Origin of the sequence: Stenotrophomonas mori (assembly GCF_023556335.1) — a bacterium.
In the GTDB taxonomy this organism is placed as follows: Bacteria; Pseudomonadota; Gammaproteobacteria; order Xanthomonadales; family Xanthomonadaceae; genus Stenotrophomonas; species Stenotrophomonas mori.
The window spans coordinates 111,963-169,633 of the sequence record NZ_JAIKTS010000001.1 but is presented as its reverse complement, the minus strand read 5'-3'; the positions used below and the strand labels follow the sequence as shown (position 1 = coordinate 169,633).

The following is a 57,671-nucleotide window of genomic DNA, read 5'->3' as shown; positions in this document are numbered from 1 at the left end:
GTCAGCCGGTCGGCGAACCGCGGCAGCAGGGCGAACAGCCCGTTCATCTGCGCCTCGGCACGCGCGGCGTCGAACGCGCCACGGTGGCCGCCGGCCTCCATGCCCTGCGCGACCACCGCATCGGCACCGGCCGCCTGCGCCTGCAGCGCTTCGTCCAGGGTGGTGGCGCAGGCGAACCAGGCGATGCCGGCCTCACGCAGGCGCTGCACCTGCGGACCGGAGAACACCCCCATGATGGTCGAGGCCACCGCCGGGCGGGCGCGTAGCAGCGCCTCGAACTGCTCCTGGAAACCGGCCGGCGCGGCATCGCCGGCGGCCACCGCCACCGGCGGGCCCCAGTTGCCGAGGAAGGCACGGGTGGCCGCTTCGGCCTCGTGGTCGCGGACAGGCGACGGATCCGGTACCCACAGGTTGACCTGCGCCGGGCCCTGCGAGCGCGCCCGGAAATCCGCCATCCACTGCCCGATCTGCTCCGGAGAGGACAGCACCGCGCCCATCGCGCCCATGCTGCCGGCGTTCGCCAGCGCCGCCGACAGCGCCACTGGGCAGGCGCCGGCCATCGGTGCCAGCAGGATCGGCAGCGCGACGCCGAAGCGCTCGCAGAACGACGCGGTCCGGGTGGAAACGGTGGAAGTATGCATGTCAGCGATGGCCGCCACCGGTACCCTGCCACGGCCAGGCCGTGTCTGCGGGTGCCGGGGCGCCAGCATCTCCAGGAGGAAGCCAGAACGCCATACTGGGCGTCATCGGCGGTGAAATCCATCGCCGGATGCGGCCCCTCCGGCCGCTCCCGCGTGGCATGCCGCGCGCCGGCCGCCGGCCACCAAGGCCTGCACCACGGTGGCGGGACGCGTTGCCGCTCAGCGGAACGGCAGCCCGCCGCGGCCGCCCATGGCGCCGAGCATGCCCTTCATGTTGCGCATCATGCCCTTCATGCCGCCGCCGGACAGCTTGCCCATCATCTTTTCCATCTGCATGTACTGCTTCATCAGCTTGTTGACGTCGGCCGGCTGGGTGCCGGAGCCGCGGGCGATGCGGGCTCGGCGCGAGCCGTTGAGCAGGCCCGGATTGCGGCGCTCCTTCTTGGTCATGGAGTTGATGATGGCGATCATCCGCGGCACCTCCTTGTTCTGCTGCACCTGCTGCTTGAGGTGCTCGGGGATCTGCCCCAGGCCCGGCAGCTTGTCCATCAGCCCGCCGATGCCGCCCATGTTCTGCATCTGCTCGAGCTGGTCGCGCATGTCGTTGAGGTCGAACTTCTTGCCCTTGGCGACCTTCTCGGCCAGCTTCTGCGCCTTGTCCTTGTCGACCTGCTGCTCGACCTGCTCGACCAGCGACAGCACGTCGCCCATGTCCAGGATGCGACTGGCCACGCGCTCGGGGTGGAACACGTCCAGGCCGTCGACCTTCTCGCCGGTACCGGTGAACTTGATCGGCTTGCCGGTGATGTAGCGCACGCTCAGCGCGGCACCGCCGCGGGCGTCGCCGTCGGTCTTGGTCAGCACCACGCCGGTCAGCGGCAGCGCCTCGCCGAAGGCCTTGGCGGTGTTGGCCGCGTCCTGGCCGGTCATCGAGTCGACCACGAACAGGGTCTCGGCCGGGTTGACCGCCGCGTGCAGGGCCTGGATCTCGGCCATCATCGCCTCGTCGATGGCCAGCCGGCCGGCGGTATCGACCAGCAGCACGTCGACGAACGACCGGCGCGCATCGTCGATGGCCGCACGGACGATGTCCACCGGCTTCTGCTCCGCCGCCGACGGGAAGAACAGCACCCCGACCTGCTCGGCCAGGGTCTTCAGCTGTTCGATCGCCGCCGGACGGTAGACGTCGGCCGAGACCACCATCACCTTCTTCTTGCGCTTTTCCTTCAGGTGCTTGGCCAGCTTGCCGACCGTGGTGGTCTTGCCGGCGCCCTGCAGGCCGGCCATCAGGATGACCGCCGGCGCCGGCACGTTCAGGTTGAGGTCGCTGGCCTGCGAACCCATCACCGCGGTCAGCTCGTCGCGCACTACCTTGATCAGCGCCTGGCCCGGGGTCAGCGACTTGAGTACCTCCTGGCCGACCGCGCGCACCTTGATCTTCTCGATCAGCGCCTGCACCACCGGCAGCGCGACGTCGGCCTCCAGCAGCGCGATGCGCACCTCGCGGGTTGCCTCGCGGATGTTCTCCTCGGTCAGGCGGCCACGGCCACGCAGGCGCTCGATGGTGCCGGAAAGGCGCTGGGTCAGGGACTCGAACATGCGGTGGGACCTGCAGGAATAAGGGCGAAGAGGCCGAAATTATAGCGGCCGGCGGCGGCACACGCCGCCCCGCCCGTCCGTGCATCGCCAGCGACCGGCACGTATGCGAAACTGTGGCGATGACAATCGTTCTCATTGCCGCCGTGCTCTACCTGCTGTCCACGGGCCTGCTCGTCCAGGGGCTGGCGGCCGAACGTCCCGCGCCGTCCCGCGCCTGGCTGTGGCCGGCCGCCGCCGCCGGCCTGCTGCACGCCGGCTACCACCTGACGGTGGCGCTGCGCATGGGTGGCGGGCCGGACATGCACTTCTTCGCCGCCCTGTCCCTGGTGGGACTGGGCATGGCCGTGCTCACCGCGATCGTCGGCGCCCGCGGACGCATGGCGGCGCTGGGCGTGCTGGTGTTCCCGATGGCCGCCGCGCTGCTGCTGGCCTACCACGGCTATGGCCACGAGCCCAGCAGGCCGCTGGGCTGGCAGCTGGCCAGCCACGCCTGGCTGGCGCTGTTGGCCTACGCCACGCTGAGCATCGCGGCGCTGCTGGCGATCATGCTGTGGCTGCAGGAGCGCGCCCTGCGCCGGCGCGATTTCCGCCCCTGGCTGCGTGCGCTGCCCCCGCTGGCCGACCTGGAATCGCTGCTGTTCCGCACCATCGGCACCGGTTTCAGCCTGCTGACCCTGACCCTGGTCACCGGCGTCCTGTTCGTCGACGACCTGCTGGCGCAGAAGCTGGTGCACAAGACCGTGCTCAGCGTGCTGTCATGGGTGGTGTTCGGCATCCTGCTGATCGGCCGCCGCCGCTATGGCTGGCGGGGCGGCAAAGCAGTGCACTGGACCCTGACCGCGATGGCCCTGCTGCTGCTGGCGTTCTTCGGCAGCCAGTTCGTGATCGAGCTGGTGCTGGGTCACGGCTGAGCGGCCCCGCACCCTGTTCCCGGCGCCGGCCCGGTGCCCTCAGTCCTTGGTGACGCGGTTGATCTCGGTCAGGCTGGTGATGCCCTGCGCCGCCTTCAACAGCGCCGACTGGCGCAGGTCGTTGACCCCGACCTTCTGCGCGGCCTCGGCGATGTCCAGCGCGTTACCGCCCTGCAGCACGATGGTGGCGATCTCGTCGGTCATCGGCATGACCTGGTAGATGCCGGTACGGCCCTTGTAGCCCTCGGTGCACTCGTCGCAACCGACCGGCTCGTACAGCTCGATGCCCGCCTCGATCTGGGCCGCGGTGTAGCCCTCGGTCAACAGCGCGTTCTCCGGCAGCGTGATCGGCTTCTTGCAGTTCGAGCACAACCGCCGCGCCAGGCGCTGGGCGATCACCAGGGTGACCGAGGAGGTGATGTTGTAGGGCGCGATGCCCATGTTCATCAATCGCGCGATGGTCTGCGGCGCATCGTTGGTATGCAGCGTGGACAGCACCATGTGGCCGGTCTGGGCCGCCTTGATGGCGATCTCGGCGGTCTCGAGGTCACGGATTTCGCCGACCATGATCACGTCCGGATCCTGACGCAGGAACGAGCGCAGCGCCGCGGCGAAGGTCATGCCGCGCTTGTTGTTCTGCTGCACCTGGTTCACGCCCGGCAGGCGGATTTCCACCGGATCCTCGGCGGTGGAGATGTTGCGGGTCTCGTCGTTGAGGATGCCCAGCGCGGTGTACAGCGACACCGTCTTGCCCGAACCGGTCGGGCCGGTGACCAGCACCATGCCATAGGGCTTGTGGATGGCTTCCAGGAACAGCCGCTGCTGCTCGGGCTCGTAGCCGAGCTTGTCGATACCCAGCTTGGCCGCGCTGCCGTCGAGGATGCGCAGCACGATCTTCTCGCCGAACAGCGTCGGCAGGGTGCTGACGCGGAAGTCGACCTGCTTGGTCTTGGACAGGTTGAGCTTGATGCGGCCGTCCTGCGGCACCCGCTTCTCGGCGATGTCCAGCTGCGACATCACCTTCAGGCGCGCGGCGATGCGCTCGCGCAGCTTGACCGGCGCCTTGGCCACGGTCTTGAGCAGGCCGTCCACGCGCAACCGGACCCGGTAGTCCTCCTCATAGGGCTCGAAGTGGATGTCCGATGCCCCCTTGCGGATCGCGTCGACCAGCACCTTGTTGACGAACTTCACCACCGGGGTGTCGTCGCCCTTGGCGTCCACGCCGGCGTCGCCGGCGCCGCCCATGTCCTCATCGCCACCGGCGACATCGAGGTCGCCCATGTCGTCGTCGCCGGCCAGCGAGTCGCCGAACGAATCGTTGCTGGCCAGCCACAGCTCGAGCGTGCGCCGCACCTGGTCCTCGTCGACCAGGATCGGCTCGACCACCAGGTTGGTGTGGAACTTGATCTCGTCCAGCGACTGGGTCGGGTTGCTGGTGCCCACGAACAGCTTGCTGCCGCGCCGGAACAGCGGCAGCACCGCATGCTTACGCAGCAGCTCCTCGCTGACCAGTTTCATCGCATTCTGGTTCGGGTCGAATACCGACACGTCCATCAAGGGCATGCCGAACTCGACCGCGTTGGCCGCCGCCAGCTGCGCCGCGCTCACCGCCTTCTTCTCGGCGAGCCACTGCGCCACGGGCACCCGTGCCGCGGTCGCCTGCGCCATCGCGTTGCGCGCGGCCGCCTCGTCCAGCGCCCCGTCCTGCACCAGACGACGGGCAATGCCGGTGATGCCCACCAGGTTGGCAGTGACAGCTAGGTTCATGGAGTTCCCCGACGCGGACCGCAGTGCGGCGATTGTAAAGGCAAGCGCCGGAGCGCGGGGAACCGCCGGCCGGCGCGGGCCGGGGGCCCCTGCCGCCCCCTTTCCGCCACCGCCCCGGGTACGGCCCCGGCCGGCGCGGCGGATGCCGGGCCCAGGGCCTCCCCGGTCCCCTCGATGGCCAAGCCCGCTACCATGTACCCCGGGGAGAACAACGGAACCACCATCGTGCAGTCACTGAGCATCATCCTGCCGGCCAAGAACGAGGCCGAGGGCCTGCAGCGCACTCTGCCGGCACTGCGGCAGGCCTGGCCGCAGGCGGAGATCATCGTCGTCGACGACGGCTCCACCGACGCCACGGCCGCCATCGCCGCCCACCATGGTGCACAGGTGGTCGGCAATCCGTACTCGATGGGCAACGGCGCGGCGATCAAGCGCGGCGCCCGCGCCGCCGGCGGCGACATCCTGGTGTTCATGGACGCCGACGGCCAGCACAGTGCGCAGCACATCGCCGCGCTGCTGGCCAAGCTGGAGGAGGGCTACGACATGGTGGTCGGCGCCCGCGACCGCAGCGGCCAGGCCAACCTGCACCGCGGCCTGGCCAACGGCCTCTACAACCGCCTGGCCAGCCACATGACCGGCCACCGCATCGACGACCTCACCTCCGGCTTCCGCGCGGTGCGTGCCAAGCGCTTCCGCGAGTTCCTGCACCTGCTGCCCAACGGGTTCAGCTACCCCACCACCAGCACCATGGCGTTCTTCCGCAGTGCCTACCCCGTGGCCTATGTCCCGATCCCGGTCGCCAAGCGCATCGGCAACGGCAGCCACATCCGCCCGCTCAAGGATGGCATCCGCTTCCTGCTGATCATCTTCAAGATCGCCACCCTGTACTCGCCGCTGAAGCTGTTCGCGCCCATTGCCGCGGCCTTCTTCCTCACCGGCCTGGGCTACTACGGCTACACCTTCGCCACCATGCACCGGCTGACCAACATGAGCACCCTGCTGTTCAGCGCTGCGGTGATCATCTTCCTGATCGGGCTGATTTCCGAGCAGATCACCAATCTGACCTACCGGCGCGACAACTGACATGCCCGGGTTCCGCAGGAACGCCCAGCCGCCACGCGCCTCGGGCCCCAGGGCCATGACAGCGCGGGCACGGCGCCCGACACCGCATCGTTGGCGGCCGAGGCCCGGCTCCCCCGCCCGTCCGGCGAGCTGGTGGCCGGCAGGCCCTTGCTGCGGTTGCGTGCCCTGCGCCACGGCCCGGGTGGAAGCCTCCGTACGCGACCGGCATCCGGCACCCACGCCCTCCGTTCTCCCCACCGCGCCCCCGCTCCCGTGCAGGGCCGGCCAGCGGGCGGCCCTGCCCTGCCGCACCGAACGTCTTTCGATGCCCTCGCCATGAATGCCGTCCCCCTCCCGCCAGCAACGGCCCGCTCCCGCCGGTTCCCCACCCCCACCTCCGGCATGCTGCTGGCGCTGATCGTCCTGCTCGCCGCCTGGCTCCGGATCGATGCGGCCCTGGAGACCCGGGTCGAGCAACCGATCCGGGCCGATGCCGCCGTCTACGTGGCCTATGCCTACAACCTCCACCACTTCGCTACCTACTCGAAGGAAAACACCTTCGTCGATCCGGCGGGTGCCGGCCCCTCCCGGCCGGACGCGTTCGCGGCCCCGGGGTACCCGGCCCTTCTTTCACTGTTGATCGACGGGCACCCGGACTGGGATTTCATCCGCAGGGTCATGCTGCTCCAGGCGCTGCTCGGCACGGCGATGGTCCCCCTCACCTACCTGATCGGCCTCCGCCTGGTGCCCAGGCGCCTGGCGCTGCTGCCGGCGCTCCTGGTCGCGCTGTCGCCGAAGCTCATAGCCGCCGGCACCTACCTCCTCACGGAAACGCTGTTCACCGCCCTGCTGCTGGCCAGCCTTGCCTGGATCATCTTCAGCGCCAACCGGCACCGCGCCTGGATGGCGTTCAGCGGCGGCGTCCTGCTCGCCGCCACCGCCCTGGTCCGTCCGACCCTGCAGTACATCCTGCCCTTCCTCCTGATCGCCCTGCTGCCCACCCTGCCGAAGGCTTTCCGCCTCCGGTACGCCATCGCGATGACGCTGGGCTTCGTCCTCGTGACAGGGGCATGGGCGACCCGCAACCTTGTCGCGACCGGACAGGCCTCCGACCAGACCCTGGCCATAAGTGCGCTGGTCCATGGCCACTACCCCTTCATGATGTACGACTTCAAACCCGAGTCGCGCGGCTACCCCTACCGTTTCGACCCGCAGATCGCGACGCTGTCGGAAAGCATGCCTGCCGCGGTACAGGGCATCGCGAAGCGCATCCGCGACGCCCCGGCCACCTATCTGCACTGGTACCTGGCCGGCAAGCCGCTCGCGTTCCTCGCCTGGTCCGATCCGGCCGCGATCGACGGGATATTCACCTACCCCACCCCGGAAAGCCCGTACCACCAGCAACCGCTGTTCAAACTGACGCTGGCCGTGATGCGCGCCAGCCACTGGCTGTGGGTGGGCCTGTTCCTCGTGCCGCTGCTGCTCGTGCCCACCACGCGATGGCGGAAGCACATCCCCGATCACCAGGCCGCGGCGCTGCATGCAACCTGCGCGACCGGCGTCTACTTCATCCTGATCCACATGGCGGGTTTCCCGATCGCCCGCTACAACATCCCGCTCCTGCCCGTGATCTTCCTCCTGGCCACGTATACCCTGGCCGCGTTCGGCCAGGCCTTCCGCACACGGCGGGCGGCCGCCCGCGACACGGGCCCCGGATGAGGAGGTCGAGCTTCTCCGCGTCGGCCACCGGCCCGCACCCTCGCCGCGATGCAGGGACCGCGTCGCCACCGCGGACGGCACCGCCGCTTGCCGGGCGGAGGCGCCCTCGCCCGCCCCGGGCGAAAGCCGCTGACGTATCCTCACCCCGCGTCCCGGCCGGCTGCGACCACCTGCTCTCAGGCCCACGCAGCGGAACGCCCATGCGCCGCCCCCTTCCGTCTTCCAGAGCCCCCCGCTTCCCGCGCCGGACATGATGAACGACACCCCTTTCCTCGTACTGGTCGGCACCAAGGCGCAGTTCATCAAGACCGCCCCGCTCCTGCGCGAGATGGACCGCCGCAACGTCGCTTATCAGCTGGTCTATACCGGGCAGCATTCAGAGACCTTCGATCTCCTCGAGGCCGCATTCGGCACCCGCGCGCCCGACGACCAGCTGGTGCCGGGAACGGAAGCCTCGACACACGGCAGTTTCCTCGCATGGACACTGAGCTTCTGGTGGCAGGCCATCAAGCGCCTGCGCCGCTGGCGCGGAGCACGCGCCGGCCTTGTGCACGGGGACACCGCATCGACACTCTTCGGCGCCATTGCCCTGCGCCTGGCCGGCGTACCGGTGGTCCACGTCGAAGCGGGGCTGCGCTCCACCCGGCTGCTCGAACCCTTCCCGGAAGAGATCGTCCGCCGGCTCGTCTCCCGGCTGGCGCGGCTCCACCTCGCGCCCGACCGGGCATCGGCGGCGAACCTCGCGGGCGTGCGCGGCACCGTCGTGGACACCCGCGGCAACACCCTGCGCGATGCCCTCGCACTGGCGCTCGGCCGCTGGCCGGCACCGCCCCGGGCGGGCGGCCTGGGCGGCTACGCCGTCGTGTCGATGCACCGTGCCGAGAACCTGGGGCGCAAGGAGGACTTCGACCTGCTCATGGGCGAAGTCCTCCATGCCGCGAGCATGCTGCCCGTGCGCTTCGTGCTGCATCCCGCGACGCGCGAGCGCATCCGCGCAAGCCAGTGGTCCGCCCGCCTCGAGGCCGCCCCGCAGCTGCAGCTGCTGGAGCGGATGGACTACCCGGACTTCATCGAACTGCTGGTCGGCAGCTGCTGCCTCCTGACCGACGGCGGCAGCAACCAGGAAGAGGCCGCGATGCTCGGCCTGCCCACGCTCCTGCTCAGGCGTGCCACGGAGCGGCTGGACGGGCTCGACAATGGCATCGAGCTGTCGCACCTGAAGCCGGAAGCGATCCGTGCGTTCGTCGCCCGACACGCGGGCAGCAGCTGGACGCTGCGTGCGATCCCGGAGGATTCGCCCTCGGCACGGGTGATCGAGGCGCTGGAAGCCATGCCACGATGAGCGCCACGCTGCCCTGCACGCGGACGCGCCTCCCCGTCGGCCTGCCGCCGCCAGGCAGGCGGGCCGGCACCGGCCGCCCGTCCTCATGCGGCAGCCACTGTACCTCCACGCGGAGGCTCCCTCCGCCCTCCCCGGGACCGGCCCGGTTGCCGAGCCGGCGGCAAAGCCCCGCGCCCACGGCTCCCCGCCACCGCCACCCCCACGGATGCCACGGCCCGCTTCCCGAGGCCGCCCGGTCCCTGCGGCCCGCCCAGCAATGAGCCGCAACGTGGCCCCCGCCCACCCAGCGGTCTGGTTCCCGACGGTACGCACCCACACCGGAACCGATGTCTTCACCGAACGCCTGGTCCAAGGCCTGGCACTGCTGGGCATCCAGGCCGGCATCACCTGGCTTCCGTTGCGGGCGGAATATGCCCCTTGGACGGTACCGCTTCCCAGCGCACCGGACTGGGCCAACGTGGTCCATGTGAACAGCTGGATGCATGCCCGTTTCCTGCCGCGCCACCTGCCCGTGGTCGCAACCGTGCACCATTCGGTGCATGACCCGGCCCTCAGCCGCCACAAGGGAATGGCACGACGGCTCTATCATCGCCACTGGATCGCTCCCAACGAGCGCAGGACACTGCGCCGCGCCACCTGCATCACCGCGGTCAGCCACTATGTGGCGGACATGGCCCGGGCAACGCTGATCGACCTCCCCATGCAGGTCATCCCCAACGGCGTGGACACCCGGATCTTCCACCCGGCGACCCCGCCGCGGCGTCCGGGACGCCCGTTCCGGCTGCTCTATGTCGGCAGCTGGAGTGCGCGCAAGGGGGTGGATCTTCTCGGGCCGATCATGCGTGCGCTGGGAGACGGTTTCGAACTGCACTACACCGGGGGACCGGCCGCCGGAGCGGACAAGCCGCACCTGCCGGCGAACATGCATGACATCGGGCACCTTGACGGCGATGCCGCAGTCGCCGCCACCATGCAGTCCGCCGACGCCCTGCTGTTCCCGTCCCGCAGCGAAGGTTTCGGCCTGGTGGCGGCCGAGGCCATGGCGTGTGGACTACCGGTCGTCGCCACCCGTCATTCATCACTGCCCGAAGTCGTGCAGGAAGGCCAGAGCGGGCTGTTGTGCGCGCCGGATGACATCGGCGCTTTCGTCAGTGCGGTACGCAGGCTCGCAGCCGACAGCTCACTGTATGGAACCCTGGCCTTAGCGGCACGCCAGCGGGCCGTCGAACGCTTTTCGATGGCGGCAATGCTGGATGCCCACCTCGGTATCTATCGGCGTGCCATCTGCTGAATGGATGCCGGCGCTCATGCCCGCGGATGGGACAGCCAGCCTTTCTCCCGCATGCGCGCGAGCAGTTCCGGTACAGCCATGGACGGGTCCAGGCCAGCGAACGCCTGCTCCCTGAGGGCTGCACGGTCCGCGAGGTGTTCATCCGTCTCCCATTGCCGCAGCAACGCACCAAGCAGCGTGTTCCAGCACTCCGCTATGGGTCCCGGCATCATGCTGCGCGGATCGAACTGCAGTTTGCGATCATTCTCCGCATAGTCATCGTCGCCGGGCAACAGAAACAGCACCGGCTTGTCCACCAGGAGGAAGTCCATCCCGATGGAGGAATAGTCGGTGACCAGCGCAGCGGCATGCGGGAACAGCGGATAGATGTCCGAGTGGCGTGCACAGACATGGAAATGCCTGCCTGCGATGCGCTCACCGCTGCAGTCGGCGGGATGGAACTTGAACACGAATTCGACGCCATGCGCTTCCGCGAATGCATCCAGCTCCCGCAGACCCGGCTCGTCGAGTGCCATCGGCGTACGGCCGGAACCGCGGAAGGTCGGCGCAACCAGCACCATCCGCCGACTGCAGCGGCGCCAATTGGCCAGGCAGGCGCGGACGCCGGCGTCCACGTTCGACCAGGCCAGGTCCAGGAACGTCCCTTCCAGGGACAGGGCGAAGTCATTCCGTGGATACCCTACCACCGGAAAATCCGCCGCTTCGAACGCCGGCGCGAACACCCGATCCCGGTAGAACGGCGAAGTCGTCGCCACCATCGCATAGCGGATCCGCCTGCGCGTGACCCGGTACGCCATCAACCGCAGGCGACGCGCCCAACCCGCCGATGCCCAGCGGAAGCGTCCAGCCTCATTCGCCCACAATCCGCCCTCGATCCACTTGAATCCCACGCCATGCCAGAGCTGGACGATCCGGGCACGGATCAGGAGGAACGCCCTGAACCGCCCATACCACCCGGCTTCATCGACGACCACGCACCGGCAGCGCAGCAGGAAGCCGATCGCCCTCCAGCCCGGGTAGCACAAGGCCTCCAGCCCTCCCGCCCCGAGCGACCGCGCGACCTCCTCCCGTTCCGTCACGAACACGAGCCGCATGCCCGGGTTCTGCTGCGCGGCCTGCAGGAAGAAGTACTTGCTGTTGTCGAGGAACCGCCCCCCTTCACGACCGATGACCGCGACCCAGTCGCGGCGCTTCGGCACCAGGAACGCGACCGGCGCGATCAGCAGCCAGCCTGACAGGGCCACCATGACCGTCATGGCCAACCGTACCGCCGGCAGCACCCGCCTATCTGCGGACATCGAATACTTCGCCGCTGGCATCGGACACCAGGGCCGCCAGCGTGGCCTCCGCGACCGTGTCCACGTCCAGCAACTCAGCGAGCGGCTCATTGCCGAAATTCTCGGAGCGCATCGGCGTTGCCGTGCGCTCGGGATTGAGGGCATTCACCCGGACCCCGAACGGCAGGTACTCCTGCGCAAGGCCCTGCATGAGGTTGACCACGGCGGCCTTGGTCGCCGAGTACACCGCCGAGAACGCCCGCCCCCGCGTGTAGGAACTCGACGCGAACAGCACGATCCCGCCACCGCCCCCCTTCATGCGCTCGAATGCCTCGCGCGCGACGACCACACTGCCGAGCACGTTGGTACGGATCTGCTCCTCGACCACCTCCGCCTGCTGGCCGGCCAGCAGGCCGGTCCTGAGCACCCCGGCGGTATTGACCACGCCGTCGATCCGCCCGTGCGCGGCAACAGCCGCGTCCAACACCCGGCCCACTGCGGCGCCATCGGCGACATCCACGCCATCGGCGCGCGACACCGCGACCACAACCGCCCCCGCATCGCGTGCCAGCGTGGCCACACGCTGACCGATTCCCCGGCTACCGCCGAAAACCACCAGGACCTTCCCTCCGAGGCCCGCCACGGCATCCTGCTTCCGGAAGCGCCGCGCACGCAACTGGAACAACCGGTCGGCAAGGTAGATGTCGGATGGATAGGTGATCTTGATGTTGCTGACATCGCCTTCGACAACCTTTACCGCCGCCAGCCGGTAATGAAGGATCAGGCCACAGTCGTCGGTCACCTTCAGTGCCGGCTCGGCAGCCGCAAGCGCGTGCGCCCGCCGCAACAGGCCTGCACGGAAGCCCTGCGGCGTCTGCCCCAGGCGCAGCATCCCGCGCTCCGGGATCTCCGCGATGCACCCCTGCGCATCCACCCGGATGACGGTATCAGGCGACGGGATTCCGGTATCGACCGCATCGAACGCCTGCAGCGCGTCGAGGCAACGGTCGATCGTCGCGGCATCCAGCAGCGGACGAACCGCATCGTGGACCAGCACGCGGGTCGCATCGTCAACCACCGCGGCGACGCCCGAGGCCGAACTCTCCTGACGGCTCGAACCACCATTGACGACCTTAACAACCTTGCGGAACCCGGCTTGCCGGACGAGCTCCATCGCCAGGTCGCGGTACGCCGGCGTCACCACCAGCACGACTTCGCCGATCCGCGGGTGCTGCTCGAACGCCTGCAGGGTGTGTTCGAGCACGCGGCGGCCGGCCAGCTTGAGGAACTGCTTGGGCGTCTCCGAACGGAAGCGTTCCCCGGCCCCCGAAGCCAGGACGATGGCAACCGCCGGCGTTTCAGCTGCACGGATCATCGCCTATGCCTCCCGGCCCACGCCATCATCGCCACCGCCGGCAAACCTGCGGTTGCGGAAGATTCCATCCACCTGCAGGAGGATGCCACTCGCCGGCTCCTGGAATCCGGCCTCGAAACCCACCGGATCGAAACCCGCGGCATCCATGTAGGAACACAGCTCCAGAAATGTCCTCTGACCGGCATACGGGGGCGCCAACGACATTTCGAGCTGCACGATCCGACACCGTGGGAGTACGCCGCGTCCACCCTCGAGCACGTTGTATTCGTAACCCTGTACATCCAGCTTCAGCCAGACGCCCTCCATCCCCGAAGCAAGCTCCGGGAAAATATCGTCGAGCCGCGACATCCGCACCGTCTCATCGCGCAGGTAGGCCGAGCGCGGCGCATTGGCCAGATGCGTAGGCAGCATCTCCAGGAACGAACTGCTGACAGAGTTGCTGGCTACGTTCAACGACTCCTCCGAGCACCGTTCCCCCAGCGCCGCCTGCGTCCCGCTCCAGAGGGGATCGCCGGCCATCCTGGTGCACAGCCGGGCCCAGGCCGCCTGCATGGGCTCGAACGAGTGGATGCGTCCGCGATAGCCGAGCCCACGCATCTGCAGCGCAAACTGCCCGGTATTGGCACCGACATCGAGCACCAGATCGATGCCCTGCGATGCCAGCAGCCGGGCCCGCCTCGCAATCGCGACACCGTCCTCCGCGCGGGTGCGTACATAGCCTTTCCTTTTCAGGAAGCGCTGGACCGCCATGTCCAGCGACCGGGGTAGAAACATGCGGTGATTCCTTGCAATTCAATCGCCGGGGTGCGGCACGGATCGCTTCTCCTGCCTGCGTGAAGCACGCAGCAGTAGCCCCCCGGCAATCGCCATTCCCCATTCCGAACAGGCCAGCGCCAGCGGCATGCCTATCGTACCAAGGTGTCTTGTCATCCCCATAGCGGCCACCAACAGTACCAGCAGGCCGATGCACTCGAAGGCGACGCGTACCCAGGGCCTGCCGATGGCCATCAGCGCGTTTCCTGCCACCAGCCGCAGGCTCATTCCCGGCACGGCCAGGCACAGCCACTTCACCATCCGTTCGATGCCGAGGTACTGTTCGCCAAATGCCCAGCCAAGCACCGGCGCGGCGAACCATACGCCTGCGGCCAGCAGCAGGCTATATCCGATGGCGGCCAGGAACATCCAGCGCAACAGTCGCCCCTCATCGTTCCTGCCACCACCGTCACCACGGAACAGGCGCGGGAGCGCGGACGTGGTCATCGCGGTGACCGGCAGGGTGATGGCCGCGACCACCCGTGTCGCAGCGGCATAGACGCCGACGGCCCCCGGCAGCAGCAATCGGGCCGCCAGGATCTTGTCGAGCTCGCCAGGGGCCGCCTTGGTGATGCTGATGGCTGCGAATCCGGACGCATCACGCATCTCCGCCCGACCCGGCAACCGCCAGCTCCGGAGCGCCGGCCAAGGTGCAGGCAGCAAGCGCAGGACCATCCACAAGGCGATGGCGGTGACCAGCAGGTATCCACAGGCATAGGCCTCGAGCGCCCGTACCGGTGCCACCATCGCTATAAGCACGGCGACCAGCAGCCGCATCACCAGCGGCAGCAGCACCAGCATCTGCGACCGCGCGATGCGTCCCAGCGCATGATGCTCCGACGCCCCCAACAGGATGAGAGGCTGCAGTACGAGTTCGGCGATGCCCAGCAACAACGGTACCTGCAGCGCCGTTTCCGGTACGCCCAGCAGGTACCTGCACAGCACCAGGTAGACCCACAGCAGGACAAGCCCAAGGGCCAGCGTGGTCGGCAATGCATAGGCCAGGACGGCCCAACGCCGCTCAGGTGCCCTGGACACCTCGGCCAGCATGACCAGGTGAGTACCGGCCGTGGCCAATGCTCCCGTCACCACCGCCAGCGCCGCCAACGCCGCGAACACACCGAACCGCTCCGCTCCCAGCATGCGGGCCACGACCAGCAGGGTTCCTGCCTGCACCACCAGCCGCAGCCCCAACACCAGTGACGTCCGCACCGTCCCGCGTGCGATGGGCCCCTGTCGGGACCAGAGCCCTCGCAGCGCCATCACGCCTTCCCCCGGAGGCGTGGAGCAGTTCGCATTTCCCGTGAAAATGGCCGAGACACGGAGCTACCGTTCGACTGATGTGGAGGGAAATGGAAGCGACCAGCGTCGCTGGCCGGCGCCACCGCCGAATATCCGGCAAGCCGGTCCAAGCCCTGGATGGTAGCGGATGGGCAGCCCCCGCGCCGGCCACCTCATCGGGACACGAGCGCACCACACGCCACGCTGTCGGCATGGACCACCGCTCCTACGAGCAGTGCCCCACAAACAGTCCCACCCTGACCGCGTACGCCGCCCTCTCAGCTCGCGGCCCGGCACCACCCGCATCCCAGGCAGGTCGCCCGGGCACCTTGCAGCATCAGTGAAGCGCACATTGCGCGCTGCCGGTATTGCATTCGGGGTGCTGCCTTATGTCGGCATTGCCCTTCAAGGGCGTAGTGAAGGTCACTACCCTGGGCGAGGCGAAATCGCCAACCGCCAATGCCAGGCTCGTGTTCGCGTCACATGCTTTCGGCAGAAAAGTCGCCGGCAGACTGTATTCCGCCAGTTCAACCACGGCGGTGCTCATATAGGCTCGCGCCTCTGCCAGGCAGGCAGCGTTGGCCGAGCGCTGGGTGTAGTTCCGGTACTGTGGTAGCGCGATCGCAGCAAGAATGGCAATGATCGCCACCACGATCATCAACTCGATCAACGTAAAACCCCTGGCATGCCGCGGCATAGCGCTCTCCTGTTTGGCTCCCCATCGACCCAGTCCACGGCAAGCACATTTCATGCCAAAAACCCGGGAAAGGGCTTGCTGCCATGTGTCTCAGTGCTTCTGCTTGGCGCGTTCGATGACTTGCAGTTCGTGCAGCCAATCCTCTCTACCCACGTCGACCAACTGCGCAAACAACCTCCGGATTTCGGGATCCCCCGGCGGCGTTAATTCCACTGCTCGACGAAGAAACAGGAGTGCCCTTTCAGGCCTTTCTGTTCGATTGTGGACATAGCTCGCCATCCGCAGGTAAACCCCGGGACTGAACTCAGTCCGGGCCTGCATGCTCTCCCAGGTATCGACCACACCGTCCTCATCAAGCGCCATGCCGCGCTCGACATTGGACAACAGGTTCAGCGCGATCCCCTTGTTCTGCACGTTCATGACCATGGATGGCAGGCGTGCATGCAGCCGCTCCCAATCCTGGGCAGACACGTCTCCGCGGATGGTCTTGTAGATCACCGCGTTGGACTGCAGTACCGCCGAGTCCGTGGCCAGCGCCCCCTGCTCACAGGTCGCGATCGCCTTGTCCAGCCATGGATTTCCGGCCTTGAAACCGCTGCGGTCCACATACACTGCATTGAGCGCCAACCAGGCCCGTTCCGAATCAGGCGCCAGTCGCAGCGTGCCCTCTGCAAAGCGCACTGGATCTCCCCACATGTAAGCCCGGGATACCGTCAAGCCCCCCCAGAAAACTGCTACGAGAGCGACCGGGACGGCAGCCCACCGCCAGTCAGGCGCCTTGCTTTCCCATGCCATTCGATACAGATCGCCAAGCGCCAGCAACACGCCCATCAACGGAAGCTGGTTTCGATGCTCGAAAGCCAATTCCAGGTTGAGCACGTTGCTTGTAATGAAGTGACCTGCAAAAAACAATAAAATCCCGAGGGCAAACAGCGGACGCTTCTTACGCCAACACCAGCTCCAAACCAGCACCCCCCCCAGAAACAGCCATGCAAGCAAAGTCGTCGCAGGTTGCAACCAACCCCTTGAAACCGGCAGGTTGTCGTAATAGAAGGGCATCGCACCCGGAAGCGGAAACACCATCTGCCCCAGGTACATCACCAGCACCCGCCCCTGCGTGAGGAGGCGCTCATAGCTGGAAAAGTCCCGGCCTGGATACGCATCCCACTTCCAGAAGTGTGGCACCACCCCCAGCAGGTACACCAGGCCCCCGAGCGCGACCATCAGCCCGTAGCCATAGCGCCAGCCAGCGGCCAGCCGCGGCGACACAGCGGCGAACCGAAGTACCGTCAACTCTATTGCAAACGTATACAAGGGCAGCAGCACCGCGTCTTCCTTGGATGCAAATCCCAATGACCAGAACAGCACCGTCAGAAGACCATACTTCCGCCATGGCCGCCCGGCGATCTGCGCTTGCCTCATTCCAAGGTAAGCCCATAGCGCCATTACCATGAACAGCGTGACCAGCGATTGCATGCGCTGTACCACGTACAAGACCGTGGACACCTGTAAAGGGTGGAATGCCCAAAGCGCGCCCACCACAAGCGCCATGACAGCGACGGCACCAGCACGCGCATCAACCGCGGTGCCCCGGCAGGGTGGCACTGCCATCAGCAACCTTCTCAGGAAGAGCACCACCCCCAGAGTCGCGAGGACATGGATGAAGATATTCGTGAACTTGAATGTCCGCGCATCCATGCCCCCACGCCAATGATCCAGTGCGAAGCTGAGCATCGACAAGGCGCGCGCACCATTGCCTGCATGGAAGCTGTAAGCCGCATACAGCATCGCTTCCACATCCAGGCGGTCGAGATACAGCACCCCGTTCTTTTCGATGTTGGGTCGATCATCGAAAATGAACCCCCCGCCCAGGCCAGGAAGCAGGCAGGCCGAGGCCACGAGCGCCACCAGCAGCGCAACGGGAAGGAACAGGGCTGACGACTTCTTCATTGGCTTCCGCAAATGACAGGCGGTGACGGAAAACGACCACCGCTGCTGCGATAGCCTCTCGTATCACCGCAATAAAGAAACCCGGCGATAAGCCGGGTTTCTTGAAACACGCTCGTTGAAGAACGCTTACTTCTTCAGCGAGCACTCGCCGCTGCCGGTATCGCAGACAGCACGCTCGAGCAGACCCTGGTTGCCCTTCAGCTGAGCCGGGAAGTCAACGCTGACCGGAGCGCTGTATTGAGCAACGTCGATGTCACCCTTGGCCAGCGTCTTATTGCATGCAGTACCCGCGTAACCAGTTGCATCACGCCCATCAGCAATGTCTGCCACAGCAGTATTCATGTACGCCTTGGCCTCGGCCAGGCAGGCGCCGTTGGACGAGCGCTGGGTGTAGTTGCGGTACTGCGGCAGCGCGATGGCGGCCAAGATGGCGATGATCGCAACCACGATCATCAGTTCGATCAGGGTGAAGCCCTGCTGCATCTTCTTCATGAGTACATCCCCTAGAGGTGTGGATTGTGAACACAGGCGGGCCGTCGCCCTCCTGGCATGGAACAACAGCAGGTTGCGTGCCAAGACACGCGGACCCGCCATTCCCCGGTGCGCATGATGGCAGCATTGGCCAGGAAGGGAAGCCCCGCCGGACGATTTTGCGAAGCAGCCTGCAAGTTGACGCTTTGGGTCACTTTGCGACGCATCCCGCCAGTGATCCCTCCTGCCCCGGTGCCGCCGAACCCCGCGCAACGAGGCGGATACAGGCCGGGGGACTCGATGCGCGGCGTGGATGCCGCCGCCGTGTTGCGGGCATGAACGAGCGTGATCCAGGCCGCATCTGTCCGGCCCCGCGGATGCCGCGGCGATCCGGACCCGCTACCATGCGGGGGTTGTCCGGCCCGGGGAGTGGCTGGACGGGGGAGATGAACCATGTCCGTTACCCGTAGCGCAGTGAACAAAGAACCCGTTGCACGCGGCACCAGCCAGCTGCAGGCGTTTGTCTGGGAGGGGACCGACAAGCGCGGGGTCAAGATGAAGGGCGAGCAGGATGCCCGCAACGCCAACCTGCTGCGCGCCGAGCTGCGCAAGCTCGGCATCACCCCGACAGTGGTGAAGCCCAAGCCCAAGCCGCTGTTCGGTGCGGCCGGCAAGCCGGTCAAACCCAAGGACATCGCCTTCTTCAGCCGCCAGATGGCGACCATGATGAAGTCCGGCGTGCCGATCGTGACTTCCCTGGAGATCATTGGCAGCGGCCACAAGAACCCGCGCATGGCCAAGCTGGTCGGCGAGATCCGCGCCGACCTGGAAGGCGGCGCCTCGCTGTACGAAGCCATCAGCAAGCATCCGGTGCAGTTCGACGAGCTGTACCGCAACCTGGTGCGGGCCGGCGAAGGCGCCGGCGTGCTGGAAACCGTGCTGGAAACCATCGCCGACTACCAGGAGAACCTGGAATCGCTGAAGGGCAAGATCAAGAAAGCGCTGTTCTACCCGGCCATGACCGTGGCCGTGGCCCTGCTGGTCAGCGCCATCCTGCTGGTGTTCGTGGTGCCGCAGTTCGAAGAGGTCTTCAGCAGCTTCGGCGCCGACCTGCCAGTGTTCACGCAGATGATCGTGGCCGCCTCGCGCTTCATGGTCGGGTGGTGGTGGTTGATCCTGCTGGTGACCATCGGCGCGGCCGTCGGCTTCATGGCCGCGTTCAAGCGGTCGCCCAAGCTCCAGCACACCATGGACCGGCTGATCCTGAAGATGCCGGTGATCGGCCAGATCATGCACAACAGCTCCATCGCCCGCTTCGCCCGCACCACCGCGGTGACGTTCAAGGCCGGCGTGCCGCTGGTGGAGGCGCTGGGCATCGTCGCCGGGGCCACCGGCAACAAGGTCTACGAGGAGTCGGTGCTGCACATGCGCGACGACGTCGCCGTGGGCTACCCGGTGAACATGGCGATGAAGCAGGTGAGCGTATTCCCGCACATGGTGGTGCAGATGACCGCCATCGGCGAGGAGGCCGGCGCGCTGGACACCATGCTGTTCAAGGTGGCCGAATACTTCGAACAGGAAGTGAACAATGCCGTGGACGCCTTGAGCAGCCTGATCGAACCGTTGATCATGGTGTTCATCGGCGTGGTCGTCGGCGGCATGGTCATCGGCATGTACCTGCCCATCTTCAAACTCGCCTCCATCGTCGGATAAAGATCCATGGCCTTCCTCGACCAGCATCCCGGCCTCGGCTACCCCGCCGCCGCCGGACTGGGACTGCTGATCGGCAGCTTCCTCAACGTGGTGATCCTGCGCCTGCCGCGGCGCATGGAGTGGCAGTGGAAGCGGGACGCCCGCGAGATCCTGGGCGAGCCCGACCTCTACGAGCCGCCGCCGCCGGGGGTGGTGGTGGAGCCCTCGCACTGCCCGCACTGCAAGCACCCGCTGCGCTGGTACGAGAACATCCCGCTGTTCAGCTGGCTGCTGCAGCGCGGCCGCTGCCGCCATTGCCAGACCCCCATTTCCCTCCAGTACCCGCTGGTGGAGCTGTTGACGGCGCTCATGGTCGTGGCCAGCGTGTGGCAGTTCGGCTTCGGCTGGCAGGGGTTCGGCGCCATCGTGCTGGCCTGCTTCCTGATCGCGCTGTCCGGCATCGACCTGCGCACCCAGCTGCTGCCCGACCAGCTGACCCTGCCGCTGATGTGGCTGGGCCTGATCGGAAGCATGGACAACCTCTACATCGCGGCCAAGCCGGCGCTGCTCGGCGCCGCGGTGGGCTATCTGTCGTTGTGGACGGTGTGGTGGTTGTTCAGGCAGCTCACCGGCAAGGAGGGCATGGGCCACGGCGACTTCAAGCTGCTGGCCGCGCTCGGCGCCTGGTGCGGCCTGCAGGGCATCCTGCCGATCATCCTGCTGTCCTCGCTGGTCGGCGCCATCGTCGGCTCGATCTGGCTGTACGCGCGCGGCCGCGACCGCGCCACGCCGATCCCGTTCGGCCCCTACCTGGCCATTGCCGGCTGGCTGGTATTCATGTGGGGCGACCAGATGATCGGCGCCTACAGGGGATGGGCCGGGCTGTAGCCCGCGCTGCTCCGCATGCGCCGCGACCCGCGCACATGAGCGACTTCATCGTCGGCCTCACCGGCGGCATCGCCTCGGGCAAGAGCGAAGTCAGCCGCCGCTTCGAAGAACTGGGCGTCATCGTGGCCGACGCCGATGTGGTCGCCCGCGAGGTGGTGGCACCCGGCGGCGCCACACTGGAAGCGATCAGGCAGCGCTTCGGCACAGGCATGCTGCGGGCCGACGGCAGCCTGGACCGCGCCCGGCTGCGTGCGCACGTGTTCGCCGACGACCAGGCGCGCGCGGCCCTGGAAGCCATCACCCACCCGGCGATCCGTACCCGTCTTCACGACGCCTGCCGCGCCGCACCCGGCCCCTACGCCATCGCCGCGATCCCGCTGCTGGCCGAGGCGGGAGGACGCAAGGGCTATCCCTGGCTGGACCGCGTGCTGGTGGTCGACGCGCCCGAGGCGGTGCGCCAAGCCCGCCTGCTCCGGCGCGATGGAATCGACGCGGAGCTGGCGACACGCATGATCCGTGCACAGGCCGGCGACAGCCAGCGCCTGGCACTGGCCGACGACGTGATCGTCAACGAACACGCGCCCGCGCACCTGCAGCCGCAGGTGGCGGAGTTGGACCGGCGGTATCGGCAACTGGCGCTGGCGCGCGCGCCCTGACCGTCTTCTGCCGGCACGTTGCCGGCACCGCGCCCGGGGGGTGCCCCAGCCTCGGCCTTGAAGCGGCGGTCCGCTGCTTGCAGCCACCTGCAGGCTGTCCGGCGCAATAGATGCGTTCGTCCGCCCCCGCAGCTCCGCCCGCTCAGCCCGCCGGCGCGAACGTCAGCGTACCGACCACGCCCTGCCCGTCCCCCGGCCGGATACTTGCCTGCCAGCCATAGAGGGCACACAGGCGGCTGACGATGGACAGCCCGATGCCGCCGCCCTGCGAATGGCCGGCATGCGTGCCGCGATAGCCCCGCTGGAACAGGCTGGCGGCGTCCTTCTCACTCAAGCCCGGACCCGTATCGATCACTTCCACGGCGTTGTCCAGCACGCGGACCCGCACCTGGCCTTCCTGGGTGTACTTCACCGCATTGCCGATCAGGTTGCCCAGCGCCACCGACACCGCGGCTTCCGGAGCATCGACGACCAGCTCGCGCTCGCCCTCCAGCAGCAGCTCCAGCGGTTTTCCGCCCAGCTGCGCCCGATGCGCTTCCAACAGCTGCTCGGCGATCCGGGCGACATTGCTGCACCCCTGGCCGCGTTCGTTGCGCGACAGCAGCAGCAGCGAACCGATCAGGTCGCTGCACTGCTGTTCGGCACGCTGAATGCGCTGCAGGCGCTGCAGCATCTTTTCATCTAGGCCCGGGCGGGTGAGCAGCAGTTCGGTCGCACCGCGGATCACCGCCAGCGGCGTGCGCAGCTCATGGCTCACGTCGGCATTGAACTCGCGATCACGCTGCACCACTTCGGTCAGGCGCGCCGAATAGTCATCCAGCGCCTCTGCCAGCTGCCCGACCTCATCGTCGGGAAACCGCGGCGCCAGCGGTTCCGGATGCCGTGTCCCGCCACGGTAGGCGCGCAGGCGCGCGGCCAGGTCCGAAACCGGGCGCATCACACGCGACGCCGACCACCAGCCCAGCACCAGCGACAACAGGCTGAATACGATCACCGACAGGAACAGGGCGCGCTTGAGCTGCTGCTCTCCACGCATGCTTTCCGTCATGTCGTAAGCGAGGAAGAACCAGGTGTCGTCCGCTTTGCGAACCGCCAGCTTGTAGGAAAAGGGCTTTCCATCCTCGTCCACGCCGCTGACGTTGTGGTTCCCGTTGGGCAACGCCGCCCACTCGGGCCGTTCCTCACGCACCCGCTCGAACTTCTCCCGGGGATAGAAATAGGCTTTCAGCTGCTGGAACGGCACATCCGGCGCGTGCGTGGGGTCGACGTAATAGCGGCGCGCATACTCGTCGACATTGCGGTTCATCACCTCTTCGACGAGCTGGCTCTCCACGCGCTGACGCGCCCAGTTCGTGGCGAACGCGAACAGTGCCGTCAGGCTGAAGCCCAGCAGCACGAACGAGACGATGATGCGGCTGCGCAGGCGACGCCGGAACCGGCCATGCTTGCCGGCCTTCGCGGACGACGATGGACTTTCAGGCATCGGGCGCGGCGATCCGGTAGCCGATGCCATGCCGGGTCTGGATCATCGGCACTTCGAAGGGCTTGTCCACCACCGCGCGCAGGCCGTGGATGTGCACCCGCAGCGAATCCGAATCCGGCAGTTCCTCGCCCCAGACCCGGGTTTCCAGCTCCTGCCGGGTGACCACCGCGGGCGAGGCCTCCATCAGCGCCTGCAGGATCTTCAGCGCCGTCGGGTTGAGCTGCAGCAGCTTGCCCTGGCGACGCACTTCCAGCGTATCCAGGTTGTATTCCAGCTCGCCGGTTTCCAGCACCCGCGTATGCGCGCCCTTGCCCCGCCGCGACAGCGCGTTGAGGCGCACTTCCACTTCCTGCAGGGCGAACGGCTTGATCAGGTAGTCGTCGGCACCGGAATCGAAGCCGGCAAGCTTGTTGTCCAGCGAATCGCGCGCGGTCAGCATCAGCACCGGGGTCTGCTTGCGCGCGTCGTTGCGCAGCTTGCGGCAGACTTCGATGCCGTCCATGCCGGGCAGGTTGAGATCGAGCACGATCGCGTCGAAGTCGTGGACGACCGCCAGGTGCAGGCCGGTCACGCCATCGGCGGCGAAGTCCACCGTGTGGCCGCGGTCCTCAAGGTAATCCCCGAGGTTGGCGGCGATGTCGCTGTTGTCTTCGATTACTAGAATGCGCACTGGCGTGGATATCCTTCGTTGGCCCGGGCCGGCGCGGTCGCGCGCCGGAACGCAGGGATTACAGCACAAGCTTCATTAACATCGCGCCATTCCGGCCCCCCGCCCGTGCCGGCGCGGCCGTTCAATCGTTGGCCTTGATGATCCGCCCCTCCTGCACATGGCGGAGCTGGCTGTCGGCGTCCTGCCGCATGCGGCCGCGCTCGGCGACCGTCTGGCATTGCGTGACCGGCATCCTGGAGCCGATCGGCTTCTCGCGCCGGCACACCAGCCGGCTGTCTTCACGCGCCCGCGCCAACAGCGTGTTGACCAGTTCCTGATCGTTGAACACCCGGGCGCGACGCTCCGGCGGGAGCGCCTCGGCGTTGCCCTCACCGATCGCCTGCGCCATGCGCTCCAGCGCCTCGGCCACCCGCTGCCGGTCCGTGGCGGAAATCTCGCTGTACCGCTCGCCGGCCTGCAGGTCGGCGCGGATCCTCTCGTGCTGCGCGGCGAACGGCAGCGCCGGGCGCAGCGGCGGCTCCGGGGGTTTGGCCAGGCAACTGCCGGATACCAGCAGCGCCACCCCTACCAGCAGACTCCTCGACATCATCCGTGTCCCCCTTGGAATTCCGCCCACTCTAGCCGTGGATGAAAACGGCAACAAGCGGGCGGAGGCACAAAAAAACGAGGCCTTGGCGGTGCCCGCCAAGGCCTGAAAAGTTCCCGATCACCGGACCTGCTGAGGAGGGCGGGTCGCAGTGGATGAAGCGTAGAAAAGGCGCAATTAAGCACCCGTTAAAACCATGCAAGCAAATCGGAAACCGGGGTCAACGCCTCAGATTTGCGACGTAATCGATCACCTCGCCGGCGACATCCCGCCCCGAGATGCTTTCGATCCCCTCCAGCCCGGGCGTCGAATTCACCTCCAGGATCAACGGCCCGCGCCGCGAGCGGATCATGTCCACGCCGGCGATGCCCAGGCCCAGCGCGCGGGCCGAACGTACCGCGACCTGCTGTTCGGCCCTGCTGCAGGCCACCGGCCCGGCGCTGCCGCCGGCATGCAGGTTCGAGCGGAACTCCCCCTCCTGCGCCTGCCGGCGCATGGTCGCCACCACCCGGTCGCCGACCACCAGGCAGCGCAGGTCGGCCCCTTGCGCCTCGCCGATGAACTCTTGGACCAGGAAGTTCGCATACAGGCCACGCAGGGCTTCCACCGTCGCCCGCGATGCGCTGAGCTTCTCGGTGAGGATCACCCCCCTCCCCTGGGTACCTTCGCTCAGCTTCAGCACGTGCGGCGGCGGCCCCAGCATGGACAGCAGGTCGTCGGTGTCGTCGGGGTTGTCGCCGAACACCGTGACGGGCATGTCGATGCCCTTGGCGGCCAGGACCTGCTGCGCGCGCAGCTTGTCGCGGGCGCGCAGGATCGCGTCGGACGGGTTGGGCGTGCAGGCGCCCATCATCTCGAACTGCCGCAGCACGGCAGTGCCGTAGCGGGTGATCGAGGTTCCGATCCGCGGGATCACCGCATCGAAACCGGACAGCGGCCGCCCCTTGTAGTGCATGCTGAAGTCGCCCGCGGTGATGCGCATGTAGCACCGCAGCGGATCGAGTATGCGCACCGTGTGGCCTCGCGCGCGCGCCGCCTCGACCAGCCGGCGGGTCGAGTAGAGCTTGCTGTTGCGGGAAAGGATGGCCAGTTTCATCGCTGGATCCGGGAATACGCACCGGCGCGACGCGCCCTGCCCGTGCCTGGAGCCTTCCCGGCGGCGGGGCCTGGAGAGGCTGGAGCGGGTGAAGGGAATCGAACCCTCGTCGTAAGCTTGGGAAGCTTCTGCTCTACCATTGAGCTACACCCGCAGGGCGATGCGCAGTCTATGCGCGCAACGGCCCTGTGCGCAATGCCCACGGGAAGCGACGCGGGCGCCGGGCATCCCCGGCGCCACCGCTCCACCGGGGCGGCAGCGCCGCAGCGCCGCCACGTCCCGGCCGGTGCCGTACCCCGTCTAGAAGTGGCCGCCGAAGCTGGCGAACAGGGTCGCGTCGCGCGCCGCCTTCTGCGCGGTGGTGGTGCTCAGGCCGAGCGTGCTCTCCAGGCCCCACAGCGTCACCCGCGCACCCAGCGCCACCGTGGCGTAGTTCCGGTCGAAGCGCAGGCCGGGCACCGTGTAGGGCCCCACGTCGGCCAGGGTCTGCAGCCAGGCGCCGGCCTGCTTGCCGTCCTCGAACTCATGGTCCCAGGTGACCTGCGCATAGGGACGGACGCTGCCGCCGTCCAGGCGCACCTGCCAGCCGAGGCGGCCGACCGTGCTGTCCACGTTCTGCCTGCCGTAGCCCAGCGCGGTGGCACTGGCATTGCTCTCCACGTAGCCGTCCAGCTTGACCTTCTGCCAGACCACGGCGGCGACCGGCCCGTGCCGCACTCCGCCCTGCTGGCCGAATTCGTAGCCGGCATCCAGCGCCGCGGTCAGGTTGCTGCCGTCCGGCGTGCCCCGGTGCAGCCGCGCCGCCGGACCCAGCTGGACCTTGCGGGCCACGTCGTAGTCCAGCCAGCTGTAGCTGACCTGGCCACCGACCCGGGCGCGCTCGCCGTACCAGCCGGCGAACAGGCCCACGGTGGTGTCGGACTGGGTGAAATCGCCCTGGCTGTTGCCAAAATCCGCACGCATCCGCCCATAGCCGGCGAAACCGCCGACCACGCTGCCGTTGCGCGCCCAGTCGACGCCGAACAGGCCGGCCGGCGCCATGCCGTCGTACAGGTCGGCGTGGTCGTAGCGCTGCATGTCGCCGCGCACGTTGCCCCACCAGGCCAGGCCGTCGGCAGGGCGCTCGCGCAGATGCCCGCTCACCTGGTCCGCGCGCGCGCGGCCGGTGGTCTGCGCCGAATGGCTCAGCACCTGCTGCAGGCGCGGCGCTTCCAGCACCGAGATCGCGTACTGGCCGAGGATCTCGTGGGCCGCCGTGGTCGGATGCACGCCGTCGGCGAACACGTAGCGGTTGGCGGCGTCCGGATCGGCGTAGGTCAACGGATTGCAGGTCAGCGACTGCGCGGTCACCTGCGGCTGGCAGGCCGTGCCGGACACGTTGCTGAAACCGTAGGTGCCCGGATCGGCGACGATCTCCTGCAGGATGGTGAAGGTATCGACCGGGATGACCTGCAGCCCGGCCTGCTTCAGGCCGCCGAACAAGGCGTCGTTGTAGGCCTTGGCCAGTGCCGTCCCCTGGGCCATCGCCACCGGGCCGCCGGCGCGCGACGAGGGCGTCAGGCCGATGTCGGGAAGGTTCGGGACCATCACGTACTGCGCGCCCGCCGCCTGCAACGCGCCCACCATGCCCACCTGGTCGGCCACCGCGGCACCGAGCGTGGCCTGCGCCGGCGCCCCGGCGGCCACCGCGAACAGGTCGTTGGCACCGCCCCACACGGTGTAGAGCGCGCGCGGGTCGGCCTTGCCGCCGTTGGCGGCCAGGTAGCCGCTGAGCTGGGTCTTCATGGAAGGCGTCGCGCCAAGCAGGCCAACGGCATCCACGCCGACCCGCGCTCCACCCACCGCGTAGTTGTCGCCGCTCTGCCCGTTGCCGTTGGGCGAGGCGTCGGTGCCGTAGTGGTCGGCCAGGTGGTCGGCCCAGACCCAGCCGGGGTTGGTGGTGAAGCGGCCGACAAGCGCCGCGTTCGGGTCCAGCTGCATCAGCACCGGGCGGAAATAGCCGGTATCGGTCAGGCTGTCGCCGAAAAAGACGGTCCTGGAGAACGGCGACTGCGCCATGGCCGGCAGGGCGGCCAGCGCCAGGGCCAGTGCAAGGCCGGAACGCAGGGGGCGGGGGGAAACACGCATGGGAAGACTCCTGACGAAAGAAGGCGCGGCAGCGTACGCCGCCGCACGTTGTTAGTTTTTCATTGCCGCGTAAGAGCCTCACGCTGCAGCGCCGCATCCGGCTGGGAATTTACGCCGCTGCCGGGGAGAATGCGCGCATGAACATCCAGCTCAATGGCGCCCCCCGCCCGCTCTCCGCCCCCCTTACCGTAAGCGGCCTGCTGATGGCCGAAGGCCTGGCCGAACGCCGCGTGGCGGTGGAAGTCAACGGCACGATCGTCCCCCGCAGCCGGCACGGCGACTGGACCCTGCAGGACGGCGACATCGTCGAGATCGTGCACGCCCTGGGCGGCGGCTGAGTCCCCCGCACGCAGCCCCGCGCACCGGCGCCGGCCGGCCGGCGCCCTCCGCTGCATGCGCCGGCGCCGTCGCCCGCCACCGGCGATGGCAAGCCGACGAAGGCGCGCACGCGCCGCATGCGCGATAATCCCGGCATGAACGCACACCACGCCCCCACCGACGCGCTGGTCATCGCCGGCAAGCGCTACTCGTCCCGGCTGCTGACCGGCACCGGCAAGTTCAAGGATCTGGAAGAAACCCGCGTGGCCACCGAGGCCGCCGGCGCGCAGATCGTCACCGTGGCCATCCGCCGCACCAACATCGGCCAGAACCCGGGCGAACCCAACCTGCTCGACGTGCTGCCCCCGGACCGCTACGCGATCCTGCCCAATACCGCCGGCTGCTATACCGCCGAGGACGCCGTCCGCACCTGCCGCCTGGCCCGCGAGCTGCTGGACGGCCACAACCTGACCAAGCTGGAAGTGCTGGGCGACCAGAAGACCCTGTACCCGGACGTCATCCAGACCCTCAAGGCCGCCGAAATCCTGGTCAAGGACGGCTTCGACGTCATGGTCTACACCTCCGACGACCCGATCCTGGCCAAGCGCCTGGAGGAGATCGGCTGCGCGGCGGTGATGCCGCTGGCCGCACCGATCGGCTCCGGCCTCGGCGTCCAGAACAAGTACAACCTGATCGAGATCGTGGAGAGCGCCAAGGTGCCGATCATCGTCGACGCCGGCGTCGGCACCGCCTCGGACGCGGCCATCGCGATGGAACTGGGCTGCGACGGCGTGCTGATGAACACCGCCATTGCCGGCGCCCGCGATCCGGTGCTGATGGCCAGTGCCATGCGCAAGGCGGTGGAGGCCGGCCGCGAAGCGTTCCTGGCCGGCCGCATCCCGCGCAAGCGCTACGCGAGCGCGTCCTCGCCGGTGGACGGGCTGATCGGATGACCCCGCACGCGCGCCGCCGGCCGGCAGCGCGCGCTCCCCGACGCCGCGCCGGAAACGGCCACACCCGCGTCCACCCCCTGACGAGACTCCCGGTTTGACCAATCCGTTCGACAGCGCCGGCGCCAAGGCCCCCCCGAAACCGTTCACCGTGACCGAGGGGCGCCGTGAAGTCCGCAGCTTCGTGCTGCGCCAGGGCCGCTTCACCCCCGCGCAGCAGCGCGCGTTCGACCAGCGCTGGCCGCGCTTCGGCATCGATTTCAGCGGCCAGCCGCGCGACCTGGACAGCACCTTCGGGCGCACCGCGCCGAAAGTGCTGGAAATCGGCTTCGGCAACGGCGCCGCCCTGCGCCATGCCGCGCGCTTCGACCCCGCCCGCGACTACATCGGCATCGAAGTGCATGCACCCGGGGTGGGCCGCCTGCTCAACGCCCTGGCCGAGGACGACGCCGACCACGTCAGGCTCTACCACCACGATGCGGTGGAAGTGCTGGAGAAGGAGATCGCCGACGGCGCCCTGGACGAGATCCGCATCTACTTCCCCGACCCCTGGCACAAGAAGCGGCACAACAAGCGCCGCCTGATCCAGCCGGCATTCGCGGCCCTGCTGGTGCGCAAGCTGGCCCCGGACGGCCGCCTGCACTGCGCCACCGACTGGGCCGACTACGCCGAGCAGATGTGGGAGGTGCTCGACGCCACCCCCGGGCTGGTCAACCGCGCCGGCGCCCGTGGCAGCGTGCCGCGCCCGGACTGGCGCCCGCAGACCCACTTCGAGAGCCGTGGCCAGAAGCTTGGCCACGGCGTCTGGGACCTGCTGTACGACCGGTGCGCGCTGGAGCGCCCGGACTAGGAGAACGACGCCGCGATGACCCCTCTACCTCTCGCACAGACAGCTGGACGTGGCGGAAACGGGGCCGGACCGGAGGCGCCTGCGCGCGCCCTGCTGGGCGCCACCGGACGAGGGACCTGATGGACACCGCGCTGACCCTGACCAACGACATGAAACTGGTGCTGGGCCTGGTCGGCTTCACCATGGCGATGTTCCTGTTCGAACGCATCCGCGCCGACGTGGTCGCGCTGGTGGTGATGGTGGTGCTGGGCGTGACCGGCCTGATCGCGCCGGAGGAGATCTTCGGCGGTTTTTCCGGCAACGCGGTCATGAGCATCATCGCCACCACCATCCTCGGTGCCGGCCTGGACCGTACCGGCGCTCTGAACCGCCTGGCCGGCTGGCTGCTGCGGCGCTCGCGCGGCCTGGAACAGCGCCTGCTGCTGCTGACCAGCGCCACCGCCGGCCTCAACTCCTCGTTCATGCAGAACCCGTCGGTGATGGCGCTGTACCTGCCGGTCGCCTCGCGCCTGGCCTCGCACACCGGGCTCACCCTCAAGCGCCTGCTGCTGCCGATCACCGCGGCGATCGTGATGGGCGGCGGCCTGACCATGGTCGGCAACTCGCCGCTGATCCTGCTCAACGATCTGCTGGTCTCGGCCAACAACAACCTGCCCTCGGGCACCGCCACCATCGAGCCGCTGCGCATGTTCGCGCCGCTGCCCATCGGCCTGGCGCTGCTGGCGGCGTCGCTGCTGTACTTCCGCTTTTCCGGCGACCGCAAGCTCAGGCGCGAGGACGACCGCTCCGGCGACGGCCAGGCACCGGCCCGGACCGAGAGCTACTTCGCCAAGGCCTACGGCATCGAAGGCGACGTGTTCGAGCTGACCGTCACCGCCGAAAGCCCGCTGGTGGGCATGACCGTCAGCGATGTCGAAGGCCTGTTCGACGCGCCGCTGCTGCTGGCGCTGAAGACCGGCAACGACACCCGCCTGGCGCCACCGGCCGACATGCGCATCTGGGTGGGCAGCATCATCGGCGCGATGGGCCGCCGCCAGCAGGTGGCGGACTTCGCGCAGAACCAGTTCCTGCGCATGTCCTCGCGCATGCGCCACCTCGGCGACCTGTTCAACCCCAGCCGCGCCGGCATCTCCGAGGCGGTGGTGCCGCCGACCTCCAAGCTGATCGGCAAGACCGCCGGCCTCCTGCGCCTGCGCAAGGAACGCGGCATCAGCCTGCTGGCGATCAACCGCGACAAGCAGGTGATCCGCGAGGACGTGCGCAACGTGGCCCTGCGCGCCGGCGACATGCTGGTGTTCCACAGCATCTGGCAGGACTTGAGCGCGGCGGCGGAAAGCCGCGATTTCGTGGTGGTCACCGACTACCCCAAGGGCGAGCAGCGCCCGCACAAGTTCAAGATCGCCATGGCGATCTTCGCGTTGACCATCATCATCGCGCTGACCTCGCACCTGCCGGTCGCGCTGACCCTGCTCACCGGCGTGGCCGGCATGCTGCTCACCGGCGTGCTGCGCATGGACGAGGCCTATGCCGCCATCAACTGGAAGACCATCTTCATGATGGCCGGGCTGATTCCGCTGGGCTGGGCGATGGACTCCAGCGGCGCCGCCGCCTGGGTCGCCGGTCATACCATCGACCAGTTGCCGGCCGGCATACCCATCTGGCTGCTGGAGCTGGCGCTGGCGCTGCTGACCACCGCCTTCTCGCTGGTGATCAGCCACGTCGGCGCGACCATCGTCACCGTGCCCATCGCGGTCAACCTGGCACTGGCCGCGGGCGGCAACCCCACCGCGTTCGCCCTGATCGTGGCGCTGTCGGCGTCCAACAACCTGATGACCGCCTCCAACCCGGTGATCTCGATGGTGATGGGGCCGGCCAAGTACACCCCGCGCGAGATGTGGCGCGTCGGCGGGCCGTTGTCGCTGATCTACACCCTGGTCGTGGTGGTGATGGTCAACCTGATGTTCTGAGCGCGGCGCCGCGTCAGTCCAGCAGCACCCGGCCCTGCTCCACCCGCACCGGCACCGCGCGCAGCGCATCGCCCTTGCACGGGCCGGAGACGCACAGCCCCTGCTGCAGTTCGAATGCGGCGCCGTGCACCGCGCATACCAGGTGCCCTTCGCGGCTCTTGAGGAACTGCCCCGGCGCCCAGTCGAGCGGCCGGCCGGCGTGCGGGCAGACATTGAGCCAGGCCCGGACCTCGGCGCCGTCGCGGTACAGCAGCAGCGGCTCGGCCTCGCCGTCGATCACCGCCTCCACCGCGTGGAAGCCCTGGTCGGGCACGGCGTCGAGCGCAACCAGCTCGACGGGAGAGGCATCGGATCGGAGCATCGCGTGTCACGGTGAAGCGTACGGGAGTGCCGATTGTCGCATGCCGCTCCCGCCGGCAAGCGCGGCGCGCGGTCTGAATGCGCCGCCGTTTTTAACGACAAATTCACTCGCCCGCCGGGCCTGCCGCCGATACTGCCCGCAGCCTCACCGTCCCGCATCCGACATGTACAGCCGTCATTTCCAGTTCGCCAGCTTCCGCAACCTGTTCGCGCCGCGCAAGCCGCGCCACCCGTTGCTGCGCGTGGCGCTGGGCCTGCTGGGCCTGGCGATCCTGGCGGTGCTGGTCGTGGCCGGGGTGTTCGTCGGCGCGGCGATGATCCTCATCGGCCTGGCCTGGAAGCTGCTGGGCGCGCGCAAGCCGCGCGCTTCCGCCCGTACCGGCGCGGTGATGGACGGCGAGTACCGCGTGGTACGCAAGCCGGCGCTGCCCAACGCGCACTGAGCCCGTCCCGGCTTCGCCACTGCCCGTCCACTCCCGGCATGCCCTCTCCCGGCGGCGGCGTGCTGCCCGGTTCCCGGGCGGCCGGCACTACCGGACCTGCACGGCGCTCCGGCATCATGGCGCGACCGCCCCCTTCCGGAACCCCCATGACCGACCTGATCCCCCCTCCGCCGGTGCCGCGCATTGCCGTGGCCGGCGGCGGCACGTTCCCGGTGCGCCGCATCTACTGCGTCGGCCGCAACTTCGCCGACCATGCCCGTGAGATGGGCGCCAGCGCTCCGGCATCGGCGGCCGAGCGCGGCCAGCCGATGTTCTTCATGAAGCCGGCCGACGCCATCGTCACCGGCGACGCCGATGTTCCCTATCCTTCCGCCACCGCCGACCTGCACCACGAGGTGGAACTGGTCGTGGCGCTGGGCGCGGACGCGCCCGCCGGCGAGCTGCCCGCCGCGCAGGCCCTGTCCCTGGTCTTCGCCTACGGCGTCGGCCTCGACCTGACCCGCCGCGACCTGCAGGCGGTCGCCAAGGCCAAGGGCGCGCCCTGGGACATCGCCAAGGGTTTCGACCATTCCGCCCCGGTCAGCGAACTGGTGCCCGCGGACCGGGTCGGCGAGCTCGGGCCGCTGGTGCTGTCGCTGGAGGTGAACGGCCAGCAGCGCCAGCGCGCCACCCTGGACAGCATGATCTGGAACGTCGCCGACATCCTGCACGCGCTGTCCCGGCTGTACGCGCTGCGCGCCGGCGACCTGGTGTTCATGGGCACGCCCGCGGGCGTGGCCGCGCTGCAGCCCGGCGACCGTTTCAGCGCGCGCCTGGGCAGCGTGGCACGCTGCGACGGCAGGATCGCCGGATGATCCGCAGCGCGGTAGTCTGTTGCCCGCGTCCCCATCACCACGTCTACAGGAGAGCCCCATGGGAATGATCAGTGAGTTCAAGGAATTCGCGATGCGCGGCAACGTCATCGACCTCGCGGTCGGTGTCGTCATCGGCGGCGCGTTCGGAAAGATCGTCACCTCCCTGGTGGACAACATGATCATGCCGCCGATCGGCTGGCTGATCGGCAACGTCGACTTCTCCACCCTGGCCTGGACCCTGGCCCCGGCGCGGGTCGCCGCCGACGGCACCGAGATCCCGGCGGTGGTGATCGGCTACGGCGACTTCATCAACACCGTGGTCCAGTTCGTGATCGTCGCCTTCGCCATCTTCATGCTGATCAAGGTGCTCAACCGCCTGTCGCGCAAGCGGGAGGAAGCCCCCGCGGCCCCGCCCGAGCCGAGCGAGGAAGTGCTGCTGCTGCGCGAGATCCGCGACAACCTCAAGCGCTGACCGCTCCGCGTGCGCGGGCGCCGGCCCGCGGCACCGGCAGGCATCGGCAGCGATGGAGCCGCGGGCGCAAACCCGCGGCTCCGCCGTTGTCGCCTCCCCGCACCCGCCTGGCCGGCCGCGGCCGGCGTGCACCGGCAGGGACACGGGGCCCCGGCACGCCATCGCCCGGGGATCGCCGCGGCACGTCCGCTGCAGGCGCCCGTTCCGGTGCCAGCGTGCGCGGGCCGCGTCTGGGATAATGCGGCCACCGCAACGTTCCGGCAGCCGCATCCATGACCACCCGCACCCTCCGCATCGCGCTGGCGCAGCATGACTTCCCGGTCGGCGACGTGGCCGGCAACCGGGCCCGCATCGTCGAACTGATGCAGATCGCCCGCGACGAGCACGGCGCCGACGTGGTGCTGTTCCCGGAACTGGCCGTCAGCGGCTACCCGCCGGAAGACCTGCTGCTGCAGCCCGGCTTCCTGCACGACTGCGAGCAGGCCGTCGCCAGCATCGCCGCGCAGGCGCAGGGCATCGTCGCCGTGGTCGGCTGGCCCCAGCGCGCGGGCGGCGGGCTGTACAACGCCGCCAGCGTACTGCGCGACGGCACGGTCGCCGCCACCCACCGCAAATGCGAACTGCCCAACTACGGGGTGTTCGATGAACGCCGCTATTTCACCGCCGATGCCGACGCCGCTCCCTGCGTGTTCGAGGTCGCCGGCGTGCGCATGGGCCTGCTGGTGTGCGAGGACCTGTGGCTCCCCGGACCGCTGGCCGCCGCCGTGGCCGGGGGGGCGGAGCTGGCGCTGGTGGTCAACGCCTCGCCGTACGAGCGCGGCAAGCATGCCCAGCGTGACGCCATGATGGCCGAACGCAGCCGCGACAGCGGCGCCGGCATCGTCTACCTCAACCTGGTCGGTGGACAGGATGACCTGGTGTTCGACGGCGCCTCGCTGGCCGCCGATGGCGACGGCACCGTGCACCCGGCGGCGCTGGCGTTCGCCGAGGAGCTGCTGCTGCTCGAGTACGACGCCGACGCGCGCACCTTCGCACCGCTGCACTGGATCGACGACGGCGATGAAAGCATGGATGCGCTGGCCTGGCGCGCGGTCACCCGCGGCCTCCAGGACTACTGCCGCAAGAACGGCTTCGACCGGGTATGGCTGGGCCTGTCCGGCGGCATCGATTCGGCGCTGGTGCTGGCGCTGGCGGTGGACGCGCTGGGCGCGGACCGCGTCACCGCGGTGGCGCTGCCCTCGCGCTATACCGCCGGACTGTCCAACGACCTGGCCGCCGAGCAGTGCCGCGCCCTGGGCGTGAAACTGGAAACGGTGCCCATCGAGCCGGCCTTCCAGGGCCTGCTGCAGTCGCTGTCGGCGATGTTCGAGGGCCAGGCCGCCGACGTGACCGAGGAGAACCTGCAGTCGCGCTGCCGCGGCGTGATCATGATGGCGCTGGCCAACAAGTTCGGCGGGCTGCTGCTGACCACCGGCAACAAGAGCGAGTACGCGGTCGGCTACGCCACCATCTACGGCGACATGTGCGGCGGCTATGCGCCGCTGAAGGACCTGTACAAGACCGAGGTCTATGGCCTGTCCAAGTGGCGCAACACCGTCGGCGGTGCGCCGGTGATCCCCCCGGCGGTGATCGCGCGCGCGCCCTCGGCCGAGCTGCGCGACAACCAGACCGACCAGGATTCGCTGCCCGCCTACGACGTGCTCGACGGCATCCTCTACCGGCATGTCGACCAGGAGCAGTCGCGCGAGGAGATCGTCGCCGCCGGCTACGCGGCCGAGGTCGTGGACCGGGTCCTGCGGCTGGTGCGCAGCGGCGAATGGAAGCGGCACCAGGCCGCACCGGGACCGAAGGTGTCGCGGCGCGCGTTCAGCCGCGAGCGCCGCTACCCGATCAGCAACGGCTACCGCGGCTAGGAATCCGGCTCCCTGGAAGCCGGGCCCGGCGCGCGGCACGGCTCACCGCCTGGCCCGGAACACCCATTGCCCCTGTGGCAGGCCCGCCCCGGGATCGTGGACGCGCAGTACCCGGGCGTCGGCGAAGCCGGCCTCCCGCAGCATGGCCAGCAGATCCCAGCCGAAGTGATGGAAGCACGGCACGCCCCCGGAGACCGGATCGCCGTGGTATTCCGGCCTGCCCTCGAATACCACCTGCCCGTCATCCCGCAACCGGGCGATCTGCCTGCTGCGGGCCTTGTCCGGGTAGAACGGCACGGTGAACACGAACACGCCGCCGGGACGCAGCACGCGCGCGGCTTCGCGCAGGGCGGCGCCGGTGTCGACGATGTGTTCGAGCACGTCCAGGCTGATCACCGCGTCAAGCCCGGCATCGGCGAACTCCAGTGCGGTCAGGTCGCGCAGGACGACGCGTTCGAACACGCCGTGCCGCCACAGCCACAGCTGCAACCGCCACCGGCGCGACAGGCCGACGCCGTACTCGCCCCCGTGCAGTTGCCCGACCCGGCCACGCAGCGTGCGATAGAACAGGCTGGCCTGTTCCGTGGCGTATACCCGGGCCGTGCCGGCCGCTTCCAGCGCCTCCAGCAGCACCCGGGCAGCCGCCCTCTGGCGCGCGTTGCAACCGCAGTTGCCGCAGTACAGGCGCTCGCGGATGTTGCCCTGCGGGTCGCCCTGGAAATCCGTTGCCGCCCGGCACAGCGGGCAATGGCCCCGCAGCGGCTGCGCCGGCGCCAGCGCCCGCTCATCGGCCAGCCAGCGGCCCTGCAGCGCCTGCCACTGGCGGAGGTCGCGCAGCCCGCGGGTCCTCACCCGGCAGCGTTGCGGTTGGCCGCGACCGACAGGAACACCGCGGTCGCCGCCGCCACATTGAGGCTCTCCACCGCGCCGCTGCCGGGGATGGACAGGCGCAGGTCGCACTGCCCGGCCAGCCCGCGGTCCATGCCTTCGCCCTCGGCCCCCATGACGTAGACCATGCGTGTCGGCAGCCGCGCGGCGAACAGGTCCTCGCCGCCCTCCACCAGGGTCGCCGCCGAGGCGAACCCGGCCTCGCGCAGCTGCGCGAGCGCCTGCGGCGGCGCCGGCAAGCGCACCAGCGGCACCGCCTCGGCGCCGCCCTCGGCGACCCGGGCCGCGGCACCGGACAGGCTCAACGGCGACTCGGCCGGCAACAGGAGGCCGGCCACGCCGAAGTGCGCGGCCGAGCGCAGGATCGCGCCGAAGTTGTGCGGATTGCCCACTCCGTCCAGCCACAGCGCCAATGCCGGGCCCGGGGCGAGCCCCTCGAGCCACTCCGACAGCGGCAGCACCGGCGCGCGCAGCACGTCGGCCACCACGCCTTCGTGGTGGGTGGTGGCGGCCAGCTTGTTGAGGTCGCCCTCGCCGACCACCCGGTAGCCGATCCGGTTGCCGGCGCACCACTTGAGCAGCGGCTGCATCCTCGGGATCAGCGTCTCCAGCAGGTACAGCTTGCGCAGCGCCTGCGGGCGCCGGGCGAACATCGCCAGCACCGCGTTGACGCCATACAGGCGCAGCTCGTCGCTGCCGCGCACCGGGCCCGCGCCCTCCTCGCCGCGGCGGTTGCCGGGGACCAGCGGGGTGGCCCGCGGCGGGCGGGCGGAAGGACGACGGGTGTTCCAGGGACTGCTCACTGCGGATGCTCGCTTATTTGTTGCCGCGCCAGAAATCGGCGTTGCGGATGCCCAGCGCGTCCGGATCGAAGACCGGGTCCAGCCCCAGCTTCTTCTGCCGTTCGTAGTCGGCCAGCGCCAGCATCGCCGGCTTCTGCACGATCAGGATCGCCACGACGTTCAGCCAGGCCATCAGGCCAACGCCGATGTCGCCCAGCGCCCAGGCCATCTTGGCATTGTGGAAGGCACCGAACACCACCATGCCCATGATGCCCAGGCGCAGCCCCAGGGTCGCCAGCGGATGGGTGCGGGTGCTGCCGGCAAGGTAGGTCAGGTTGGTCTCGGCCATGTAGTAGTAGGCCATGATCGTGGTGAAGGCGAAGAAGAACAGCGCCAGCGCCACGAACCCGGCGCCCCAGCCCGGCAGCACCGACTCCACCGCCGCCTGGGTGAACAGCGCGCCCTCCGACGGCGCCACGCCCGGCACCCCGGTGACCATCGCCTCCAGCTTCTCCACGCCGCCCTCGGTGACCTCGCGGAACACGTTGTACATGCCGGTGGACAGCAACAGGAACGCCGTGGAGGTGCACACCAGCATGGTGTCGAAGTAGATCGCGAACGCCTGCACGTAGCCCTGCTTGGCCGGGTGCGAGACCTCGGCGGCGGCGGCGGCGTGCGGGCCGGTGCCCTGGCCGGCCTCGTTGGCGTAGATGCCGCGCTTCACGCCCCAGGCGATGGCCTGGCCGATGATGCCGCCGAAGGTGGCATGGGCGCCGAACGCGCTGGAGAAGATGTCGGCGAACATCGTCGGCACCTTCTCGGCATTGAGCGCCATCACCACCAGCGCCATCAGGATGAAGCCCAGCGCCATGAACGGCACGACCACCTCGGCGAAGCTGGCGATGCGCTTGACGCCGCCGAAGATGATCAGCCCCAGCAGCACCGCCACGGCCAGCCCGATCCACAGCTTCATGCTGCCGCTGCCGCCCACCGACGCGCAGGCGTCCGGGCCATGGCAGAGCACGTTGACCGCGCTGTCGGCGATCGCATTGGCCTGCACGCCCGGCAGCAGGAAGCCGGCGGCGATGACCGTGGCCACCGCGAATGCCGCGGCGTACCACTTCAGGCCCATGGCCTTCTCGATGTAGTAGGCCGGACCGCCGCGGTAGCGGCCTTCGGCATCCTTGGTCTTGTAGATCTGCGCCAGGGTCGATTCCACGTAGGACGTGGACGCGCCGAGGAAGCCCATCACCCACATCCAGAAGATCGCGCCCGGGCCGCCATAGGCGATCGCGGTGGCGACACCGGCGATGTTGCCGATGCCCATGCGCCCGGCCATCGACATCGCCAGCGCCTGGAACGAGGACACCCCGGCGTCGGACTTCTGCCCGCCCACCGTCAGCCGGCACATCTCGGCGAAGCCGCGGAGCTGCATGAAGCGCGTGCGCACGCTGAACCAGAGGCCTGCGCCCAGGCAGATGAAGATGAGCGCGTTGCTCCAGATGATGCTGTTTATGTACTCGACGATGGCTTCCACTCGATCTCCCCGGATGGCTGAAGGCTATGAGGTACCGGCTTCGCGAACCGGCGATTCTTCCACGAATGCACGACCCTGTGTGGACGGATGCCGCTACGCGGCCCCGTCGGCACAGGTGACAGAGGTGCCCTCCTTGAACGCGGCCCGCCCCGGCAGGCCTTCCTCGATGGATTCACGGCGCCCCGCGGCGCCGGCTCCCGGCAGCGGCTCATGCATGGCCGCCCACCGAGGGGGTCTCGCGCTCCTGGCGGGCCAGCTCGTTGGCCACCGTCTCGGGCGACTGCGTGTGCGGCGCCAGCAGCGCGTAGAACGCCGGCACCACGAACAGCGACAGGAAGGTGGAGACGCTGACGCCGAAGATGACCACCACGCCGATGGTGCCGCGGCTGGCCGACCCCGGCCCGCCGGCCGCCACCAGCGGCACCGCGCCGACCACGGTGGCGATGGAGGTCATCAGGATCGGCCGCAGGCGCACCGTGGCCGCCTCGACGATGGCCTGGTGCACCGAGCGGCCCTCGTCGCGCAGCTGGTTGGCGAACTCGACGATCAGGATGCCGTTCTTCGCCGCCAGCCCCACCAGCATGACGATGCCGATCTGGCTGAAGAGGTTGAGCGTGCCGCCGCTGACGTACAGGCCGACGAAGGCACCCAGCACCCCCAGCGGCACCGTGAGCATGATCACCAGCGGGTGGATGAAGCTCTCGAACTGCGCGGCCAGCACCAGGTAGACCACCAGCAACGCCATGGCGAAGGTCAGCAGCACCGCGCTGCCGGCGTTCTGGTACTCGCGCGACTCGCCCTTCCAGTCGATCTGCGCGTATTCGGGCAATTCCTCGCGCGCGACCTCCTGCACCCAGGCGATGGCCTCGCCCAGGGTATGCCCGGGCGCCACGCTGGCGCTGATGGTGATCGAGCGCAGGCGGTTGAAGCGGTTCAGGGTGCCGGCCTCGGCCACTTCGCTGAGGCCGACCAGGTTGGACAGCGGCACCAGCTCGCCCGAACGGGCGCGGACCTGGATCGCCGCCAGGTCGGCCGGCGAGGCGCGGCCTTCGCGGCCGGCCTGCACCAGCACGTCGTATTCCTCGCCGTTGTCGACGAAGGTGGTGACCCGGCGCGAGCCCATCATCGTCTCCAGCGCGCGGCCGATCTCGGTCACGCTCACGCCCAGGTCGGCGGCCCGCTGGCGGTCGATGTTGACCCGCATCTGCGGGCGGGTTTCCTTGTAGTCCGAATCGGCGCCGACCAGCCCCGGATAGGCCTCCATGCGCGCCAGCAGGCGGTCGCGCCACTGCGCGATCTCGGCATATTCCGGCCCGCCGAGCACCACCTGGAACGGCTGCCCGAAGCTGCGCACCAGGCCACCGCCGACCTGGGTGCGCACACGCACGCCGCTCAGGCCGTCCAGTTCCTGCTGCAGGCTGTGGGCGACATCGGCGGTGACCTCGCTGCGCTGCCGCCAGGGCTGCAGGAACACGCTGATGCGCCCGGTATGCATCTCCTCGCTGTTGCCCCAGCCGCCGGGCACGCGCGGGTTGGCGCGCGCGATGGGCTCGTCGGGGCCGACGAAACGGTCCACGATCCGCTCCACCTGCTGCACCTGGCCGACGGTGTAGTCGAACCCGGCGCCTTCCGGGCCGTCGATCATGACCTGGAACGAACCGCGGTCCTCGGCCGGCGCCAGCTCCGACGGCAGCAGCTGGAACAGCCCCCAGCTCGCGCCCAGCGCGGCCAGCATCACCAGCGCGAACACCCAGGTGCGCTGCACATGCCGGTCCAGCACGCGCCCATAGGCCGACGCCAGCCGTACCAGCTGGCGGTTGATGAAACGGTTGAGGCGGTTGCTCTTCTGTTCGCTGTGCGGCCTGAGCAGCTTGGAGGCCATCATCGGCGTCAGCGTCAGCGCCACGAAGGCCGACAGCGCCACCGCCGCGGCCAGCGCCACCGCCAGCTCGCGGAACAGCCGCCCGGTGTTGCCCTCCAGGAAGCCGACCGGCAGGAACACCGCCACCAGCACCGCGGTGGTGGCGATCACCGCGAACGCCACCTGCGTGGTGCCGCGCCGTGCGGCGACCAGCGGCGGCTCGCCGAGGTCGATGCGCCGCTGCACGTTCTCCACCACCACGATGGCGTCGTCCACCACCAGGCCGATGCACAGCACCAGCGCCAGCAGGGTGAACAGGTTGATGGTGAAGCCGAAGGCGAACAACGCGATGAACGCGGCCACCAGGCAGACCGGCACCGTCACCGCCGGGATCAGCGCCGCGCGCAGGCTGCCCAGGAACAGCCAGATCACCACCAGCACCAGGAACATCGCCTCCACCAGGGTGGCGTAGACGCGCTCGACCGCCGCCTCGATGAAGGTGGTGTTGTCGAAGGCGACGAAGATCCGCGTGCCCTCGGGCAGGGTCTTGGCGATGCGCTCGGCCTCGGCGCGGGTGGCGCGGGCCACGTCCAGCGCATTGGCGGTGGAGGTCTTGACGATGCCCAGGCCCATGCCCGGCTCGCCGTTGCTGCGGTAATAGGCACGCCGTTCGGCCGAGGCCAGCTCGACCTTGGCGACGTCGGCCAGGCGCACCACGTAGCCGTCGCGGCCCTTGCCCAGCGGCAGGCTGGCGAAGTCGGCCGGCGCCACGTAGCTGCGCTCCACGCGCAGGGTGAAGTCGCGGTCGGCCGATTCGATGCGGCCGGCCGGCAGCTCCACGTTCTCGTTGCGCAGCGCCGCTTCCACCTCGCCCACCGTCAGCCCGCGCGCGGCCAGCTGGTCGCGGTCCAGCCAGATGCGCATGGCATAGCGCTGGCGGCCGCCCATCTGCACCCGGGCAACGCCGTCGATGCTGGAGAAGCGGTCGACCACGTAGCGCTCGGCATAGTCGCTGAGCTCCAGCGTATCCATGCTCGAAGAGCTCATGTTGAACCAGATGATGGCGTCGGCGTCGCTCTCGATCTTGGCCACCTCCGGTGGCCGCGCCTCCTCGGGCATGCGGTCGGCGACCCGGCTGATGGCGTCACGGACGTCGTTGGCCGCCGCCTCGATGTCGCGCTCGGCATTGAACTCCATGCTCACCGAGGCACGGCCGTTGGTGCTGCGGGCGTTGATCGTGTCGATGCCCTCGATGCCGGCCAGCGCATCCTCCAGCACCTGGGTGATGCGGCTCTCGATCACCGCCGCCGACGCGCCGGTGTAGTCGATCGACACCGAGACGATGGGCGGGTCGATGGCCGGCAGCTCGCGCAGCGTCAGCCGGCTGAACGACATCAGCCCCAGCACCACCAGCAGCAGGCTCATCACCACGGCCAGCACCGGCCGCTTGATCGAAAGCTCGGAGAGCCTCATTCGGCGGTGGCCTCGGCCACCCGCGCGTCCTCCACCCGCAGGCCGTTGCGCAGCTTGCCGGTGCCGTCCACGACGATCCGCTGCCCGGCCTCCAGCCCCTCCACGATCTCGACCACCCCGGCGCGGCGGGTACCGGTCTTGATGTCGACCCGCTGGACCGTGGCATCGTCCAGGACCCGGAACACGTAGGAATCACGGCCGACCTGCACCACCGCGATCTCCGGGATCAGCAGCGCCTGGCGCTCCGGCCGGAACACGCGCACGTCCAACAGCATGCCCGGGCGCAGCGCGTGGTCGGGATTGGGGAAGTCGGCGCGCACGGTGACCGCGCGGCTGCCCGGGTCCACCCGCGCGTCGATGGTGCTGACCTCGCCGTCGAAACCGCGGCCCGGCCAGGCGATGCTGCTCCCGGTGACCTTGTCGCCGGGCTTGAGCGAGGCCAGCTCGGCCTCGGGGACCTGGAAATCGACATGCATGCGCGAGATGTCGTCGAGCGTGGCGATGACCGTGGTCGGCGTGACCAGCGCGCCCGGGCTGACTTGCCGGATCCCCAGTACGCCGGCGAACGGTGCGCGCACCTCGCGGTCGGAGACCTCCGCGCGCATCTGCCGCACCCGTGCCTCGGCCGCATCGCGGATCGATTTCTGGGTATCCAGGGTGGAGCTGGCCACCAGCTGCTGGGTCGCCAGCTCGTTCTGGCGCCGGTACAGCCGGTCGGCCTCGTCGAAGGTGGCCTGGGCCTGGGCCAGCGCGGCTTCCTGGGCATCGATGCGCAGGGTGACCAGCGGCGCCCCGGCGGCCACTTCCTGGCCGCTGTGGAAGTGCACCGCGTCGATGATCTCGCTGACCTTGGCGGTGACGATCACCGACTCGCGCGCCTTCGCGGTACCGATCGCCTGCAGCGTGTCGTTCCAGGCCGAATGCGCCACCTGCTGGGTCGTCACCGGGACCGCGGCGCCCGCCTCGTGCGGCGCCTCCCCGCCGGTACGGGTGCATGCGTTCACTGCCAGTACCAGAACCGTGCCACGGGCCAATGCGGCCGCAAAACGCCCCAACATATGGAATTCCGTCAGATGCTCGATCCGCCAGTCTAACCAGCGCCGGGGGGCCCGGGATGTGCCATTGGGGGGGGCGGCCCTGCAAAGAAATGTCGGCGGTCCATTCCCTTCCTCTATGGGAGGGGGGTATGGAGTGCATCGGGAGGAGGGAGCGGCGCGCTCCCCCCTCCCGATCCGCGCCGGCGGGCCGCGCACCACACCCCCCGTGGGTGCGCGCGCCCGCCAGCCCCGGCACGGCTGGCGCGGCGTCTCAGCGCAGCGCCAGCCGCATCACCTGGTCGACCATGGCGTCCATCGCCTCGCCGTCGGCATACAGGTGCAGCTCCGGTGATTCCGGTGCCTCGTACGGTGAATCGATGCCGGTGAAGTTCGGGATCTGCCCGGCGCGCGCCTTGCGGTACAGGCCCTTGACGTCGCGCGCCTCCGCCACCTCCAGCGGCACGTCGACGAAGATCTCGACGAACTCGCCCTCGGCGAAGCGCTCGCGGGCCATCTGCCGCTCGGCACGGAAAGGCGAGATGAAGCTGACCAGCACGATCAGCCCGGCATCGGCCATCAACCGGGCGACCTCGGCCACCCGGCGGATGTTCTCCACCCGGTCCTCGTCGGTGAACCCGAGGTCGCGGTTGAGGCCATGGCGGACGTTGTCGCCGTCGAGCAGGAAGGTGTGGCAGCCGCGCGCGTGCAGGCGCTTTTCCACCTGGTTGGCCAGGGTCGACTTGCCGGCGCCGGACAGGCCCGTGAACCACAGCACCCGCGGGGTCTGCCCCTTGATCCGGGCGCGCGCGGCGGGGTCCACGTCCAGGTGCTGCCAGTGCACGTTGCCGGCCCGGCGCAGGGCGAAGTCCAGGGTACCGGCGGCGACCGTGACGTTGCTCTGGCGGTCGATCAGGATGAAGCTGCCCAGCGCGCGGTTGCGCGCATAGGGCTCGAACGCCACCGGCTCGTCCAGCGACAGGTTGCAGCAGCCGACCTCGTTCAGTTCCAGGCGCTTGGCCGCCAGCCGCTCCTGGGTGTTCACATCCACCCGGTGCTTGATCTCGCTGATGCTGGCGGCCACCGTGCGGCTGCCGGTCCGCAGCCAGTAGGGCCGGCCCGGCAACAGCGCGGCGTCGTCCATCCACAGCAGGTGCGCGGCGAACTGGTCGGCCACCTCCGGCGGATCGCCGGCCGCGGCGATCACGTCGCCGCGGCTGACGTCGATCTCGTCGTCCAGGGTCAACGTCACCGCCTGGCCGGCACCGGCCTGGGCCAGCGGCCCGTCCGGCCCCAGCACCTGGCGTACCCGGGAGCGGCGCGCCGAGGGCAGCACCACCACTGCATCGCCGGCGCGCACCTGGCCGGCGGCGAGGGTACCGGCGAAGCCGCGGAAATCCTGGTTGGGGCGGTTCACCCACTGCACCGGCAGGCGCAGCGCGTCGCCGGCGCCGGTTTCGGGCAACGCGACCGTATCCAGGTGCTCGATCAGGCTCGGGCCGCGGTACCAGGGCATCCGCGGCGAGCGCTGCGACAGGTTCTGCCCTTCCAGCGCCGACAGCGGGATGGCCTGCACCCGGGCGATGCCGAACTGCCGGGCCAGCGCCTCGTATTCCCCGGCGATGCGCTCGAACACCGCCGGATCGTAGTCGACCAGGTCCATCTTGTTGACCGCCAGCACCACCTGGCCGATGCCCAGCAGCGACAGCACATAGCTGTGGCGTCGGGTCTGCGGCATCAGCCCCTTGCGCGCGTCCACCAGCACCACCGCCAGGTCGGCGGTGGACGCCCCGGTGGCCATGTTGCGGGTGTACTGCTCGTGGCCCGGGCAGTCGGCGACGATGTACTTGCGGTGGTCGGTGTCGAAGTAGCGGTAGGCCACGTCGATGGTGATGCCCTGCTCGCGCTCGGCGGCCAGGCCGTCCAGCAGCAGCGCATAGTCGATGCGCTCGCCCTGGGTGCCATGGCGGCGGCTGTCCGCTTCCAGGGCGGCCAGCTGGTCGTCGAACAGGCGCTTGCTCTCGTACAGCAGCCGCCCGATCAGGGTGCTCTTGCCGTCGTCGACGCTGCCGCAGGTGATGAAGCGCAGCAGCGGCTTGGATTCATGCTGCCGCAGGTAGCCGGCGATATCGGAAGGCGTGGCGACCGCGTGCATCAGAAATACCCCTCCAGCTTCTTCTTCTCCATCGACGCGGACGGATCGTGGTCGATCAGCCGCCCCTGCCGTTCGGAACTGGTGGACACCAGCATCTCGGCGATGATCTTCTCCAGCGTGTCGGCCGCGGACTCGATGGCCCCGGTCAACGGGTAGCAGCCCAGCGTGCGGAAGCGCACCTTGCGTTGCTGCGGCACCTCTCCCGGACGCAGCGGCAGGCGCTCGTCGTCGACCATGATCAGGCTGCCGTCGCGCTCGACGACCGGCCGTTCGGCGGCGAAGTACAGCGGCACCACCGGGATCTTCTCGCGGTAGATGTAGAGCCAGATGTCCAGCTCGGTCCAGTTGGACAGCGGGAACACGCGCACGCTCTCGCCCGGGTGGATGCGGGCGTTGTACAGGTTCCACAGCTCCGGGCGCTGGTTCTTGGGATCCCAGCGGTGGCGGTCGTTGCGGAACGAGAACACGCGCTCCTTGGCGCGCGACTTCTCCTCGTCGCGGCGCGCGCCGCCGACCGCCGCGTCGAACTTCCAGGTGTCCAGCGCCTGCTTCAGGCCCTGGGTCTTCATCACGTCGGTGTGCACCGAGGCGCCGTGGCTCACGGGGCCGATGTCCTGGGCGATGCCGTCCGGGTTGATGTGCACCCGCAGGTCGACGCCGGTCTCGGCCACGCGGCGGTCGCGGAACGCGATCATCTCGCGGAACTTCCAGCGCGTGTCCACGTGCAGCAGCGGGATCGGCGGCACACCGGGGGCGAACGCCTTGAGCAGCAGGTGCAGCAGCACCGAGCTGTCCTTGCCCACCGAATACATCAGCACCGGGTTGGCGAAGCCGGCGGCCACCTCGCGCAGGACATGGATGCTCTCGGCTTCCAGCCGATCCAGGTGGGACAGGGACACACTCACGGTCATTGCGACAGGTTCCAGGAACACCCCGGGGCCGGGGCGGTGGCGATGCGGTCCGGCGGCATGCCGGAAGGGCAGCGAGTGTGCGGCCGCGCCGGCCGGCGCAGAAATGAGCGCAGGGCATGACCCGATAACCGCCCCTCCTTTCCCCCGCGGCCGGCGCCTGCCTAGCATCTGCCGTCCTACTCCGGACTGGACAGGCCATGACCGCCGCCGCTTCCCTGCCCCCAAGCCCCCTGCCCGAGGACCGCAGCCTGCTGCTGTCGCAACTGGTGCAGGGCCTGGACGGCAACAGCCTGTGGTGGCTGTCCGGCTTCGCCGCCGGCCTGGCCCAGGGCCATCCGCCGCCGTCGCTGGCGGTGGTGCCCGGCGGCCAGGCCGCCACCGCGGCCGGCCAGCGCCTGACCGTTGTCTACGGCAGCCAGACCGGCAATGCCCGGCGCGCCGCCGAACAGCTGGCCGCCGAGGCCGAGGCCGCGGGCCTGCCGGTGCGCCTGCTGCGCGCCGACGCCTACGCCACCCGCGAGCTGGCCGGCGAGCGCCTGCTCTACATCGTCATCAGCACCCAGGGCGAGGGCGACCCGCCGGACGATGCCATCGGCCTGGTCGAGTTCATCCGCGGCAAGCGTGCGCCGCGCCTGCCCGGACTCCACTACGCCGTGCTCGGCCTGGGCGATTCCAGCTATGCCGAGTTCTGCGGGATCGCCCGCGCCCTGGACGAGCGCCTGGCCGAACTGGGCGCCACGCGCCTGCAGCCGGTGGGCGAAGCCGACCTGGACATCGCCCACATCGCCGATCCCTGGCGCGCGCGGGCACTGGACGACGCCCGCAGCCGCCTGGCCGCGGAAGCCGCGCCGGCAGCGGCGGCCAGCAACGTCACCCCGCTGCGCCAGGGCGGTGCATACAGCGCCCAGCAGCCCTTCGCCGCCGAGCTGCTGTCGCGGCAGGTGATCAGCGGCCGCGACTTCAAGGGCCCCGCCTATGCCGTGCACGGCACCGCGGCCAAGGCCGTGCATCACCTGGAGCTGTCGCTGGAAGGCAGCCACCTGCAGTACGAGCCCGGCGACGCGCTGGGCATCGTGCACCGCAATCCGGCCGCGCTGGTGGAAGCGGTGCTGGCGGCCACCGGCCTGGACGGCGACCTGCAGGTCGCGCATGACGGCCAGGCCCGTCCGCTGTCGCAGTGGCTGGGCGGACACCGCGAACTGACCCGCATCTCGCGGCCGCTGCTGGCCGCGGTGGCCGGGCGCGGCGACCATGCAGACCTCCAGCAACTGCTGGAGCCGGCGCAGAAGCCGCAGCTGGCCGCGCTGTTCGAGGACCACCAGCTGGTCGACGTGCTGCGCCGCTGGCCGGCCGACTGGAGCGCCGACAGCCTGCTCGACACGCTGCGCCCGGCCGCCCCGCGCCTGTACTCCATCGCCTCCAGCCGCAAGCGGGTCGGCGAGGAGGTCCACCTCACCGTCGACGAACTGCGCTACCACGCCCATGGCGGCCCGCACCTGGGAGCGGCCAGCGGGTTCCTCGCCGCGCTGGAGGAAGGCGCGCAGGTCCCGGTGTTCGTCGAGCCCAATCCCCGCTTCCGGGTTCCGGCCGACGGCGGCCGCGACATCATCATGATCGGCCCGGGCACCGGCGTCGCGCCGTTCCGTGGCTTCGTGCAGGAGCGCGCCGAGACCGGTGCCGGCGGCCGCAACTGGCTGTTCTTCGGCGCCCGCCACTTCAACAGCGACTTCCTCTACCAGACCGAATGGCAGGACGCCCTGCGGCGCAAGGAACTGCACCGCCTGGACCTGGCCTTTTCGCGCGACCAGGCCGACCGCATCTATGTGCAGCAGCGCCTGCGTACCCGCGGCCGCGACCTGTATGCCTGGCTGCAGGACGGTGCCCACCTGTACGTGTGCGGCGCCATCGCGATGGGCAAGGACGTGCATGCCGCGCTGCTGGAAATCCTGCGCGAACACGGCGGGCTGGACGAGGACGGTGCCCGCGACTACCTGACACGGCTGCACACGGAGGGGCGCTATGGGCGGGATGTGTACTGACGGCTGACGGCGCCCGGCGCCGTTCCCCGGCACCGCGCCGGCCCGGCGGGACCGGCCGCTCCCGCGCACCCCTTCCAACAGCCAGACAGCGAACCCGATGAGCACCCACTCCGTTGAATCCATCAAGGCCGACAGCAACCGCCTGCGCGGCTCCCTGCTGGAAAGCCTGGCCGATCCGGTCACCGGCGCCCTGCGCGAGGACGACCAGACCCTGATCAAGTACCACGGCAGCTACCAGCAGGACGACCGCGACGTGCGCGAGGAGCGCCGCCGGCAGAAGCTCGAGCCCGCCTACCAGTTCATGATCCGCACCCGCACCCCGGGCGGCGTGGTCAGCCCGGAGCAGTGGCTCAAGCTCGACGCCGTCGCCACCCGCTACGGCAACCACTCGCTGCGCATCACCACCCGCCAGGCCTTCCAGTTCCATGGCGTGATCAAGCGCGAGCTGAAGGCGACGATGCAGGCCATCAACGCCGCGCTGATCGACACCCTGGCCGCCTGCGGCGACGTCAACCGCAACGTGCTGGTGGCGGCCAACCCGCTGCTGTCCAGCGCGCATGCGGCGCTGTACGCCGATGCCGCGCGCACCTCCGAGCACCTGCTGCCCAACACCCGCGCCTACTACGAGATCTGGCTGGACGAAGCGCGCGTGGCCGGCAGCGGCGCCGAGGACGAACCGATCTACGGCGAGCGCTACCTGCCGCGCAAGTTCAAGATCGGGTTCGCCCTGCCGCCGCTCAACGACGTGGATGTCTACGCCAACGACCTGGGGTTCATCGGGGTGCTCGATGCCGACGGCGACCTGCTGGGCTACGACGTCACCCTCGGCGGCGGCATGGGCGCCACCCACGGCGACGCCGGCACCTACCCGCGCCTGGCCAACATGGCCGGGTTCATCCCGCGCGCCGCCCTGCTCGACGTGGCCACCGCGGTGGTCACCACCCAGCGCGACCTGGGCAACCGCACGCTGCGCAAGCGCGCCCGCTTCAAGTACACCCTCGACGACCATGGCCTGGACACGGTCGTCGCCGAGATCGAGCGCCGCGCCGGCGTGGCCTTCCAGCCACGCCGTTCGCGCCCCTTCGAGCACAACGGCGACCGCTACGGCTGGACCGAAGGCAGCGACGGCCGCTGGCACCTGACCCTCTCGCTGCCGGCCGGCCGCATCGCCGACCTGCCCGGTGCACCGCACCTGACCGCCCTGCGCGAGATCGCCCGCATCCACGCAGGCGAATTCCGCATGACCGGCAACCAGAACCTGATCGTCGCCGGCGTGGCGGCCGACCAGCGCGCACGGATCGACGCCATCGTGCAGCAGGCCGGGCTGGACGCGGGCAACCGCGCGCCCACCGCGCTGGCACGTGCCGCCATGGCCTGTGTGGCACTGCCGACCTGCGGCCTGGCGATGGCCGAGGCCGAGCGTTACCTGCCCGACTTCAGCGCCCGGCTGCAGCCGTTGCTGGAACGGTACGGCCTGGCCGAGGCGCCGATCCTGCTGCGGATCTCCGGCTGCCCCAACGGCTGCTCGCGCCCCTACCTGGGCGAGATCGCGCTGGTCGGCAAGGCCCCGGGGCGCTACAACCTGATGCTTGGTGCCGACCACCGCGGCCAGCGGCTGAACACCCTGTACCGGGAAAACATCACCGAGCCGGACATCCTCGCCGCGCTGGAACCGCTGTTCGCGCGCTACGCCGCCGACCGCATCCGCGACGAAGGCTTCGGCGACTTCCTGCACCGCACCGGCGTGGTCGCGCTGCCGCCCTATCCCACCCACCGCGAGATTCCCGTGGAACTGCACGCATGAGCGCCCTGCCCCGATCCTCGAACGATGCCACCGCCACCGCGCCCCTGGCGGACGACCCGGGTCCGCTCAACGCCGAACTGGAAGCGCTCGATGCCGCCGCACGCGTGCGCTGGGCGCTGGAGCACACGCCGGGCACCCACGTGCTGTCGTCCAGCTTCGGCGCCCAGTCGGCGGTGACCCTGCACCTGCTCACCCGGGCGCAGCCGGACATCCCGGTGATCCTCGTCGACACCGGCTACCTGTTCCCGGAAACCTACCGCTTCGCCGATGCGCTGACCGAGCGCCTGGGCCTGAACCTGAAGGTCTACCGGCCGCTGGTCAGCCGCGCCTGGATGGAAGCCCGCCACGGCCGGCTCTGGGAGCAGGGCCTGGTCGGCATCGAGCAGTACAACAACCTGCGCAAGGTCGAGCCGATGAAGCGCGCACTCGACGAACTGCAGGCCGGCACCTGGTTCACCGGGCTGCGCCGCGACCAGTCATCCAGCCGTGCCGGCACGCCGGTCCTGCAACGCCGTGGCGACCGCTGGAAGGTCAACCCGATCGCCAACTGGAACGACCGCGACGTCTGGGCCTACCTGCAGCAGCACGACCTGCCCTACCACCCGCTCTGGGAGCAGGGCTACGTCTCCATCGGCGACTACCACACCACCCGCCGCTGGGAACCGGGCATGCGCGAGGAGGACACCCGCTTCTTCGGCCTCAAGCGCGAGTGCGGCCTGCACGAGATGTAGCGCGCGCGCCGCTCAGGCCTCGGCCTGCTGGTGCTCCTCCCAGAAGGCCAGCAGCTCGCGCAGCCCCGGCAGGTCGCCGGCACGCGCCATGTCCTCGCGCAGGAACTCGACTTCATGCCGCCACTGGCGGCTGCTGAGGGTCTGCAGCACGCTGCCCTCGGTCTGGGTGCAGCCCATGTGCCACTGCGTGAAGTGGCGCTGCGGCACCGGGCCGTTCTGCAGCTCCTCGATCTCCACGTGCATGCGCGACGCCTGGATGCGGGCGTAGATCCGCGCCACCGCCTCCTGCGTGCCTTCGAAATACTGGAAGAAGCGGGCCCCGTCGTGCAGCAGCACGCCGGTGACGCCTTCGAGCCGGTTGTGCGCACGGGCATCGACCAGCAGATGGTCCAGGTCCTCGGTCGTCAGGCCGGCCACCGCGGTGCTGAGATAGGCGACTGCCCAGTAGGTCATCTGCGGGTTCTCCGGGCAAGGCAGGCGAGCATGCCACACCTTCCCCGCCGCCGGAGGCCCGGCGGCGGGGACACCCTGTCACTGGTAGCGGTAGTCGAGCTTCAGCCAGAACGTGCGGCCCGGCTCGTTGATCCGCACCGGATCGGCGGGGAAGCCGAAATCGGCGCTGCCGGCCAGGTTCAGGTGCTCGGCATAGGCGCGGTCGAACAGGTTGTCGACACCGGCACTGGCCCGCAGGCTATCGGTCACCCGGTAGGCCGCATTGAGCGCGAGCGTGGCGAATCCCGCACTCGGGCCGAGGTCGCGCGCGACCACGTTGCCCTGGTCCAGCGCCACCCGGGCCTGCCGGTCCACCACCCGCAGCAGCAGCCCGGTGGACCACCGCTCGTGTTCCCAGGCAGCGCTGAAGCGCCCCTCCAGCGGCGGGATCTGCGGCAGCGCGCCGCCGCTGTCGCGGTTCTCGCCCCAGGCATAGGCCAGCGTGCTGCCGAGTTTCCAGGCGCTCGCCGGGCGCCACTCGAGCCCGGCCTCGGCCCCGGCGATGCGGGCATCGACGTTGTCGGCGCGGGTGCTGCCGCCCATCATGCCGCCGCTGCGGTAGGCGAACAGGATGTAGTCCTGGATGCGCCCGGCGTAGGCCGATACCCAGGCCTCCACCTGGCGCCCGTGGAACTGCAGCCCGAGGTCGACCTGCGAGGTCTTCTCCGGCTTCACCGCGGCGAAGGCGCTGGCGCTGCCGGCCGGCCCGGCATCGGCCGAGAACAGCTCCCAGTAGTCGGGCATGCGCGCGCTGTGGCCGAAGCCCGCGTACCAGTTCCAGGCCTGGCCATGGTCGCGCTCGTAGCGCAGGAAGCCGCTGCCCAGGGTTTCCTCGCGGCGCTGTCCGGCGGTCGGGTTGGGCATGCCCATCATCCCCGTGCTCCGGCGCAGGTCGCGGGCGCTGGCCTTGTCCACCCGCATCCCGCCCACCCAGCGCTGCGGCGTGCCCTCGCCGAAGGTCAGCTCGCTGAACACGCCGCGGTTGTCGAGCTCGGCATCGCGGGTCCACGGCAGCTGCCGCCAGGTGCCGCGGCCCATGCCGCCGCGTTTGCGGTGGCGACTGTCCTGCGCATCCACGCCGGCGACCACGGCCACGTCCTGCCAGCGCCACTCCGCGGCCACGCGCCCGCCGCGGGTGCGCCGCTCCACGTTCGAGGCCATCGCCATCGGCATGCTGCCGTGCGGGTTGGGCGTGCGCAGCGTGTAGTTGTCCATCACGTGGTCGGCGGTGTTGTGGTACAGGCTGGCCTGCACCGTGTCCCAGGCACCGGGCAGGTTGCCGCGCTCGAAACGCAGGCCGTAGCTGCTGCGCTTGAACGCCGATCCGTCCATGCCGCGCCCGGCGTAGCGGGCCAGGGCATCGCCGGTCCCGGCATTGAGCTCGAGCACGGTATCCGGGTCGGGGGTCCAGCCGATGGCCGCATCGGCATTCCACTTGCGCCAGCGCGACGGCACCACGTCACCGTTGCCGTCGCGGTAGTCGCCGGACTCGGAACGGTTGCCGCTGACCCGCAGGTAGCCCGGCGTGCTGCCGGCGCTGGCGTCGAGCATCTGGTCGTTGCGGTTGCGCGAACCGCCCAGGGCGCTGGCCTGCACCTGCATGCCCGGCGCGTCGAAGCGCGGCACGTCGCGCTCGAAACGCACCGTGCCGGCCGACGCCCCGGCGCCCCAGCGCACGCTCTGCGGTCCCTTGATGACCGTCAGCCGGTCGTAGGTTTCCGGCGCGATGTAGGACAACGGATTGTCCATCCGCGACGGGCAGGCACCGATCAGGCTGCCGTCGTTGCTGAGGATGTTCAGCCGCGATCCGGACAGCCCGCGCAGGACCGGATCGCCATTGGTGCCGCCGTTGCGGATGGCGGAGAACCCGGGAACGGTCTTCAGGTAGTCGGCGCCATCGCTGGCCGGCACCGGCTGCCGCGGCAACCGCGGATCGGTGACCCAGTGCAACGGCGAGGCCGGCGCGGTGGCGGTGACCACCAGCGTATCCAGGGTGTGGGCGGTCTCGGGCACCTCGGCCTGGGCCAGGCCCGGGGCAAGCGCCAGCCAGATGCAGGCGGACAGGCAGGCCGGACCACCCGGCAGACGGGAAACAGGGAACATGGGGTTCTCCAGAACGGCACGGCGACGCCTCGCCGGCGGCCGTGCAGGGGGAAAGGATGGGGAAGGGCCTTTCAGGAGAACAACGGCGGCCCGCGGACCGGATGCGCCGGCCAGCGCAGGCTGGCCGGCACCGCGACCGCCCATGGCGAGGCCGGCGCGGGCCGGTGCAGCAGCGGAGCGAGCACCAGCAGTGCTGCCAGCCAGGGCAGCAGGCGCGAGGCCATGGTGCAGTAGTCGCAGGCCTCGCCATGCGCGGCATGCGGCCCGGCCGGCAGGCCGTGGCCGGCCGCGCCCCGGGGCTCCCCGGCGTGTCCGCCGGTGTGAGCGGTGTGGTCGGCATGGGCCGCCTCGTGCACCAGCAGGGCGACGCCCGGCGCGGGCGCCGCCTGCAGCCAGCGGCTGAGCACCGGTGCCAGCGCCATCAACAGGGTGGCGGCCAATGCCAGGTACAGCAGGACGGATTGAAAACGGGCCAAGCGCATGACCCGGTCATTCTATCGGTGCCGCCACCGCGGCCGGCCCGGCACGGGTGCGACCGTTTGCCGCATGAGGGGCCGCCGCGCGCGTACCGGCCGGTCCAGCCGCCCTGGCCTGCGACGCTCCACCGCGGCATCCGGCGCACCGCCGGTTTCATCCCCGCGGGCGATCCCGGTGCGGCCGTCGCCGCGCCGCAGCGCTCAGCTGGTGATCGTCTGGGTCAGCGATTCCCAGGTCGGCGGCGACGGCCAGTCGGCCTCCTGGTTGCCGTCGAGCACGCGGCGCAGGTCGCGCGGGTCGATCTGCGGTGCCAGCACGTGCACCAGTTCCAGCGCGTAGTCGCGCAGCACGCGGTCGCGCGGCAGCACCGCCCAGGCCACGCACTCCGGGACCGGCGCCGGCGCCGGCCATGCCCGCAGGTCGCTGTCGCCGGCACTGACCGCCATCTCCGCCAGCAGCCCCACGCCCAGGCCGGTGCGCACATAGGTCTTGATCAGGTCGGCATCCAGCGCGGTCAGCGCCAGGTCCGGCTCCAGTCCCCGCGTGGCGAAGGCACGCCGCAGCGACGAGCCGGGACGGATCGAGGATTCGTAGCTGATCAGCGGGTGCCCGGCCAGTGCCGCCAGGTCCGGCACCTGGCCGGCGCGGTCCAGCGCGTGCCCGCGCGGCACCAGCACCAGCCGCCGCCAGCGGTACAGCGGCACCGCGATGCCGGTGCTGGGCTCGCCGCCCGCGGTGCTGACGATGGCGATGTCGGCATCGCCCTGGCCGAGCAGGTCCAGCGCATCGCTCTCGGCCGCCTGCTGCAGGTGCACGCTGACCTGCGGATAGGCCTGCTTGATCCGTGCCACCGCCGGCGGCAGCACGAACCGCGCCTGGGTATGGGTGGTGGTCAGGATCAGTTGGCCGTGGCTCTCGCGGCGCTGGTTGGCGGCATAGGTGCGGATGTTGTTGGCTTCGGCCAGCACCAGGCGGGCGCGGGCGATCACTTCCTCCCCCGCCGGGGTCACCGATTCCAGGCTGCGGCCCTTGCGCACGAACAACAGGAACCCCAGCTCGTCCTCCAGCTGCTTGAGCTGCTTGGACAACCCCGGCTGGGTGGCGTGCACGCGCGTGGCCGCCTGCGTGATGTTGAGCTCGGCGTCGGCGATGGCCACCAGGTAGCGCAGTTGGGTCAGGGTCATCGGGGCTCGGAAACGTCTCGGGCAGGGCGGGTCATCGACTGTAGGCCAGATTCCCGACCCCACTTATAACCGAACGTCATATGGCATGGGGCGCAAGTCATTTCCGGGCATCCGGGGGCAGGGCTACGGTCGTGGCCCCTTCACCGGACACCGCCTCCCGCCTTGGACGCTCCCCTGTTTCCCCTGTTCGCCGACCTGAACGGCCGCGCCGTCCTCGTGGTCGGCGGCGGTACGGTGGCGGCCCGCAAGGTCGAGGCGCTGCTGGACGCCGGCGCCCGCCCGCGGGTCGGTGCGCCCCGGCTGGTACCGGCCCTGCAGGCACTGGCCGACGCGGGCCGCATCGACTGGCTGCGGGGCGCCTTCAGCCCGCGCTGGCTGGACAGCGGCATCTGGCTGGTGGTCGCCGCCACCGACGCAGCGGCGGTCAACCGCGCGGTCGCCGACGCCGCCGATGCCCGGCGGCTGTTCGTGAACGTGGTCGACGATGCGCGGCTGTCGCGCTTCCACGTGCCCGCGGTGGTGGAGCGTGGACCGCTGCGGATCGCCATCTCCACCGGCGGCGCCGCGCCGATGGTCGCGCGCCATGTCCGGCGCCGCCTGGAAACCCTGTTCGACAGCGCCTGGGGCCAGCTCACCGAACTGATCGGCCGCCGCCGCGACGGCATCCGCGCGCACTTCACCGACCTCGCCGCACGCCGCCGCTTCTTCGACCACCTGCTCGACGGCCCGGTCCTGGACCTGCTGCGCCGGCGCCGTCCGGCCGAGGCCGAGGCAGCGCTGCAGCAGGCCATGGCCGACACGCCGCCAGCCGCCGCCGGCTCGGTGGTGCTGGTGGGCGCCGGTGCCGGCAACCCAGACCAGCTGACCCTGGCGGCACTGCGCGCCCTCAACCAGGCCGACGTGATCCTGCACGACCGCCTGGTCGGTGCCGGCGTGCTGCGGCTGGCACGGCGCGACGCCGAGCGCATCGCGGTCGGCAAGTCCGCACGCGGGCCCAGCACCTCCCAGGAACAGATCCACGCGCTGATGCTGGAGCATGCCCGCGCCGGCCGCCGGGTGGTCCGGCTCAAGGGCGGCGATGCCTTCGTGTTCGGGCGCGGCGGCGAAGAGCTGCAGTTCCTGCGCGCACACGGCATCGCCTATGAAGTGATACCCGGCATCACCGCCGCCCTGGCATGCGCGGCCCATGCCGGCATTCCGCTCACCCACCGCGACCATGCCCAGCAGCTGCGCCTGGTCACCGCCCACTGCCGCGACTCCCTGGATACCCTGGACTGGCCGGCGCTGGCCGCGCCGCGGCAGACCCTGGTGTTCTACATGGGCGTGGCCGCGCTGGCACGGATCCAGGCGCGGCTGCTCGAGGCCGGCCTGCCCGCCGCCACGCCGTTCGCGCTGGTGGAGAATGGCTCGCGCAGCGACCAGCGCGTGGTCAGCGGCACGCTGCGGCAACTGGCCGACAGCGCCCTCCGCCACGACGTACGCTCGCCGGCCCTGCTGATCCTCGGCGACGTGGCCGCCCTGGCCACCGACCTGCACTGGTTCGGCGCCGCCCCGCTCCCGGCCGCCGACGACGCGCCCTCACCTTCCCTACCGACGCCGCCGACGACACTGGCTGACGCCGCCTGATTCCCCCAGGAGATTCCCCATGGCCCTCTACAACAGCATTCTCGACACCATCGGCACCACCCCGGTGGTCAAGCTCAACCGCCTGGCGCCGGCCGGCGTGGACCTTTACGTCAAGGTCGAAGCCTTCAATCCCGGCGGCTCGGTCAAGGACCGGCTGGCGCTGGCGATCGTGCTCGACGCCGAACAGCGCGGCGTGCTCAAGCCCGGCGACACCATCGTCGAAGCCACCTCCGGAAATACCGGCGTGGCGCTGGCCATGGTCGCCGCCGCCCGCGGCTACAAGTTCGTCGCGGTGATGACCGAGACCTTCTCGGTCGAGCGCCGCAAGGCCATGCGCGCCTATGGCGCCAAGGTGATCCTGACCCCCGCCGCCGAGCGCGGCACCGGCATGGTGCGCAAGGCCAAGGAACTGTCCGACCAGCACGGCTGGTTCCTCGCCAGCCAGTTCGCCAACCCGGCCAACCCGGCCTATCACCGCAACAGCACCGCCGCCGAGATCCTGCGCGACTTCGCCGGCCGCCGCCTGGACTACTTCGTCAGCGGTTGGGGCACCGGCGGCACCGTCACCGGTGTCGGCGAAGTGCTGAAGCTGGCGCGCCCGGACACCCGCATCGTCGCCACCGAGCCGGCCGGCGCGGCCCTGCTCAAGGGCGACGAATGGAAGCCGCACAAGATCCAGGGCTGGACCCCGGACTTCGTGCCGGACGTGCTCAACCGCGGCGCCTACGACGTCCTCCACTCGGTACAGGACGAGCGCGCGATCGAGACCGCGCGCCGGCTCGCCGCCGAGGAAGGCATCTTCGTCGGCATCTCCTCCGGCGCCACCGTGGCCACCGCACTGGAACTGGCCGCCGACGCCGCGGCCGGCTCGGTGATCCTGGCGATGCTGCCCGATACCGGCGAGCGCTACTTCTCCACCCCGCTGTTCGCCGACATCAACGAAGGCAGCGACGACGACTGGCTGGCCGGCCTGCCCTGAGCCACCGCCCCACGGCGACCCGGCGTCCCGGGTCGCCCCGCCGGGACAGGTGGACGCTGGCGGCCACTGTCGGC

At 69.6% G+C, this 57,671-nt stretch carries 46 protein-coding genes, 1 tRNA gene and 2 pseudogenes (1 of these 49 only partly in view); 21 read left to right on the top strand and 28 right to left on the bottom strand.

Translation table 11 applies throughout. From position 1 onward, the window contains the following. Both K5L01_RS00755 and ffh read right to left on the bottom strand, forming a co-directional pair. Positions 1-641, bottom strand: partial view of an NAD(P)H-dependent flavin oxidoreductase gene (locus tag K5L01_RS00755; RefSeq protein WP_250061035.1) — the 5' portion only. 433 nt of this gene lie to the left of the window's left edge; only the first 641 of its 1,074 coding nucleotides appear in the window; it begins with the start codon at positions 639-641; the stop codon falls past the left edge of the window. 219 nt (positions 642-860) lie between these two features. Beyond that, the gene (gene ffh / locus K5L01_RS00750) at positions 861-2,240 is read right to left on the bottom strand and encodes a signal recognition particle protein (protein WP_250061033.1); all 1,380 of its coding nucleotides are present in this window, start codon (positions 2,238-2,240) and stop codon (positions 861-863) included. Positions 2,241-2,359: 119 nt separating this feature from the next. Here ffh and K5L01_RS00745 point away from each other — a divergent pair, with 119 nt between their 5' ends. Continuing rightward, a complete protein-coding gene (locus tag K5L01_RS00745) occupies positions 2,360-3,151 on the top strand; it encodes a cytochrome C assembly family protein (protein WP_250061031.1) in 792 nt (263 codons plus the stop codon). Between the two features lie 39 nt (positions 3,152-3,190). Here K5L01_RS00745 and pilB read toward each other — a convergent pair whose 3' ends face one another. Beyond that, a complete protein-coding gene (gene pilB / locus K5L01_RS00740; protein WP_250061029.1) occupies positions 3,191-4,918 on the bottom strand; it encodes a type IV-A pilus assembly ATPase PilB in 1,728 nt (575 codons plus the stop codon). A gap of 225 nt (positions 4,919-5,143) precedes the next feature. On the opposite strand from pilB, the gene K5L01_RS00735 reads away from it, so the two are divergent. From K5L01_RS00735 to K5L01_RS00720, 4 genes are all read left to right on the top strand, one after another. Continuing rightward, entirely contained in the window at positions 5,144-6,001 is an 858-nt protein-coding gene (locus K5L01_RS00735; protein ID WP_250063388.1) for a glycosyltransferase family 2 protein, read from the top strand. Between the two features lie 381 nt (positions 6,002-6,382). Continuing rightward, on the top strand, positions 6,383-7,699 hold the full coding sequence (locus tag K5L01_RS00730) for a glycosyltransferase family 39 protein (RefSeq protein WP_250061027.1): 1,317 nt from the start codon (positions 6,383-6,385) through the stop codon (positions 7,697-7,699). 253 nt (positions 7,700-7,952) lie between these two features. Then, positions 7,953-9,041, top strand: coding sequence for a UDP-N-acetylglucosamine 2-epimerase (locus K5L01_RS00725; RefSeq protein WP_250061024.1), 1,089 nt, complete (start codon positions 7,953-7,955; stop codon positions 9,039-9,041). 466 nt (positions 9,042-9,507) lie between these two features. After that, positions 9,508-10,332, top strand: a complete 825-nt coding sequence (locus tag K5L01_RS00720) for a glycosyltransferase family 4 protein (RefSeq protein WP_250061022.1) — start codon at positions 9,508-9,510, stop codon at positions 10,330-10,332. 14 nt (positions 10,333-10,346) lie between these two features. Here the strand turns inward: K5L01_RS00720 and K5L01_RS00715 are convergent, their stop codons facing one another. From K5L01_RS00715 to K5L01_RS14855, 7 genes and pseudogenes are all read right to left on the bottom strand, one after another. Beyond that, complete coding sequence (locus tag K5L01_RS00715; RefSeq protein ID WP_250061020.1) at positions 10,347-11,588, bottom strand: CDP-glycerol glycerophosphotransferase family protein; 1,242 nt, start codon at positions 11,586-11,588, stop codon at positions 10,347-10,349. Positions 11,589-11,616: 28 nt separating this feature from the next. Further along, positions 11,617-12,984, bottom strand: a complete 1,368-nt coding sequence (gene ispD, locus K5L01_RS00710; protein ID WP_250061018.1) for a 2-C-methyl-D-erythritol 4-phosphate cytidylyltransferase — start codon at positions 12,982-12,984, stop codon at positions 11,617-11,619. Between the two features lie 3 nt (positions 12,985-12,987). Continuing rightward, on the bottom strand, positions 12,988-13,758 hold the full coding sequence (locus tag K5L01_RS00705) for an FkbM family methyltransferase (protein WP_250061016.1): 771 nt from the start codon (positions 13,756-13,758) through the stop codon (positions 12,988-12,990). 18 nt (positions 13,759-13,776) lie between these two features. Beyond that, positions 13,777-15,060, bottom strand: coding sequence for a lipopolysaccharide biosynthesis protein (locus K5L01_RS00700; RefSeq protein ID WP_272494021.1), 1,284 nt, complete (start codon positions 15,058-15,060; stop codon positions 13,777-13,779). 573 nt (positions 15,061-15,633) lie between these two features. Continuing rightward, positions 15,634-15,775: pseudogene (locus K5L01_RS14960) on the bottom strand (prepilin-type N-terminal cleavage/methylation domain-containing protein); the annotation flags it as partial. Between the two features lie 90 nt (positions 15,776-15,865). After that, complete coding sequence (locus K5L01_RS00690; RefSeq protein WP_250061012.1) at positions 15,866-17,725, bottom strand: hypothetical protein; 1,860 nt, start codon at positions 17,723-17,725, stop codon at positions 15,866-15,868. Between the two features lie 126 nt (positions 17,726-17,851). Further along, positions 17,852-18,217: a prepilin-type N-terminal cleavage/methylation domain-containing protein gene (locus K5L01_RS14855; RefSeq protein ID WP_272494019.1), complete on the bottom strand. Its 366-nt coding sequence runs from the start codon at positions 18,215-18,217 to the stop codon at positions 17,852-17,854. Between the two features lie 432 nt (positions 18,218-18,649). On the opposite strand from K5L01_RS14855, the gene K5L01_RS00680 reads away from it, so the two are divergent. From K5L01_RS00680 to coaE, 3 genes are read left to right on the top strand one after another with little or no spacing between them, the layout of a single operon-like run. Continuing rightward, the gene (locus K5L01_RS00680; protein WP_250061010.1) at positions 18,650-19,909 is read left to right on the top strand and encodes a type II secretion system F family protein; all 1,260 of its coding nucleotides are present in this window, start codon (positions 18,650-18,652) and stop codon (positions 19,907-19,909) included. 6 nt (positions 19,910-19,915) lie between these two features. Beyond that, positions 19,916-20,776: a prepilin peptidase gene (locus K5L01_RS00675; protein WP_250061008.1), complete on the top strand. Its 861-nt coding sequence runs from the start codon at positions 19,916-19,918 to the stop codon at positions 20,774-20,776. Positions 20,777-20,811: 35 nt separating this feature from the next. Beyond that, a complete protein-coding gene (gene coaE / locus K5L01_RS00670) occupies positions 20,812-21,432 on the top strand; it encodes a dephospho-CoA kinase (RefSeq protein WP_250061006.1) in 621 nt (206 codons plus the stop codon). Positions 21,433-21,574: 142 nt separating this feature from the next. On the opposite strand, the gene K5L01_RS00665 is transcribed toward coaE, so the two are convergent. The 6 genes from K5L01_RS00665 to K5L01_RS00640 form a co-directional block, all read right to left on the bottom strand. Continuing rightward, positions 21,575-22,915 (bottom strand): sensor histidine kinase, encoded by a 1,341-nt coding sequence (locus K5L01_RS00665; protein WP_250061004.1) that lies wholly within the window; start codon positions 22,913-22,915, stop codon positions 21,575-21,577. Further along, positions 22,908-23,585 carry a response regulator transcription factor gene (locus K5L01_RS00660; RefSeq protein WP_250061002.1) on the bottom strand — a complete coding sequence of 226 codons (678 nt, stop codon included), beginning with the start codon at positions 23,583-23,585 and terminating at the stop codon, positions 22,908-22,910. The genes K5L01_RS00665 and K5L01_RS00660 overlap by 8 nt, the downstream gene beginning before the upstream one ends. A gap of 121 nt (positions 23,586-23,706) precedes the next feature. Beyond that, positions 23,707-24,171, bottom strand: a complete 465-nt coding sequence (locus tag K5L01_RS00655; RefSeq protein ID WP_250061000.1) for a hypothetical protein — start codon at positions 24,169-24,171, stop codon at positions 23,707-23,709. 220 nt (positions 24,172-24,391) lie between these two features. Further along, entirely contained in the window at positions 24,392-25,267 is an 876-nt protein-coding gene (gene rimK / locus K5L01_RS00650; protein ID WP_250060997.1) for a 30S ribosomal protein S6--L-glutamate ligase, read from the bottom strand. An 80-nt stretch (positions 25,268-25,347) separates the two neighbouring features. Continuing rightward, positions 25,348-25,421: transfer RNA gene (locus K5L01_RS00645), tRNA-Gly, on the bottom strand. Between the two features lie 146 nt (positions 25,422-25,567). Further along, positions 25,568-27,394, bottom strand: coding sequence for an autotransporter domain-containing protein (locus K5L01_RS00640; protein WP_250060995.1), 1,827 nt, complete (start codon positions 27,392-27,394; stop codon positions 25,568-25,570). Between the two features lie 137 nt (positions 27,395-27,531). On the opposite strand from K5L01_RS00640, the gene thiS reads away from it, so the two are divergent. From thiS to K5L01_RS00620, 4 genes are all read left to right on the top strand, one after another. Next, positions 27,532-27,732 carry a sulfur carrier protein ThiS gene (gene thiS / locus K5L01_RS00635; RefSeq protein WP_250060993.1) on the top strand — a complete coding sequence of 67 codons (201 nt, stop codon included), beginning with the start codon at positions 27,532-27,534 and terminating at the stop codon, positions 27,730-27,732. Between the two features lie 135 nt (positions 27,733-27,867). Then, the gene (locus K5L01_RS00630) at positions 27,868-28,665 is read left to right on the top strand and encodes a thiazole synthase (protein ID WP_250060991.1); all 798 of its coding nucleotides are present in this window, start codon (positions 27,868-27,870) and stop codon (positions 28,663-28,665) included. 94 nt (positions 28,666-28,759) lie between these two features. Then, complete coding sequence (trmB, locus tag K5L01_RS00625; protein WP_250060988.1) at positions 28,760-29,512, top strand: tRNA (guanosine(46)-N7)-methyltransferase TrmB; 753 nt, start codon at positions 28,760-28,762, stop codon at positions 29,510-29,512. A gap of 119 nt (positions 29,513-29,631) precedes the next feature. After that, on the top strand, positions 29,632-31,479 hold the full coding sequence (locus tag K5L01_RS00620; RefSeq protein ID WP_250060986.1) for an SLC13 family permease: 1,848 nt from the start codon (positions 29,632-29,634) through the stop codon (positions 31,477-31,479). A 13-nt stretch (positions 31,480-31,492) separates the two neighbouring features. Here K5L01_RS00620 and K5L01_RS00615 read toward each other — a convergent pair whose 3' ends face one another. Then, entirely contained in the window at positions 31,493-31,840 is a 348-nt protein-coding gene (locus tag K5L01_RS00615; RefSeq protein ID WP_250060984.1) for a Rieske (2Fe-2S) protein, read from the bottom strand. Positions 31,841-32,003: 163 nt separating this feature from the next. On the opposite strand from K5L01_RS00615, the gene K5L01_RS00610 reads away from it, so the two are divergent. The 4 genes from K5L01_RS00610 to K5L01_RS00595 all read left to right on the top strand — a co-directional run bounded on the left by K5L01_RS00610 (position 32,004) and on the right by K5L01_RS00595 (position 35,521). Beyond that, positions 32,004-32,282, top strand: coding sequence for a hypothetical protein (locus tag K5L01_RS00610; protein WP_250060982.1), 279 nt, complete (start codon positions 32,004-32,006; stop codon positions 32,280-32,282). 146 nt (positions 32,283-32,428) lie between these two features. Beyond that, positions 32,429-33,136: a fumarylacetoacetate hydrolase family protein gene (locus K5L01_RS00605; protein ID WP_250060980.1), complete on the top strand. Its 708-nt coding sequence runs from the start codon at positions 32,429-32,431 to the stop codon at positions 33,134-33,136. Between the two features lie 58 nt (positions 33,137-33,194). Continuing rightward, positions 33,195-33,608, top strand: coding sequence for a large-conductance mechanosensitive channel protein MscL (mscL, locus tag K5L01_RS00600; RefSeq protein ID WP_250060978.1), 414 nt, complete (start codon positions 33,195-33,197; stop codon positions 33,606-33,608). Positions 33,609-33,880: 272 nt separating this feature from the next. Beyond that, a complete protein-coding gene (locus tag K5L01_RS00595; RefSeq protein WP_250060975.1) occupies positions 33,881-35,521 on the top strand; it encodes an NAD+ synthase in 1,641 nt (546 codons plus the stop codon). A 42-nt stretch (positions 35,522-35,563) separates the two neighbouring features. Here the strand turns inward: K5L01_RS00595 and K5L01_RS14920 are convergent, their stop codons facing one another. The 7 genes from K5L01_RS14920 to cysD all read right to left on the bottom strand — a co-directional run bounded on the left by K5L01_RS14920 (position 35,564) and on the right by cysD (position 46,162). After that, positions 35,564-36,373 carry a class I SAM-dependent methyltransferase gene (locus tag K5L01_RS14920; protein WP_336254068.1) on the bottom strand — a complete coding sequence of 270 codons (810 nt, stop codon included), beginning with the start codon at positions 36,371-36,373 and terminating at the stop codon, positions 35,564-35,566. Beyond that, positions 36,370-37,212, bottom strand: a complete 843-nt coding sequence (locus tag K5L01_RS00585; protein ID WP_250060973.1) for a TrmH family RNA methyltransferase — start codon at positions 37,210-37,212, stop codon at positions 36,370-36,372. Before K5L01_RS00585 ends, K5L01_RS14920 begins: the two co-directional genes overlap by 4 nt. Before the next feature lie 13 nt (positions 37,213-37,225). Beyond that, positions 37,226-38,728: an alanine/glycine:cation symporter family protein gene (locus tag K5L01_RS00580; RefSeq protein ID WP_250060971.1), complete on the bottom strand. Its 1,503-nt coding sequence runs from the start codon at positions 38,726-38,728 to the stop codon at positions 37,226-37,228. A 208-nt stretch (positions 38,729-38,936) separates the two neighbouring features. Beyond that, complete coding sequence (locus K5L01_RS00575; RefSeq protein ID WP_250060970.1) at positions 38,937-42,062, bottom strand: efflux RND transporter permease subunit; 3,126 nt, start codon at positions 42,060-42,062, stop codon at positions 38,937-38,939. Next, the gene (locus K5L01_RS00570; RefSeq protein WP_250060968.1) at positions 42,059-43,120 is read right to left on the bottom strand and encodes an efflux RND transporter periplasmic adaptor subunit; all 1,062 of its coding nucleotides are present in this window, start codon (positions 43,118-43,120) and stop codon (positions 42,059-42,061) included. The genes K5L01_RS00575 and K5L01_RS00570 overlap by 4 nt, the downstream gene beginning before the upstream one ends. 250 nt (positions 43,121-43,370) lie before the next feature. Further along, entirely contained in the window at positions 43,371-45,251 is a 1,881-nt protein-coding gene (gene cysN / locus K5L01_RS00565) for a sulfate adenylyltransferase subunit CysN (RefSeq protein ID WP_250060966.1), read from the bottom strand. After that, positions 45,251-46,162, bottom strand: coding sequence for a sulfate adenylyltransferase subunit CysD (gene cysD / locus K5L01_RS00560; protein WP_250060964.1), 912 nt, complete (start codon positions 46,160-46,162; stop codon positions 45,251-45,253). The genes cysN and cysD overlap by 1 nt, the downstream gene beginning before the upstream one ends. Before the next feature lie 197 nt (positions 46,163-46,359). Here cysD and K5L01_RS00555 point away from each other — a divergent pair, with 197 nt between their 5' ends. From K5L01_RS00555 to K5L01_RS00545, 3 genes and pseudogenes are all read left to right on the top strand, one after another. Then, positions 46,360-48,201, top strand: a complete 1,842-nt coding sequence (locus K5L01_RS00555) for an assimilatory sulfite reductase (NADPH) flavoprotein subunit (RefSeq protein WP_250060962.1) — start codon at positions 46,360-46,362, stop codon at positions 48,199-48,201. A gap of 10 nt (positions 48,202-48,211) precedes the next feature. Further along, positions 48,212-50,005, top strand: a pseudogene (gene cysI, locus K5L01_RS00550) (assimilatory sulfite reductase (NADPH) hemoprotein subunit); the annotation flags it as partial. Continuing rightward, on the top strand, positions 50,002-50,736 hold the full coding sequence (locus tag K5L01_RS00545; RefSeq protein WP_250060958.1) for a phosphoadenylyl-sulfate reductase: 735 nt from the start codon (positions 50,002-50,004) through the stop codon (positions 50,734-50,736). The pseudogene cysI and the gene K5L01_RS00545, both read left to right, overlap by 4 nt. Before the next feature lie 12 nt (positions 50,737-50,748). Here K5L01_RS00545 and K5L01_RS00540 read toward each other — a convergent pair whose 3' ends face one another. The 4 genes from K5L01_RS00540 to K5L01_RS00525 all read right to left on the bottom strand — a co-directional run bounded on the left by K5L01_RS00540 (position 50,749) and on the right by K5L01_RS00525 (position 54,992). After that, positions 50,749-51,189, bottom strand: a complete 441-nt coding sequence (locus K5L01_RS00540; RefSeq protein ID WP_250060956.1) for a BLUF domain-containing protein — start codon at positions 51,187-51,189, stop codon at positions 50,749-50,751. A gap of 78 nt (positions 51,190-51,267) precedes the next feature. Beyond that, positions 51,268-53,331 carry a TonB-dependent copper receptor gene (locus tag K5L01_RS00535; RefSeq protein WP_250060954.1) on the bottom strand — a complete coding sequence of 688 codons (2,064 nt, stop codon included), beginning with the start codon at positions 53,329-53,331 and terminating at the stop codon, positions 51,268-51,270. A 71-nt stretch (positions 53,332-53,402) separates the two neighbouring features. Then, on the bottom strand, positions 53,403-53,813 hold the full coding sequence (locus tag K5L01_RS00530) for a DUF2946 family protein (protein WP_250060952.1): 411 nt from the start codon (positions 53,811-53,813) through the stop codon (positions 53,403-53,405). Between the two features lie 195 nt (positions 53,814-54,008). Further along, positions 54,009-54,992: a LysR family transcriptional regulator gene (locus K5L01_RS00525; protein WP_250060950.1), complete on the bottom strand. Its 984-nt coding sequence runs from the start codon at positions 54,990-54,992 to the stop codon at positions 54,009-54,011. Between the two features lie 162 nt (positions 54,993-55,154). Here K5L01_RS00525 and cysG point away from each other — a divergent pair, with 162 nt between their 5' ends. Continuing rightward, a complete protein-coding gene (gene cysG, locus K5L01_RS00520) occupies positions 55,155-56,618 on the top strand; it encodes a siroheme synthase CysG (RefSeq protein ID WP_250060948.1) in 1,464 nt (487 codons plus the stop codon). A 19-nt stretch (positions 56,619-56,637) separates the two neighbouring features. After that, positions 56,638-57,597, top strand: a complete 960-nt coding sequence (gene cysK, locus K5L01_RS00515) for a cysteine synthase A (RefSeq protein ID WP_250060946.1) — start codon at positions 56,638-56,640, stop codon at positions 57,595-57,597. Positions 57,598-57,671: the final 74 nt, after the last annotated feature.

Excerpts from the sequence above, each read along its gene's own strand:
- K5L01_RS00575 (WP_250060970.1), bottom strand. The coding sequence starts at position 42,062 with ATGAGGCTCTCCGAGCTTTCGATCAAGCGGCCGGTGCTGGCCGTGGTG.
- K5L01_RS00715 (WP_250061020.1), bottom strand. The coding sequence starts at position 11,588 with ATGACGGTCATGGTGGCCCTGTCAGGCTGGCTGCTGATCGCGCCGGTC.
- K5L01_RS00690 (WP_250061012.1), bottom strand. The coding sequence starts at position 17,725 with ATGAAGAAGTCGTCAGCCCTGTTCCTTCCCGTTGCGCTGCTGGTGGCG.
- cysN (WP_250060966.1), bottom strand. The coding sequence starts at position 45,251 with ATGCACGCGGTCGCCACGCCTTCCGATATCGCCGGCTACCTGCGGCAG.
- K5L01_RS00725 (WP_250061024.1), top strand. The coding sequence starts at position 7,953 with ATGAACGACACCCCTTTCCTCGTACTGGTCGGCACCAAGGCGCAGTTC.
- K5L01_RS00610 (WP_250060982.1), top strand. The coding sequence starts at position 32,004 with ATGTACAGCCGTCATTTCCAGTTCGCCAGCTTCCGCAACCTGTTCGCG.
- K5L01_RS00620 (WP_250060986.1), top strand. The coding sequence starts at position 29,632 with ATGGACACCGCGCTGACCCTGACCAACGACATGAAACTGGTGCTGGGC.
- K5L01_RS00535 (WP_250060954.1), bottom strand. The coding sequence starts at position 53,331 with ATGTTCCCTGTTTCCCGTCTGCCGGGTGGTCCGGCCTGCCTGTCCGCC.
- K5L01_RS00680 (WP_250061010.1), top strand. The coding sequence starts at position 18,650 with ATGTCCGTTACCCGTAGCGCAGTGAACAAAGAACCCGTTGCACGCGGC.
- K5L01_RS00640 (WP_250060995.1), bottom strand. The coding sequence starts at position 27,394 with ATGCGTGTTTCCCCCCGCCCCCTGCGTTCCGGCCTTGCACTGGCCCTG.
- coaE (WP_250061006.1), top strand. The coding sequence starts at position 20,812 with ATGAGCGACTTCATCGTCGGCCTCACCGGCGGCATCGCCTCGGGCAAG.
- K5L01_RS00730 (WP_250061027.1), top strand. The coding sequence starts at position 6,383 with ATGCTGCTGGCGCTGATCGTCCTGCTCGCCGCCTGGCTCCGGATCGAT.
- K5L01_RS00555 (WP_250060962.1), top strand. The coding sequence starts at position 46,360 with ATGACCGCCGCCGCTTCCCTGCCCCCAAGCCCCCTGCCCGAGGACCGC.
- cysD (WP_250060964.1), bottom strand. The coding sequence starts at position 46,162 with ATGACCGTGAGTGTGTCCCTGTCCCACCTGGATCGGCTGGAAGCCGAG.
- K5L01_RS00545 (WP_250060958.1), top strand. The coding sequence starts at position 50,002 with ATGAGCGCCCTGCCCCGATCCTCGAACGATGCCACCGCCACCGCGCCC.
- ffh (WP_250061033.1), bottom strand. The coding sequence starts at position 2,240 with ATGTTCGAGTCCCTGACCCAGCGCCTTTCCGGCACCATCGAGCGCCTG.
- K5L01_RS14855 (WP_272494019.1), bottom strand. The coding sequence starts at position 18,217 with ATGAAGAAGATGCAGCAGGGCTTCACCCTGATCGAACTGATGATCGTG.
- K5L01_RS00540 (WP_250060956.1), bottom strand. The coding sequence starts at position 51,189 with ATGACCTACTGGGCAGTCGCCTATCTCAGCACCGCGGTGGCCGGCCTG.
- K5L01_RS00705 (WP_250061016.1), bottom strand. The coding sequence starts at position 13,758 with ATGTTTCTACCCCGGTCGCTGGACATGGCGGTCCAGCGCTTCCTGAAA.
- K5L01_RS00605 (WP_250060980.1), top strand. The coding sequence starts at position 32,429 with ATGACCGACCTGATCCCCCCTCCGCCGGTGCCGCGCATTGCCGTGGCC.
- K5L01_RS00615 (WP_250060984.1), bottom strand. The coding sequence starts at position 31,840 with ATGCTCCGATCCGATGCCTCTCCCGTCGAGCTGGTTGCGCTCGACGCC.
- K5L01_RS00655 (WP_250061000.1), bottom strand. The coding sequence starts at position 24,171 with ATGTCGAGGAGTCTGCTGGTAGGGGTGGCGCTGCTGGTATCCGGCAGT.
- ispD (WP_250061018.1), bottom strand. The coding sequence starts at position 12,984 with ATGATCCGTGCAGCTGAAACGCCGGCGGTTGCCATCGTCCTGGCTTCG.
- K5L01_RS00525 (WP_250060950.1), bottom strand. The coding sequence starts at position 54,992 with ATGACCCTGACCCAACTGCGCTACCTGGTGGCCATCGCCGACGCCGAG.
- K5L01_RS00630 (WP_250060991.1), top strand. The coding sequence starts at position 27,868 with ATGAACGCACACCACGCCCCCACCGACGCGCTGGTCATCGCCGGCAAG.
- K5L01_RS00570 (WP_250060968.1), bottom strand. The coding sequence starts at position 43,120 with ATGTTGGGGCGTTTTGCGGCCGCATTGGCCCGTGGCACGGTTCTGGTA.
- pilB (WP_250061029.1), bottom strand. The coding sequence starts at position 4,918 with ATGAACCTAGCTGTCACTGCCAACCTGGTGGGCATCACCGGCATTGCC.
- K5L01_RS00675 (WP_250061008.1), top strand. The coding sequence starts at position 19,916 with ATGGCCTTCCTCGACCAGCATCCCGGCCTCGGCTACCCCGCCGCCGCC.
- K5L01_RS00530 (WP_250060952.1), bottom strand. The coding sequence starts at position 53,813 with ATGCGCTTGGCCCGTTTTCAATCCGTCCTGCTGTACCTGGCATTGGCC.
- thiS (WP_250060993.1), top strand. The coding sequence starts at position 27,532 with ATGAACATCCAGCTCAATGGCGCCCCCCGCCCGCTCTCCGCCCCCCTT.
- mscL (WP_250060978.1), top strand. The coding sequence starts at position 33,195 with ATGGGAATGATCAGTGAGTTCAAGGAATTCGCGATGCGCGGCAACGTC.
- rimK (WP_250060997.1), bottom strand. The coding sequence starts at position 25,267 with ATGAAACTGGCCATCCTTTCCCGCAACAGCAAGCTCTACTCGACCCGC.
- K5L01_RS00700 (WP_272494021.1), bottom strand. The coding sequence starts at position 15,060 with ATGGCGCTGCGAGGGCTCTGGTCCCGACAGGGGCCCATCGCACGCGGG.
- K5L01_RS00665 (WP_250061004.1), bottom strand. The coding sequence starts at position 22,915 with ATGCCTGAAAGTCCATCGTCGTCCGCGAAGGCCGGCAAGCATGGCCGG.
- K5L01_RS00745 (WP_250061031.1), top strand. The coding sequence starts at position 2,360 with ATGACAATCGTTCTCATTGCCGCCGTGCTCTACCTGCTGTCCACGGGC.
- cysK (WP_250060946.1), top strand. The coding sequence starts at position 56,638 with ATGGCCCTCTACAACAGCATTCTCGACACCATCGGCACCACCCCGGTG.
- K5L01_RS00595 (WP_250060975.1), top strand. The coding sequence starts at position 33,881 with ATGACCACCCGCACCCTCCGCATCGCGCTGGCGCAGCATGACTTCCCG.